At 42.0% G+C, this 55,213-nt stretch carries 55 protein-coding genes and 1 pseudogene; 27 read left to right on the forward strand and 29 right to left on the reverse strand.

Features of this window, described 5'->3' with window-relative positions:
- Positions 1 to 506: 506 nt before the first annotated feature.
- On the reverse strand, positions 507 to 1,868 hold the full coding sequence (locus HWQ44_RS27805; RefSeq protein WP_292725212.1) for a serine hydrolase: 1,362 nt from the start codon (positions 1,866 to 1,868) through the stop codon (positions 507 to 509).
- A gap of 89 nt (positions 1,869 to 1,957) precedes the next feature.
- Between HWQ44_RS27805 and HWQ44_RS27810 the strand changes: the two genes are divergently transcribed.
- The 3 genes from HWQ44_RS27810 to HWQ44_RS27820 all read left to right on the forward strand — a co-directional run bounded on the left by HWQ44_RS27810 (position 1,958) and on the right by HWQ44_RS27820 (position 3,999).
- Entirely contained in the window at positions 1,958 to 2,080 is a 123-nt protein-coding gene (locus HWQ44_RS27810) for a hypothetical protein (RefSeq protein WP_292725213.1), read from the forward strand.
- 303 nt (positions 2,081 to 2,383) lie between these two features.
- The gene (locus tag HWQ44_RS27815) at positions 2,384 to 2,842 is read left to right on the forward strand and encodes a hypothetical protein (RefSeq protein WP_292725214.1); all 459 of its coding nucleotides are present in this window, start codon (positions 2,384 to 2,386) and stop codon (positions 2,840 to 2,842) included.
- A gap of 524 nt (positions 2,843 to 3,366) precedes the next feature.
- Positions 3,367 to 3,999 carry a DUF1003 domain-containing protein gene (locus HWQ44_RS27820; RefSeq protein WP_292725215.1) on the forward strand — a complete coding sequence of 211 codons (633 nt, stop codon included), beginning with the start codon at positions 3,367 to 3,369 and terminating at the stop codon, positions 3,997 to 3,999.
- Positions 4,000 to 4,030: 31 nt separating this feature from the next.
- On the opposite strand, the gene crtH is transcribed toward HWQ44_RS27820, so the two are convergent.
- A complete protein-coding gene (gene crtH / locus HWQ44_RS27825; protein WP_292725216.1) occupies positions 4,031 to 5,521 on the reverse strand; it encodes a carotenoid isomerase in 1,491 nt (496 codons plus the stop codon).
- Between the two features lie 358 nt (positions 5,522 to 5,879).
- Here crtH and upp point away from each other — a divergent pair, with 358 nt between their 5' ends.
- From upp to HWQ44_RS27840, 3 genes are all read left to right on the forward strand, one after another.
- The gene (gene upp / locus HWQ44_RS27830) at positions 5,880 to 6,530 is read left to right on the forward strand and encodes a uracil phosphoribosyltransferase (protein WP_292725217.1); all 651 of its coding nucleotides are present in this window, start codon (positions 5,880 to 5,882) and stop codon (positions 6,528 to 6,530) included.
- A 75-nt stretch (positions 6,531 to 6,605) separates the two neighbouring features.
- Positions 6,606 to 6,959 carry a hypothetical protein gene (locus HWQ44_RS27835; RefSeq protein WP_292725263.1) on the forward strand — a complete coding sequence of 118 codons (354 nt, stop codon included), beginning with the start codon at positions 6,606 to 6,608 and terminating at the stop codon, positions 6,957 to 6,959.
- 129 nt (positions 6,960 to 7,088) lie between these two features.
- Positions 7,089 to 7,367 carry a YggT family protein gene (locus HWQ44_RS27840; protein WP_292725218.1) on the forward strand — a complete coding sequence of 93 codons (279 nt, stop codon included), beginning with the start codon at positions 7,089 to 7,091 and terminating at the stop codon, positions 7,365 to 7,367.
- An 87-nt stretch (positions 7,368 to 7,454) separates the two neighbouring features.
- Here the strand turns inward: HWQ44_RS27840 and HWQ44_RS27845 are convergent, their stop codons facing one another.
- Positions 7,455 to 7,886: a biotin carboxylase gene (locus HWQ44_RS27845; protein WP_292725219.1), complete on the reverse strand. Its 432-nt coding sequence runs from the start codon at positions 7,884 to 7,886 to the stop codon at positions 7,455 to 7,457.
- Between the two features lie 140 nt (positions 7,887 to 8,026).
- On the opposite strand from HWQ44_RS27845, the gene HWQ44_RS27850 reads away from it, so the two are divergent.
- Positions 8,027 to 8,662 (forward strand): hypothetical protein, encoded by a 636-nt coding sequence (locus HWQ44_RS27850; protein ID WP_292725220.1) that lies wholly within the window; start codon positions 8,027 to 8,029, stop codon positions 8,660 to 8,662.
- 78 nt (positions 8,663 to 8,740) lie between these two features.
- Here the strand turns inward: HWQ44_RS27850 and HWQ44_RS27855 are convergent, their stop codons facing one another.
- On the reverse strand, positions 8,741 to 9,940 hold the full coding sequence (locus HWQ44_RS27855; protein WP_292725221.1) for an alpha/beta hydrolase: 1,200 nt from the start codon (positions 9,938 to 9,940) through the stop codon (positions 8,741 to 8,743).
- Positions 9,941 to 10,169: 229 nt separating this feature from the next.
- Here HWQ44_RS27855 and HWQ44_RS27860 point away from each other — a divergent pair, with 229 nt between their 5' ends.
- The 5 genes from HWQ44_RS27860 to HWQ44_RS27880 all read left to right on the forward strand — a co-directional run bounded on the left by HWQ44_RS27860 (position 10,170) and on the right by HWQ44_RS27880 (position 19,126).
- On the forward strand, positions 10,170 to 10,286 hold the full coding sequence (locus HWQ44_RS27860; protein WP_292725264.1) for a hypothetical protein: 117 nt from the start codon (positions 10,170 to 10,172) through the stop codon (positions 10,284 to 10,286).
- Positions 10,287 to 12,295: 2,009 nt separating this feature from the next.
- Positions 12,296 to 12,895 (forward strand): helix-turn-helix domain-containing protein, encoded by a 600-nt coding sequence (locus HWQ44_RS27865; RefSeq protein WP_292725222.1) that lies wholly within the window; start codon positions 12,296 to 12,298, stop codon positions 12,893 to 12,895.
- A 98-nt stretch (positions 12,896 to 12,993) separates the two neighbouring features.
- A complete protein-coding gene (locus tag HWQ44_RS27870; protein WP_292725265.1) occupies positions 12,994 to 16,080 on the forward strand; it encodes an ABC transporter transmembrane domain-containing protein in 3,087 nt (1,028 codons plus the stop codon).
- Positions 16,081 to 16,245: 165 nt separating this feature from the next.
- Positions 16,246 to 17,793, forward strand: a complete 1,548-nt coding sequence (locus HWQ44_RS27875) for an HlyD family efflux transporter periplasmic adaptor subunit (protein ID WP_292725223.1) — start codon at positions 16,246 to 16,248, stop codon at positions 17,791 to 17,793.
- Positions 17,794 to 18,343: 550 nt separating this feature from the next.
- Entirely contained in the window at positions 18,344 to 19,126 is a 783-nt protein-coding gene (locus HWQ44_RS27880) for a peptidylprolyl isomerase (protein WP_292725224.1), read from the forward strand.
- Between the two features lie 229 nt (positions 19,127 to 19,355).
- Here HWQ44_RS27880 and HWQ44_RS27885 read toward each other — a convergent pair whose 3' ends face one another.
- Positions 19,356 to 22,952, reverse strand: coding sequence for an NB-ARC domain-containing protein (locus HWQ44_RS27885; RefSeq protein ID WP_292725225.1), 3,597 nt, complete (start codon positions 22,950 to 22,952; stop codon positions 19,356 to 19,358).
- 417 nt (positions 22,953 to 23,369) lie between these two features.
- Between HWQ44_RS27885 and HWQ44_RS27890 the strand changes: the two genes are divergently transcribed.
- Together HWQ44_RS27890 and HWQ44_RS27895 are read left to right on the forward strand one after the other, a co-directional pair.
- Entirely contained in the window at positions 23,370 to 24,116 is a 747-nt protein-coding gene (locus tag HWQ44_RS27890) for a glucose 1-dehydrogenase (protein ID WP_292725226.1), read from the forward strand.
- 104 nt (positions 24,117 to 24,220) lie between these two features.
- Positions 24,221 to 25,033: an alpha/beta hydrolase gene (locus HWQ44_RS27895; protein WP_292725227.1), complete on the forward strand. Its 813-nt coding sequence runs from the start codon at positions 24,221 to 24,223 to the stop codon at positions 25,031 to 25,033.
- 197 nt (positions 25,034 to 25,230) lie between these two features.
- Here the strand turns inward: HWQ44_RS27895 and HWQ44_RS27900 are convergent, their stop codons facing one another.
- The 8 genes from HWQ44_RS27900 to HWQ44_RS27935 form a co-directional block, all read right to left on the reverse strand.
- The gene (locus tag HWQ44_RS27900; RefSeq protein ID WP_292725228.1) at positions 25,231 to 25,539 is read right to left on the reverse strand and encodes a HetP family heterocyst commitment protein; all 309 of its coding nucleotides are present in this window, start codon (positions 25,537 to 25,539) and stop codon (positions 25,231 to 25,233) included.
- A gap of 65 nt (positions 25,540 to 25,604) precedes the next feature.
- Positions 25,605 to 26,696, reverse strand: coding sequence for a T3SS effector HopA1 family protein (locus HWQ44_RS27905; RefSeq protein WP_292725229.1), 1,092 nt, complete (start codon positions 26,694 to 26,696; stop codon positions 25,605 to 25,607).
- Positions 26,697 to 26,775: 79 nt separating this feature from the next.
- Entirely contained in the window at positions 26,776 to 27,966 is a 1,191-nt protein-coding gene (locus tag HWQ44_RS27910; RefSeq protein WP_292725230.1) for a phosphotransferase, read from the reverse strand.
- A gap of 409 nt (positions 27,967 to 28,375) precedes the next feature.
- Positions 28,376 to 28,588: a hypothetical protein gene (locus HWQ44_RS27915; protein ID WP_292725231.1), complete on the reverse strand. Its 213-nt coding sequence runs from the start codon at positions 28,586 to 28,588 to the stop codon at positions 28,376 to 28,378.
- A gap of 244 nt (positions 28,589 to 28,832) precedes the next feature.
- On the reverse strand, positions 28,833 to 29,102 hold the full coding sequence (locus HWQ44_RS27920; RefSeq protein ID WP_292725232.1) for a hypothetical protein: 270 nt from the start codon (positions 29,100 to 29,102) through the stop codon (positions 28,833 to 28,835).
- Between the two features lie 120 nt (positions 29,103 to 29,222).
- Positions 29,223 to 29,492 carry a hypothetical protein gene (locus tag HWQ44_RS27925; protein WP_292725233.1) on the reverse strand — a complete coding sequence of 90 codons (270 nt, stop codon included), beginning with the start codon at positions 29,490 to 29,492 and terminating at the stop codon, positions 29,223 to 29,225.
- 114 nt (positions 29,493 to 29,606) lie between these two features.
- Positions 29,607 to 29,867, reverse strand: coding sequence for a hypothetical protein (locus HWQ44_RS27930; protein WP_292725234.1), 261 nt, complete (start codon positions 29,865 to 29,867; stop codon positions 29,607 to 29,609).
- 113 nt (positions 29,868 to 29,980) lie between these two features.
- Positions 29,981 to 30,250: a hypothetical protein gene (locus HWQ44_RS27935; RefSeq protein ID WP_292725235.1), complete on the reverse strand. Its 270-nt coding sequence runs from the start codon at positions 30,248 to 30,250 to the stop codon at positions 29,981 to 29,983.
- Positions 30,251 to 30,684: 434 nt separating this feature from the next.
- Between HWQ44_RS27935 and HWQ44_RS27940 the strand changes: the two genes are divergently transcribed.
- On the forward strand, positions 30,685 to 30,972 hold the full coding sequence (locus HWQ44_RS27940; protein ID WP_292725236.1) for a hypothetical protein: 288 nt from the start codon (positions 30,685 to 30,687) through the stop codon (positions 30,970 to 30,972).
- A 194-nt stretch (positions 30,973 to 31,166) separates the two neighbouring features.
- On the opposite strand, the gene HWQ44_RS27945 is transcribed toward HWQ44_RS27940, so the two are convergent.
- The 3 genes from HWQ44_RS27945 to HWQ44_RS27955 form a co-directional block, all read right to left on the reverse strand.
- A complete protein-coding gene (locus HWQ44_RS27945; protein WP_292725237.1) occupies positions 31,167 to 31,403 on the reverse strand; it encodes a hypothetical protein in 237 nt (78 codons plus the stop codon).
- Positions 31,404 to 31,702: 299 nt separating this feature from the next.
- Positions 31,703 to 33,211, reverse strand: a complete 1,509-nt coding sequence (locus HWQ44_RS27950; protein WP_292725238.1) for a pitrilysin family protein — start codon at positions 33,209 to 33,211, stop codon at positions 31,703 to 31,705.
- A 26-nt stretch (positions 33,212 to 33,237) separates the two neighbouring features.
- Entirely contained in the window at positions 33,238 to 34,881 is a 1,644-nt protein-coding gene (locus HWQ44_RS27955) for a pitrilysin family protein (RefSeq protein ID WP_292725239.1), read from the reverse strand.
- Positions 34,882 to 35,032: 151 nt separating this feature from the next.
- On the opposite strand from HWQ44_RS27955, the gene HWQ44_RS27960 reads away from it, so the two are divergent.
- A complete protein-coding gene (locus HWQ44_RS27960; RefSeq protein ID WP_292725240.1) occupies positions 35,033 to 35,647 on the forward strand; it encodes a TetR/AcrR family transcriptional regulator in 615 nt (204 codons plus the stop codon).
- 125 nt (positions 35,648 to 35,772) lie between these two features.
- Here the strand turns inward: HWQ44_RS27960 and HWQ44_RS27965 are convergent, their stop codons facing one another.
- The 3 genes from HWQ44_RS27965 to HWQ44_RS27975 all read right to left on the reverse strand — a co-directional run bounded on the left by HWQ44_RS27965 (position 35,773) and on the right by HWQ44_RS27975 (position 37,432).
- Positions 35,773 to 36,219, reverse strand: a complete 447-nt coding sequence (locus tag HWQ44_RS27965) for a DUF4332 domain-containing protein (protein ID WP_292725241.1) — start codon at positions 36,217 to 36,219, stop codon at positions 35,773 to 35,775.
- Between the two features lie 68 nt (positions 36,220 to 36,287).
- Entirely contained in the window at positions 36,288 to 36,449 is a 162-nt protein-coding gene (locus HWQ44_RS27970) for a hypothetical protein (protein ID WP_292725242.1), read from the reverse strand.
- A gap of 182 nt (positions 36,450 to 36,631) precedes the next feature.
- Positions 36,632 to 37,432: a PhzF family phenazine biosynthesis protein gene (locus tag HWQ44_RS27975; protein WP_292725243.1), complete on the reverse strand. Its 801-nt coding sequence runs from the start codon at positions 37,430 to 37,432 to the stop codon at positions 36,632 to 36,634.
- A 334-nt stretch (positions 37,433 to 37,766) separates the two neighbouring features.
- Here HWQ44_RS27975 and HWQ44_RS27980 point away from each other — a divergent pair, with 334 nt between their 5' ends.
- Both HWQ44_RS27980 and HWQ44_RS27985 read left to right on the forward strand, forming a co-directional pair.
- Positions 37,767 to 38,000: a hypothetical protein gene (locus HWQ44_RS27980; RefSeq protein ID WP_292725244.1), complete on the forward strand. Its 234-nt coding sequence runs from the start codon at positions 37,767 to 37,769 to the stop codon at positions 37,998 to 38,000.
- A gap of 47 nt (positions 38,001 to 38,047) precedes the next feature.
- Positions 38,048 to 39,430 carry an aminopeptidase P family protein gene (locus HWQ44_RS27985; RefSeq protein WP_292725245.1) on the forward strand — a complete coding sequence of 461 codons (1,383 nt, stop codon included), beginning with the start codon at positions 38,048 to 38,050 and terminating at the stop codon, positions 39,428 to 39,430.
- 336 nt (positions 39,431 to 39,766) lie between these two features.
- On the opposite strand, the gene HWQ44_RS27990 is transcribed toward HWQ44_RS27985, so the two are convergent.
- Entirely contained in the window at positions 39,767 to 41,341 is a 1,575-nt protein-coding gene (locus HWQ44_RS27990; RefSeq protein ID WP_292725246.1) for a photosystem II high light acclimation radical SAM protein, read from the reverse strand.
- 611 nt (positions 41,342 to 41,952) lie between these two features.
- Between HWQ44_RS27990 and HWQ44_RS27995 the strand changes: the two genes are divergently transcribed.
- The 4 genes from HWQ44_RS27995 to HWQ44_RS28010 all read left to right on the forward strand — a co-directional run bounded on the left by HWQ44_RS27995 (position 41,953) and on the right by HWQ44_RS28010 (position 44,391).
- On the forward strand, positions 41,953 to 42,348 hold the full coding sequence (locus HWQ44_RS27995) for a DUF1830 domain-containing protein (protein WP_292725247.1): 396 nt from the start codon (positions 41,953 to 41,955) through the stop codon (positions 42,346 to 42,348).
- Positions 42,349 to 42,477: 129 nt separating this feature from the next.
- Positions 42,478 to 42,939 (forward strand): DUF4079 domain-containing protein, encoded by a 462-nt coding sequence (locus HWQ44_RS28000; RefSeq protein WP_292725248.1) that lies wholly within the window; start codon positions 42,478 to 42,480, stop codon positions 42,937 to 42,939.
- A 68-nt stretch (positions 42,940 to 43,007) separates the two neighbouring features.
- Positions 43,008 to 43,574: a hypothetical protein gene (locus tag HWQ44_RS28005; protein WP_292725249.1), complete on the forward strand. Its 567-nt coding sequence runs from the start codon at positions 43,008 to 43,010 to the stop codon at positions 43,572 to 43,574.
- A gap of 43 nt (positions 43,575 to 43,617) precedes the next feature.
- Positions 43,618 to 44,391 carry an ATP-binding cassette domain-containing protein gene (locus HWQ44_RS28010; RefSeq protein ID WP_292725250.1) on the forward strand — a complete coding sequence of 258 codons (774 nt, stop codon included), beginning with the start codon at positions 43,618 to 43,620 and terminating at the stop codon, positions 44,389 to 44,391.
- A 75-nt stretch (positions 44,392 to 44,466) separates the two neighbouring features.
- Here the strand turns inward: HWQ44_RS28010 and HWQ44_RS28015 are convergent, their stop codons facing one another.
- Positions 44,467 to 45,240 carry a response regulator transcription factor gene (locus HWQ44_RS28015; protein WP_292725251.1) on the reverse strand — a complete coding sequence of 258 codons (774 nt, stop codon included), beginning with the start codon at positions 45,238 to 45,240 and terminating at the stop codon, positions 44,467 to 44,469.
- Positions 45,241 to 45,834: 594 nt separating this feature from the next.
- Here HWQ44_RS28015 and HWQ44_RS28020 point away from each other — a divergent pair.
- Positions 45,835 to 46,083, forward strand: coding sequence for a DUF6761 family protein (locus HWQ44_RS28020; protein ID WP_104907495.1), 249 nt, complete (start codon positions 45,835 to 45,837; stop codon positions 46,081 to 46,083).
- A gap of 353 nt (positions 46,084 to 46,436) precedes the next feature.
- Here the strand turns inward: HWQ44_RS28020 and grxD are convergent, their stop codons facing one another.
- The 7 genes from grxD to HWQ44_RS28055 all read right to left on the reverse strand — a co-directional run bounded on the left by grxD (position 46,437) and on the right by HWQ44_RS28055 (position 51,140).
- The gene (gene grxD, locus HWQ44_RS28025) at positions 46,437 to 46,760 is read right to left on the reverse strand and encodes a Grx4 family monothiol glutaredoxin (protein WP_292725252.1); all 324 of its coding nucleotides are present in this window, start codon (positions 46,758 to 46,760) and stop codon (positions 46,437 to 46,439) included.
- 87 nt (positions 46,761 to 46,847) lie between these two features.
- Entirely contained in the window at positions 46,848 to 47,105 is a 258-nt protein-coding gene (locus HWQ44_RS28030; RefSeq protein WP_292725253.1) for a BolA family protein, read from the reverse strand.
- Positions 47,106 to 47,334: 229 nt separating this feature from the next.
- A complete protein-coding gene (locus tag HWQ44_RS28035) occupies positions 47,335 to 47,943 on the reverse strand; it encodes a hypothetical protein (RefSeq protein WP_292725254.1) in 609 nt (202 codons plus the stop codon).
- Positions 47,944 to 48,644: 701 nt separating this feature from the next.
- Entirely contained in the window at positions 48,645 to 49,403 is a 759-nt protein-coding gene (locus tag HWQ44_RS28040; RefSeq protein WP_292725255.1) for a 1-acyl-sn-glycerol-3-phosphate acyltransferase, read from the reverse strand.
- Positions 49,404 to 49,515: 112 nt separating this feature from the next.
- A complete protein-coding gene (gene tadA / locus HWQ44_RS28045) occupies positions 49,516 to 50,001 on the reverse strand; it encodes a tRNA adenosine(34) deaminase TadA (protein ID WP_292725256.1) in 486 nt (161 codons plus the stop codon).
- 203 nt (positions 50,002 to 50,204) lie between these two features.
- A complete protein-coding gene (gene grxC / locus HWQ44_RS28050; RefSeq protein WP_292725257.1) occupies positions 50,205 to 50,519 on the reverse strand; it encodes a glutaredoxin 3 in 315 nt (104 codons plus the stop codon).
- Positions 50,520 to 50,567: 48 nt separating this feature from the next.
- Complete coding sequence (locus tag HWQ44_RS28055) at positions 50,568 to 51,140, reverse strand: DUF981 family protein (RefSeq protein WP_292725258.1); 573 nt, start codon at positions 51,138 to 51,140, stop codon at positions 50,568 to 50,570.
- A 355-nt stretch (positions 51,141 to 51,495) separates the two neighbouring features.
- Here HWQ44_RS28055 and glpX point away from each other — a divergent pair, with 355 nt between their 5' ends.
- The 4 genes from glpX (at position 51,496) to HWQ44_RS28075 (ending at position 54,975) form a co-directional block, all read left to right on the forward strand.
- Positions 51,496 to 52,533: a class II fructose-bisphosphatase gene (gene glpX / locus HWQ44_RS28060; protein WP_292725259.1), complete on the forward strand. Its 1,038-nt coding sequence runs from the start codon at positions 51,496 to 51,498 to the stop codon at positions 52,531 to 52,533.
- A gap of 232 nt (positions 52,534 to 52,765) precedes the next feature.
- Positions 52,766 to 54,052, forward strand: coding sequence for a glutamyl-tRNA reductase (locus HWQ44_RS28065; protein WP_292725260.1), 1,287 nt, complete (start codon positions 52,766 to 52,768; stop codon positions 54,050 to 54,052).
- A gap of 101 nt (positions 54,053 to 54,153) precedes the next feature.
- Entirely contained in the window at positions 54,154 to 54,738 is a 585-nt protein-coding gene (locus HWQ44_RS28070; RefSeq protein ID WP_292725261.1) for a metalloregulator ArsR/SmtB family transcription factor, read from the forward strand.
- A gap of 78 nt (positions 54,739 to 54,816) precedes the next feature.
- Positions 54,817 to 54,975, forward strand: coding sequence for a hypothetical protein (locus HWQ44_RS28075; protein ID WP_292725262.1), 159 nt, complete (start codon positions 54,817 to 54,819; stop codon positions 54,973 to 54,975).
- Positions 54,976 to 55,073: 98 nt separating this feature from the next.
- Here the strand turns inward: HWQ44_RS28075 and HWQ44_RS33680 are convergent.
- A pseudogene (locus HWQ44_RS33680) lies at positions 55,074 to 55,130 on the reverse strand (hypothetical protein); the annotation flags it as partial.
- Positions 55,131 to 55,213: the final 83 nt, after the last annotated feature.

Consider the following 55,213-nt stretch of genomic DNA (forward strand, 5'->3'; position numbering starts at 1 on the left):
ATCGTTGACAAATGGGTTTTAACCTTAAGTTGACACTAATGGCATCTTGCCCGCCTTCGACTACGGGCGGGCGAGACGCCATTGGTGTCAAGTTAAGCTCAAACTTCCTATGTCAATAAGCATTTAGGCTTAAAAATTCGGTTTTCAAGGGACAAAAAACGAACTTTTTCATGGACTATTAATGCTTTGTTTATTAGCATCACTCCCAGCTTGCGTATAAAAGTCAGAAAAAAGTTCACCTTTATACTTCCTTCCTAACAAAACCTATCGTTGACAAATGGGTTTTAACCTTAAGTTGACACTAATGGCGAGACGCCCACCCCACAATAAATAGTTGTATATTTTTTTATTTGTCAGTCCCTAAAGGAAAATTAAGGTTTTTTAACCCACGGAGGTGGTCACTGAGCTTATCGTACCCCTCCGGGGAAGCAAGCTACGCGCAGCGTCTTGTAGAGAAGTGTGGGTTTTGTTTGTGTAAACGCGGTTTCTAACCGCCAATTACGCTGCTATCTCGTAACACTGTTAGGCGAATTAACCGCAGCAACCGGGTTCTCTTGATTCAGGTAATTGTAAACAAGTTGGGAAACTTGCCGAATAAAGTCTCTCCCTCTGGTGTCCTTATAAGGACGAGTGACGAAGATAGCCGCCAGGTAACGCTTACCATTGGGCATAGTTACAAATCCCGCATCGCCGATGAGAAAGCCGATATCTCCAGTTTTGTTGGCGATAACTGCACCTTTCCCCAAACCAGCGGGAAGCAGTGTGTGAATTGTGGTGTGACGCAAAATATCTAAGGCTTGCTCCCGACTTTGTGGCGAAACTAACTTGTTATTCACAACTAAAGCCAGCACCCGCGCCATATCTTGAGAACTTGTGGTGTTGGTTCCTCTCAAGTCAGCTAAAAGATGGCGAATTACAGTGTCTTTCAGTCCCCAATTACGGAAGCGCTGATTTAGTTTCGCCGCTCCACCTAAGCGATCGATAATCATGTTGGTGGCAGTATTATCACTAATGGTAATCATCTTAGTGATGGTTTCTAAAGCTGTGTACTTCTTCCCAACTCGCTCATATTGCATACTTCCAGAACCATTGGTAACTAAGTCACGCCGCATGGTTAGGTTTTCCTGAAGGGTGACTTTACCAGCATCTAAATCTTGGAAAAAGGCGATGAGTATTGGCAATTTAATCGTACTAGCAGCTGGGAAAACGCGATCGCCTCCAATATCCAAATAATCCCCAGTATCCAAATCCAGAAAAAACATTCCTGTTTTCAGAAAGCTGTAGCGACTCATCAAGGCTTTAATTTGAGGTTCCAGCGCTTTCATCGGTGAATGCATCGGAACTACACCCGCAAAGAGAGTGCTATTATCATTCACTCTTGGAGAAATACTCGGAGTTATTTCTAAATATTGCGGCTGGGTTGCAGTCAATCGTATTGGTTTGGGTAACTGCACAGACCAATGATTGGGGGATTCCTCTTGTAGTTGCACCTGTGCTAAATCAAAGGTGTAACCGGGTGCTAAAGTAACTACCATGCGGGTAGTCTCTGCATTAAACTGCTCAATGCGAATGTCTCTAATTACTGGCCCCACTCTTTGACTAGTCTGTGGATATCCTAATGTAACTCCAGACAAATCAATTACCAGACGAGTCGGGTTGTTAAGTAATTGTACCTTCGGTTGAACATTCTCATCTGTGGTGAAGTCCAGATGATTACGATTGCTATCAAAATGCCAATTTGCGATGGCTACGCCCGCCGCAGGCATCGCACCATTAGCTTTAACAGTGTAGCCAAACAGAATCAAGCTTAAGAAACTGGGTAAAAGCCAGCTAAATTTTACAATGTTTTCTTTGTGTGTGAGTAGCATCAGCGATCGCTTTGTGTGTGAGGAAGATTCTTGAAAAACAAAAACCGCTCACCATTAAAGCACAATTATGCAAAGTTTTGTAAATAGCGGTGAAAAGGCACAGTAATGAACGAACCTATTTTCAGCTTGGCGTAACCTACCGCATCCACGCATCTGTTTGCTTATCGCACCTGATGACTGTTTCTCCGGCGCGATCGCAATGCCACAATTAGTCTCACTGAAGGCTTTTATTGCGAAATCCACAGTAGATATTCGACAGGAATACCACATAAAAAATGAGTGTTATCTTGACATAACATTGACATGATAATGACATATCTAAAAAATATAGAATCAACTATAGTTTTAAAAAGCCACCGTAATTTCTGTTTAGTAACTGCACTGTTCACGAATTTAATTATTACTTAATCAAGTATTAACCAAGCAAGTGCTATTGCAGAATCTTCTGTTGCATAAGATATCTCAAATCAGTCCTGACCTAATTAGGTAACTCAAAAAAATAATGTGAGGTAAAAATGAAAGTTTTTAATATATATAAAATTAGTCTTGTTTCGTTATTGTTAGCTACACCCTTATATGTTTTACCTCTGAGAATACTTGCCCAAACTCCAAATCCCAAACAGCCAGCAGTTATTATTAATAGTGGCTCTACAAATACCTGCAAATATAGAATTAACGTATTGCCATCTGGAAAAGCAACTTACACTGTTTGCAACAAAAAAGGTGTAGGTGAAATAAAAGTGAACACAGCCACGAAGTTTTTTAATGATATTTCCGTAGCTAATTCATTATCAAAATTACCATATAAACCATGTGCGAAACCTGTTTCGTTCGGTACGTCAACTCAAGTCAGGTATCAAGGGCAAAAATCTCAAGATATTAGCTGTCCAAGTAATGATTCAAGAGTGACAAATCTGTATGATGACACTAAAAGTATTCAAGAGGAACTGAACTTTTCAACTTCCAAAAATTAACTGTCTACGTTTGACTTGCAATCTCAATTTAAATACCGTGTAAGAGGATATTTAAAAATTCCTACTAGAGGTATTAAAACTTTCTAAGTAATTCTAAGCTGCTCGATAAATTGGGGAACCTTTATTCTGGTTCCCTTTTTTTATGAGTTTAAGGGAGAATCAATAAGTGCGTAAAATTATAGATTATAGACAAATACTTTTCAAACATCCTCTAAATGTCTGATGTATTTAAATATAAGCTAGGAATATTTATGTTAAATTCAGTTGTTTTTTAATCATTTAGTCAATTATATATGCTTCTGAATTTACTATAACTGCTTCATTATAAGAGTTAAATATTTGGCAATTTATACTAGTCTCACTCCTTTAAAGAATACCGCCTCATCATCATGTAGCACTACTATAACAATCTGCCAAGATATGTCTATAGGTACTTTCATACATTTTTCTACCTACAAGTATAGATAAATAGTTAAAACTTGAGTTATTAAATTAGAGAAATCAGTGCTACAAAAAAACTGTCCATGCTCTCCCAAGATAAACCAAATCCAAAAGATTCACCGCAAGTATCATCTTCAGCACCTTGCCAAACCATTTTGCCCACTGCCCCATTGCCGGAAGCGATTAGTCAAAATATAGAGGCTATCATTGCACTGCACAGGCGTTATGAAAAAGACGTACCTCAACATCAACGGGTTGTAGAAACAGTAACAGCCTTTTTTGGTCGTCCGGTATTTCTGTATAGCATCCTATTAGGAATTATTTTGTGGGTAACACCTAATGTTTTACCACGACGTTTAGGATTATCAAGATTCGATCCCCCGCCATTTTCTTGGCTACAATTTTCACTGACGGCAGGTTCCCTGTTAGTAACAACTGGGGTGTTGATTAAACAAGAGCGTCAGGAAAAATTAGCAGAGCAACGGGCGCAACTTAGCCTTCAGCTTAATCTGCTCTCTGAGCAGAAAATCGCGAAACTTATCGCCTTAGTTGAGGAATTGCGCGAAGATATTCCTAATGTCAAAAATCGCTCTGATCCGCAAGCCCAAATTATGAAAGAAGCTGTTGATCCGCAAGCGATTATAGATGCATTAGAAGAAACTTTAGCATCAGAACTAGCTAATTTTCAGAACAAAAAAACACTAGATCAGCAGTAACTATTCCTTTAATTACTTTGATTAATCCACGTTAAAATCCTAAATCTACGGCAATACGGTGGGCACAAGCAAACCCAGAAAACGCAACTGCATTCAACCCTTGACCCGGAAAGGTACTATCCCCTACACAATAAAGTCCTGAAATAGCTGTGCGATTAAAGGGCATATTCAATAATCCCCACAACTTACGCCGAGGAATTGGCCCATAAGTGCCATCTTCACGACCCAAAAAGCGGCGATGGGTGCGCGGTGTCCCCACTTCTAAATAATCCAATCCGGTATCTAAACCGGGAAAAATCTTCTCTAAGCGGTCAATAATTCGCCAAGCTGCCTCTTCTTTCTTCGCTTCGTACTCACTCACAGAAAGTTCTTGCCAATCATCAATCCAGTGAGGCGTGAAGGCATGAATGATGTGATATCCATTTGGTGCTAAATCTGGGTCAAGCAATGTGGGAATCGAAACAAACACTGTGCCTTCTGCATCTGTCATCTTTTCCCAGTCTTCTAGCAAAATATGGTGACACTCTGTCCCCGCAGGTAAAACTGACTCTTTTACCCCGATGTGCAAACTCAAGAAGCTTGGAGATTTTTGGTAGTTTTGTTGCCACTTTTTCTCATTATCTGGCATTTCTTCAGCTGGTAATAATTGTGCAAATGTATCCCAGCGTGTAGCATTAGAAACTATGCGTTTACCCCGATATACTTTACCATTGGCCAGTTGCACACCTACCGCTTTTCCCTGTTCTGTAAGAATTTTGGTGACTCTAGCTTGGTACTGAATCTGACCTCCAGCCTTTTCTAGACCTTCCACTAGTTTTTGAGCAATTTGTCCGACTCCGCCTTTGGGATAGTTAACTCCGCCATAATGCCTGTCAGAAAAGACCATTCCAGCATTAATCATTGGTGTCATGGCTGATGGAACCACCGACCAGCAATAACATTCCATATCGATAAATTTCAATAATTGCGGGTCTTTGATGTAACGCCGCGCCACATCCCCGGCATTTTGGGGCAGATACTTAGCTAAACCGAGACACGCCAAAGGATGCTGAAAAAATACGCGCAGTAAATACCGAGGTTCTTCCAGCGACAGCAAATCCATACTGTTGAGGCACTTGAAGACTTTTTGACATTCGTCATAAAAGCGACGAATCCCTTGTTCTTCGTGGCGAAAATGAGCAATAAGATTTTGCAAAAATTTTTCATAAACCCGGTCAACCTTCAGGTCTAAACCTTGGGGTAGATGATAGTGAATCTGTACCGGATCTGCGATCGCTTCTTGGCTGACATTTACACTTGATAATGCACGGGTGAGTAAGTTGGTAGTACCGTTCTGTCCCAGTCCAAAAATCATTGATGCGCCAACATCGAATCGATAGCCTTGGCGTTCAAAATAACCAGCGCTACCACCAGGAATCAAATAACGTTCCAGTACCAGCACTTTCGCTCCCTTCGCCGCTAACTGGGTCGCTGTTACTAATCCGCCAATCCCAGACCCAATCACGATCGCATCAATTGTCATTTGTCATTTGTCCTTAGTCATTTGTCCTACCCTGCGGGAAGCCGCAGAAGCGTCTATGTTATTTGTCCCTTGTCTTTTGTCTAGAGTCAATCAATATTTACTAATGACCAATGACCAATGACCAATCAAAAAAAAGAGGGACGAGCCTGCTACTGCTGACTAATCCCGTCTGCCGATCCTTAAAAGAGAGGAGAACACTGTATAACAATATAGCTTTGATTGAGAATTCTTGTCAACTACTAATGAAAAAATTTATCAATAAAATTGATAGCTTTAATTTTTAGCTGTCAGCCGGATGCAGGAAAGAGTATTATGGTGTTTCAGTTCTTATACAATAAAAAGGCGCCTATTTCTGGCTATGACGCTACAATTGCGCGTTTATGTTCCACCCCATCCCCTGATCAAACACTGGCTGGCAGTTGCCCGTGATGCAGGCACACCTTCAGTATTATTTCGCAGTGCCATGACTGAGTTGGGAAGATGGCTGACTTATGAAGCTGCGCGAGACTGGTTGCCGACTCAAGAAACAGTGGTGCAGAGTCCTTTGGATACCTGTCCAGCCACGGTGATTGATCCACAAGTGCCTATGGCAGTAGTGCCGATTCTGCGGGCTGGGCTAGGATTACTAGAGGGAGCGCAGACTTTACTGCCTTTAGCATCGATTTACCACTTGGGCTTGGCACGAGACGAAGAGACACTGCAACCTCATTGTTATCTGAACAAGTTACCAGAAAAATTTGACCCCCAAACACGAGTCTTAATTACCGATCCAATGTTGGCAACAGGAGGGTCGATCATGGCGGCAATGGCAGAATTGACACAACGGGGTGCTGATCCATCCCTGACGCGAATTGTTTGTGTAGTGGCGGCTCCACCAGCTTTGCAAAAATTGAGTGAAGCTTATCCAGGTTTAATAGTTTACACCGCTACTATTGACGAAAAACTGAATAGCAAAGGGTATATTGTACCAGGATTGGGAGATGCAGGCGATCGCATTTTTGGGACTTAAGCTAGTATGCAGCTAGGGCAGGAAAATAGCATAACTACTGTAAAAGTTGCAAGGTTTGTTGAAGGCGGTAAAGATATGAGTCAGCGAGATGGTTTTGGCAGTGGTTTTGTAGCAGGGGCGTTTGTTGGTGGCGTATTTGGCGGTGTCATCGGGGCGCTGATTGCTTCTCGACGCGATCCTCAATTGCTAGCAGAAGAGGAGACAGAACTGACAGATAGCCAAGTCGAAGCTAAGAAAATAGCAGCAAAGCGGCGTCAGATGAAAGCCTCAGAAAGTGAAAGCGTCGGCATAGAAACGGCCCGGCGATCGCTAGAAGATAAAATTGCCCAGCTAAATGCCACAATTGATGAAGTGCGAAAGCAATTGGGAAATGTTAATGGCGGTTCACCCCAAGCAACCAATGACCGCTCCCTCACTAAAGACTCCTGAGGTTTGTTCAGGCGTGGTGAAAGTGTCAAGTGTGGTAAATGTGGAATCCGCAAATACTTTTGACTTTGGACTAAATTAAAATTAAAAGATAAGACCGCGTTTGACACCTAGTAGGAAACAAAGCTATCCATGAGTTTACTGATTACGACACTAGTTACCTTTGTCACCTTTTATAGCTATTTGCTAATTATCCGGGTTTTGTTGACCTGGTTCCCGACAATCAACTGGTATAACCAGCCATTTGCTGCTTTAGCCCAGATAACCGATCCTTATCTGAATCTATTCCGCTCAATTATTCCCCCATTGGGTGGTATGGATTTTTCTCCGATTTTAGCTTTCTTAGCACTCAACTTAGCTGGAGAGTTTCTGAGAACCCTAACTCGTCTGCCATTCGCACAGGGATTTTGATTACTACCCTAATCAAAACTTTTGTAGAGACGCCAAATGTGAAAGCGTCTCTACAATTTTTATTCCGTCTATTTATCGAACATGATATTACCTACGCACTTGACCGCTAAACCCGGCAGCCTTAAACTGCTTTAGCTTTAACGGAGTAGGCTGATTCGCAGCTACAGAAATTCTTAATTCAAAATCGCTAATGCCTGGTGGCACCTCGGTAATAGAACCTAAACGAGTGCGGTTCTGCATTACCGAGTCATTATTGGCATCATAGATGCGTCCAAAAATATCAGCGTCGTAGACTGTTTTATTAGTGCCATTTTCTGCTTTGCCAATGACAATAAAACAATTGGCAGCTGCGCTACCACTACTGAGAACAGCCCCTTGTGCTAATTCTGGTGGACAATCTTTATAAGAGACATCAAATAGTTTAATCTGTGTTAGGGCTACAGCTGGGGGAACAATCACCCACGATAGAAAGCTGATGAGACAGGAAATAAAAACCACCGTGAGTGAGCGCAACTGCATAAAAGACCCCGTGACTTAATTTAGCAAACAATATTTAACTTACAATCTCAGCTTACCTGAATTTAACTACAGGGTGATTGGAGACTTTAATTTAACATTTGTGATAATTAGGGAAATAACCCCTCAATTGCTATTAACTTATGACTCCAGATGAGATTGAAACAGCTATGCTTGCAGCCTTTAATAGTTGTGATGCCGCAAGCTGTCCTCTCACTGACACGCAGAAACAGATATTACTGCAAGTGGTCGAGCAAATTCAGGGAAATTCTACCTCCGGGATCTCAAATATTACTAATCCCTTAGACGAACTTACTCCAGAGGAGTTAGAAGCATTTTTACAGTTTGTTAAGGAGGAAGAACAACGCAACCGCACTTGGAAAGTGCAATTACTCAACGACTGGTTGCTAGAAAATGACTCTGGAACAGTACAATTTATTCGCCAACGCTATGGTTTACAGTGGCTGAATCGTGTTGAGTCATGTCATTTTGATAAGTATTCTTATTTTGAGGATGCACTAAAGTTAAGAATAGGCGATCGCATTGAAGTTTCCAATGCACTATGGGAATGGGTGCAAGAGGATGGGCCTTGTAAGCGGGAATGGTTTCCCTGTATGGTGATTAAGGTCGAGGAAATTAGCAATGTCTACGACGGGCTACGCCTACGCAATGATTCTTCTACTAATTGCGTCGTCCGCTTCTTCAACGGCGCCGAGTATGAAATTCAAGGAATCTACGAATGGAATCGCTATAACTGGCGCTGGCCTCACAAGGAGTGAAGATTGAGAAGGGCTGAGTTTTTAATACTCGTTAATAAGTCTTTATGCTCTGATATCTGCTGTACGTCGATGAAATTATTACTTCAACAACGCCCAAGCCAAAAACCTCTCAGTATAATACAACGCTAATTGATTGCTCACACCGTTGAAAACGGCATCAAAAGCGTGTTCTGCCCAAGGAATTTCTAGAAAAACCGCAGTATTCCCAGAGTTATGTAAACGCTCATACATCTGTCTGCCAAATCGCGCTTCTACCAAATTGTCACGACTACCGTAAATTAATAAAGTTGGCGGTAAAGGGTGCGTCAGGTAATTTATCGGTGAAGCAATTTGATACTGATTAGGTAATTCTTCTAAAGAACCACCGAGAAATGCTTTTAAAACAGCGCGGCTGTGAATGGGATCGGGATTTGGTGGTGTTTTGTATCCTTCAGTTAAATCAACAGGCCCGTAATAGTTCACCACAGCACGGATGGGTGGTGCATCTGTTTGATAAGCCGCTAGCATTGCTAGGTGCGCTCCCGCAGAACGTCCTAAAAGTACCATCCGTTCTGGATCAGCTTCATATTCAGCTGCATGTTTGCGAATGAAATTCAGGGCTGTACGTACATCATCTAACTGAGATGGAAAACGATATTGAGGTGCGTGTCGATAGTCGATCGCAAATACCGTATATCCATGATTAGAAATATATTGATTAAACTCAGAATTGGCATGAGGATTGCCATATTGCCAAGCTCCACCATAAATTACTACCACGGCTGGATATTTCCCTACTTTTGAGGGTTGGTAAACTTCCATTTTTAAAGGCACTCCCGTAGGAGAAGCAAAGATAATATCTTTTTGATAACGGATTTTACCTAATGGAATACCCCGGAAGAAATTAACTAAGTCAAAAGGATGGGTTTGCATCTTAGCCCTTACTTGAACTGGAATTTGCTCTAGATAATTTGCTCCCAATCCTTGTTTCATCGCTTTAGCCATCTGCATTTGAGTTATTGGGATATTCACTAACACCCATCCACAAAGTAGCAATCCAATTAAACTGAAAATACAAGCTAAATGCTGTAATCTCCGGCGACGAATGTAAAACAAAGACAGCAATAAAAAGAGAAAATTTAATAACAATAAGCAAGGACTGACTTCTGGCGCTCCCACTGCTAGCGTGAGTAAAAACATATTTGGAGCAGGAAGAATAATCCAAGAGCTAAGAAATAGACTTGTAAAACTGAGTAATAATACAAGCCATGATAAAAGTATTTTGGGTTTAGCAAACATAGATTAAAATACGGTAACAACGACTCCAAAGAAGTACAATTTATCCGCTAATTATAAGGTTGGCAATAGTTCTATATTTAGAATACTGATGTAGGATAGTCAACAAAAACCAAATAATTGTGATTGAAAACCTTAATATTAAGGGCATGATACAAAACCACTGTCTAGCCAAATCTATTCATTAGGTTGGCTGGGGATATTTTGCACCATGCTTAAATACAAAGCAGAAATGGAAGGAAAGATTTATCAAGAGGTTGATAGATTTTTCCCTAGTTCAAAAACCTGTCATGTGTGTCTTACTCAAGTTGGTAGTTTGCCGCTAGATATTAAGATTCTGGACTTGTGAAAAGTGCCACATAAAGCATGATCCGGACATTAACGGACTACTTATATCTTGCACCAGGCGACTAGAAGTCGCGGCTACACGAGACAAAACCTGCCTCCGCAGGTTGAAAAGCCTTGGTTTTGCGTTAGTTTGCGGAGGCGGACTTCTCTACGAGACGCACTCGCGTTCGTTTGTATAGCCGCGATTTCTAATCGCTAGGGCTAGCTGCAAGATGTGAGACTACGAATTTTGACCTCTGGAACGGGGGATAAAGCTTGTCACCCAGATGTAAGTCATAGTAGTAGAGGACGCAAGAAATCTACTACTACACTTTCTGTTGGACAGGAAGCCTACAATAACTCTCGTTGAGTCAGTGTAGGTAGTTCACCTTACTCCAGTTCACCTGACGGAGGGGCAATTTTTGCTGCTTCATCGCTAGATTGTCAAATGCTTAGATACGCCGCAGCTTGTCGTCGGACATCGCTTGCTTAGAGAACCCCCTGATAGAAGTGTATACGGGGCGATCGCTCCTACATAAAAAAGCGTAGTTTAAAGAAAAAACCTCTGGGAACTCCAGAGGTTTTGGTTCCTGATTTAGTTTCTCCTTGTTACTACACTTTGTCCTCAGTCATTTCCCGATAATGAAGGAAATTATTTGATTTGAGTAGTTACTCGAGTACTTGTGACTAAACGCTAATTACCAGTAAATTCAGAAGATCCCTTAATAAAGCTAAAGTATACTGAATCAAAGGTAGCAAAATATACTTATTTTAATGAATACCAATGAATGATCAACTCAAGCTATGGCAAGCCTACTTGATTTATGAGAATCTAGTTACTCACAAATCATTCAGGATTTCTGTAGAGCTAATTCGTTACAAATACATCTACATATATAGTAATCTGATTTGATTTTTTAAACATACGTAAGTTAGGTAATTGTTTTAAATCACATTTAACTATAGCTAGATTTTTATACTGTAAGTTTAATAAGTATTAGCAATCTTTTGCGCCAACCTAAATTATTTTCATCCTATAGATAGATATCGACATAAGAAATATGGCAGATAGTAATGTATGTAGTTTTCCTACTATGGACAGATGTAAACCTACTATAAATTGATAGAAATACTATCTTTTTAGCTAAAAATAAGTGAGATATTTTAGACATTATTATGATAAGAAAATTTAAATTAGCAATCATTGTTTCAGCAGAAAAGTCAATAACTAAGCTGTTACTTTTTCAAAAAGATAAATTGTCAAATCTTAATAAAGATATTGTCAAGATTTGATGAGATTTTCTTATTTATTGTAAAAACTATTGACTAGATGTAGGATTGTTCTTAAATAAAGAATAGTGGATTAAGGTAAAGATTAAGTAACTGTCACTTTTTGATTGAACTTTTCTTCCAGATAGGTTCAAATTTATTACTATCTGCTGATGATCAGCTAGCTAGTTTGTCGGATAGTCTAAGAACGAGATTTGCACTCATACCTGACCTTGACTATTTTTAGGTTCCATTCACGGAACAAGATTCAATCTCTTGTTGCTAATCAAAACTTAACCTACCTAAATATTAGGAGGTTGATCTACAAACCCATATTGTAGAAGTCAGTAAAATCATCAATATAAGGGCTACCCGAAGGCTCGAAAGTGTTTGCCTATTACCATCAACTAGGGGCAATGGTCTTAACCAATACCATTATTGCACCGGGCTTCAGGAAAGTCTGTCAAATTCTAGTGGCTAGCCAGTTAGTAGTTTACTGGTTTTAAGTATTTTTATTCCAAGTGAATACCATTAACGTCGAATTTTGATTTATTGAAATCTGAGCGAATGCAGTAAATCCCTAAATTATCAGAATACTAGGGGAATAATACCTAGCGTTATTTGCACACCACGTCAATATTGAATCAACCTTCTAGGACTAATTAATTTTGCAGTTGTATATCCTGATATCTCAGGTTTAAAAAACAATTGCGGAAAACACATCTGCCCACATTTTACAGTTGGCGGCAACTGATAATAATTATGTCAGAATACTCCACTCAAGACAAAGCTTTTGAATGCTATGACATGCACGAAAGCAAGTTTTTAACGCCTTTTCAACGGAAGGCACTGTTGAAAAATTTGCAAGCGAATTTACAGCCAGAATATCGGCGGCGGATTGAAATTATGTTACTGGCGGATATGGGTAAATCTCAAAGCCAAATCTGTGAAATCTTAAGTTGTTCTCAGGAAATGGCGCGGTATTGGATTGGTGTGGCAGAGGCAGGTCTGGCGCACAAATGGAATGAGCGCCCAATCGGTAGACCCAAGACTGTTAACGATCAATACATTGAACGTTTGAAAGAATTGGTAAGTAATAGTCCGCGTGAATACGGCTATGCATTTACTTACTGGACAGCCCAATGGTTAAGCAAACATTTAGCAAATGAATTTGGGATTGCAATAACCGATCGCCATGTTAACCGCTTGCTAAAAAAAATGGGACTTTCCACTAAACGCAAAAATCCTTGTCCCCAAGAAACTGACTCAAATAAGGATGCTGGAATTACGATCGGCGACTTGCAATCTAACTCTGAACCGAGTTTGCATTGGTCATTTAATCTAATTCAGACCAATAACTAAATTTATTAGTCATTTCTCATTTGTCATTTTTTCTTGTTCTTGGACTAATGACTAATGACTAATGACCAATGACCAAATACTGTTTTGGAGGTCAGAAAATGCCATCAGCGTTTTCCCAGCAATATTTAGCTGAACAACTCACCCAAACCTTGGGTGAGTCGCTGTCAGAGGGGGAACTTGACAGCTGTCTCAGAGGGCTGGAAATTGTTGAACCATCAGTAGCAAAGCAGTTTTGGCAAGCAAATACAGCCCAGCCAGGAATTTATATTGTCCTGAGTGGTAAAGTCAGACTGCTGGATAGCTCTAATAACTTAATAACTACTCTGTTTTCTGGAGCGTCATTTGGCGAGTTGACTTTATTTCCCAAAGAGGAATTCAGTCCTTATCTTGCTAGAGCCTCGGTAAACTTAAAGCTTTGCTATATCAAGCAAGAGACTTTACACGAGGTCATTTGCACATCGCTGGGCATCCGCGATCGCCTTTTAAGACGTGCAGAAGTTTGGGATTTGCTGCTGTTATGTTGCCATAACTCCTTAATTGGGCGTAATGGCTCTGTTGAGGAGATGTTTAAAGCGCTATCTCTATTTGAGCGGCACAATCTGGAGAGTGGTTCCTTGAGTGCTAACCTTACCAAGGATATCAAGCTTTGGTTATTGCATCGGGGAGAACTGCTGGATTCTAATGGGCGAAGATTGACATCTGGAAACATCTACGTAAATCCAAAACAGGGAAGTTGGGAGGTAGTGCAACCAGCGATCGCTTACAGTTTAAGCAATGCTAATTGGCAATCAGCACTAGAACATTGGCCGCAATTAGCAGAGTTAATAGACTTCCAAGACAGGCTGGGGACAGGGGACAGGGGACTGGGAAAGGTTCTTGACAAAACCCAAAACCCAAAACCCAAAACCCAGTACCCAGTAACCAATACCCAATCTCCAATCTCCAGCGTCGAGCCAAAAGAAAAGCAAAGGAGACAACAAGCGTACTTTCCTAGCCCAAAAGTGAAGGCGGGGCATTGGTTGGGACGCTTGACCAAACGGTATCCGTTCTTTGAACAACAAAGCGCTTCAGACTGTGGGGCATCTTGTCTGGTGATGATCAGTCGCTATTGGGGCAAGCGCTTTAATGTCAACCGGATACGGGATTTAACCAACATTAGCCGTAGTGGGGCATCACTGCGGGGTTTAACAGCAGCAGCAGAAAGTATTGGTTTTGCTACCCGTCCGGTGAAAGCTAGTTTTGATAAATTAGCACAACAACCTTTACCTGCGATCGCGCACTGGGAAGGTAAGCACTACGTTGTCGTCTATGAAGTCAATAAAAAACGTGTGATTATTGGCGACCCTGCTATCGGTCAACGCACTCTTACCCCTAGCGAATTTCAAGCTGGTTGGACTGGTTATGCACTGTTATTACAACCTACAGACCTACTCAGAGAAACCCAGGAAGCGGCTACACCATTTTGGCAGTTTTTTGATTTAGTCAAACCTCATTCGCGAGTACTGCTAGAAGTGTTTATCGCTTCGGTGTTGATTCAGTTGTTTGGATTAATTACACCCCTATTTACTCAGTTGCTGTTAGATAGAGTAATTGTGCAAGGTAGTACCCTGACTTTAAACGCCATTGGTTTAGGGTTGCTAATTTTTGGTTTTTTCCGCGTTACTCTCGGTGGACTGCGGCAATATCTATTAGATCACACAGCAAATCGTCTAGGACTAACACTGATAGTAGGTTTTATTAAACATACCTTTCGTTTACCACTAGCTTTTTTTGAGTCGCGGTACGTTGGCGATATTGTATCTCGCGTCCAAGAAAATCAAAAAATTCAGCGCTTTCTAACTGGAGAAGCACTATCAATTTGTTTGGATTTAATGACAGTGTTTGTCTATGTGGCATTGATGTTTTGGTATAGCTGGCAAATGGCATTGTTCAGTTTAGCGGTCGTGCCGCCTTTTGTGTTCTTAGCACTCATAGCTACACCTTTCTTGCGCCGCATCAGCCGGGAAGTTTTTAGTGCTTCAGCGAAAGAGAACAGTTATCTGATTCAATCCCTCACAGGTATTCGCTCAGTTCGTTCTATGGCAATTGAGCAGACAGTCCGGTGGCATTGGGAAGAACTGCTGAATAATGTTATTAAAAAGACCTTTAGCGGACAGGTAATTAGTAACCAACTTCAAGTTCTCAGTTCTAGTATCGAATCGCTCGTAACCACAGGATTACTTTGGTTTGGTGCATGGCAAGTCATTCAAAACCAATTAACTATTGGACAATTAGTAGCATTCAATATGTTGTTAGGTAATGTCATTCGGCCTTTCCAACGGCTGATTGTATTATGGAATCAACTGCAAGAGGTAATTATTTCTACTGAACGGATCAATGATGTTTTAGAAGCAGAGCCAGAAGAAGATTTAGAACATCAACCCCGCCAGTTCATAAGTATTTTACGTGGTCACATTTTATTTGAAAATGTGACTTTTCGCTATCACCCAGAAAGTGATATTAATGTGTTAGAAAATCTCAGTTTTGAAATAAAACCTGAGCAAACAATAGCGGTTGTGGGGCGTAGCGGTTCTGGCAAAACTACCCTTTCTAAATTGATTTTAGGACTATATCTGCCGACGGATGGCAAAGTGTTGATTGATGGTCAGGATGTGACCAATATTTCCCTGCGATCGCTCCGTTCTCAAATTGGCGTTGTAGACCAAGATACATTTTTGTTTGGCGGTACGATTCGCGAAAACATTAGCATTGCTCATCCCGAAGCCCCCCTAGAAGAAGTTATAGAAGCGGCGAGTTTAGCAGGAGCAGATGAGTTTATTAAGCAAATGCCAATGGGCTACGAAACCCAAATTGGTGAAGGTGGAGGTATGTTATCCGGTGGACAACGCCAACGCCTAGCGATCGCTCGTGCTTTGTTAGGAAATCCCTGCTTCTTAGTATTAGATGAAGCAACCAGTCACTTAGACGCCGAATCTGAGCGAATTATTCAGAACAACCTGAAAAAAATTCTTCAAGGACGCACAAGTTTAATCATTGCTCATCGTCTCTCTACTGTGCGTCATGCTGACTTGATTTTGGTTTTAGATCGGGGAATTTTAGTCGAAAGCGGTACTCACGATCAATTAATCGCCAAAAAAGGTCATTATTTCTATCTCAATCAGCAACAACTAGCGCAAACAGGTTGAATGGGAATTGGGCATGGGGCATGGGAATTGAGAGACAAGGACGATTAAAGACTTGTTCCTCTTTTTTAAAAACTCATTAATGGAGTTCAAAACCTCAATCCCAATGCCCCATGCCTCATGCCCAATGCCCAATGCCCAATGCCCAGTTCCCAATCCCCAATTCTTATGCCAAACCCATCTAATAATTCATCATCCGCCTTCGCCATAGAAAAGCAGACTGAATTTCATCTAGTTGAAGATGCAAGTGCAACTGTTCATCCTCAAACACAAAAAACATCTGAAGTAAACGATTGGTTTTACGGCACTGAGGAACTGCTAGATGCCTTACCAAAAATATGGACGCGCTCCCTGTTGTATTTACTGGTGGGCTTTGCTGCGATCATCTTACCTTGGGCAATGCTTTCTAAAGTTGATGAGACAGGAAGTGCTAGAGGGCGAATGGAACCTGAAGGAGCAACCCAAAAATTGGATAGTCCTGTTACTGGTAGCGTTATTGCTGTCAACGTCAAAGAAGGCACAACTGTAAAAGCAGGACAGGTTTTGGTTGAATTGGAGTCTGATGTGCTACGGACAGATTTGCAGCAGGCGCAGACAAAACTAGAAGGTTTATTAAATCGGCGATCGCAACTGAATCTTCTCAAAAACCAAATTCTCTTGACTATTAATACCCAAGAGCAACAAAATAAATCCCAAGAATTAGAAAAAATTTCCCAAGTTAGTCAGGCGCAGCAAAACTTTGATGCTAAACAGAGCACTTATAACTTACAACGACTGGAAAAACTGGCTCTAGTGGAACAGGCTAGCCAGAATATCAGTTCTACCCAGATTGCTCAGAAGTTAGCGAAGACTCGTTTAAGGCGAGATTTCACAGAAGTTGAGCGTTATCGCCAACTTTTGCAGGTGGGTGCGATTCCCCAAACCAAACTTGTGGAACTAGAAAAAACAGCGGAAGAAAGCCAGCGTTTGCAAGAACAAACAAAATCTGATATTACACAAGCCCAGTTGCGCTTAAAAGAAGAACTGAACCGCTATCAGTCGTTGATGAGTCAAGCCCTCTCAGATATTCAGCTTTTCAAACTTCGTCTGCAAGAGCAACAAAGTAGCTATCGCAGTGTGGTGCAAGCCGGTAGACTGGCGGTGCTAAAAAATCAGGAACAACTTAAAGACTTACAAACACAAATTACCAGCCTGCAATCAGAAATTGCTCAAACCGGAAGCCAGGTGACATCCTTACAGCTACAAATGCAGCAAAGAATAGTGCGATCGCCTATTGATGGCACTATTTTTGAGTTACCTATCCAAAAACCAGGATCTGTAGTAGAACCGGGACAGATGATTGCCCAAATTGCGCCCAACAATACTTCCTTGATTTTAAAGGCGCAGATGCCCAGCCAACAAAGCGGTTTTTTGAAGGTAGGAATGCCAGTTAAAATCAAATTTGATGCTTATCCCTTCCAAGATTATGGGGTAGTCAAAGGGCGTGTTAGCTGGATTTCACCTAACTCGAAAGTTCAGACGACTAATCAAGGTAATATCGAAACCTATGAGTTAGAAATCTTCCTAGATCAACCTTATATCCAAAATGCCAACAGACGTATCCCTCTAACACCAGGTCAAACAGCAACCGCAGAGGTGATTATCCGTCAACGCCGAGTCATGGACTTTATCTTAGATCCGTTTAAGAAGTTGCAAGAAGGTGGTTTGGAGCTTTAGTGATTAGTCAACTTACAACAATTTTTAGCTAATTACACCATTTTAGCCCTACTTAATTATTCGCTAACAACTCCCAAACTTCTTTGAGGATGTTTTAAAAGTACTTTTGTCGCTAGTAAAATATTCTAGATGCCCTGAAAATTCCCAAATTTTCGGGGGATTTTGATTCTGACTCACTCTTTAAAAAGTGGAGATTTTAAAGTACCTAAAATTGCATTAAAATACTTTCTTTAAAAATATCCTTTTGTATAAGTTAGTTGTCTGAGCCTTGTGGTTTAGTTTTTATAAAGCATTCCCATATTTTATTAATATAAATTTTGTATTTTAATTTTTAGACATTTATATTCTCTAAATATCTAGAAGTATTAAAAAATACGATCTATTTTTTTAATACTAATAAATTTTCATAAACACACTAGATAGAATATCTACGTTATTATTATATAAAGGCAATAATAATATATTAAAGTCCGACATAATACAATTATTATTGTCTCAATAAAACTGATAACACCTATTTATTTAGGTTAACAATTGGAGGAATTATATTATGTCAAATGTATTGACTGTTTCTCCTGATGATATTCTTGACCACATAAAGCTTTCTTGCCAAATACCTAGCGTATTGGAGGCGATCGCAACTCGAAAAATTGTTGAATATGAAGCAAAAAAGGCAGGTATTCAAATTGGTTTAGAAGAACTGCAACACGCAGCAGATAGCCTGCGTTTAGCCAACCGACTGATCAAAGCAGAAGATACCTGGACATGGTTAGAAAAATATCATCTTTCTCTAGACGACTTTGAAGCAATAGCCGAAACCAACCTACTATCTGCCAAATTGGCAAATCATTTATTTGCAGAAAAAGTCGAACCGTTTTTTTATGCCCACCAACTCGATTACGTTGGAGCAGTAACCTATGAAGTTGTATTGGATGATGAAGATTTAGCTCTAGAACTATTTTATGCGCTGCAAGAAGGCGAAATTAGTTTTCAAGAAATCGCTCGTCAATACATTCAAAATACCGAAATACGCCGGGCTGGAGGATATCAAGGAATACGTCTCCGCACCGATTTTAGACCAGAGATTGCAGCAGCCATCTTTGCCGCTAGTCCCCCACAAATTCTCAAGCCAATAACTACTCCAAAAGGAGTGCATATAATTGCAGTTGAGGAAATCATTAAACCTCAATTAGACGAACAGCGGCGACTGAAAATTATCGGAGACTTGTTTGCTAATTGGTTAAAGGCACAAATTGCCGCTATGGAAATAGTGACAAAGCTCACAAAGAATGTCATCCCTCAAGTATCTAAAGATGTGTTAATACAGGCTTAAGTCTGCTTCTAAAAAATGGTTAACAGTCAGTTGTCAGTTATTTTTATAGATATTACTGACATCTGACTACTTAGGTTTTTTTACCTCTTCGTTTGCCATTTTTTCTTACCTGCGTAGACTTACAGTATGGACAATGCACAGTAAAATGCCTCAATTCATCCTCTATTATGCAACGCCGAAGCGATTAAGTACTTATAGAATTCGCGCTCAACTATAAGTCCTTTTCGCCTTAATGCTCAATTGCCCCTAAGGCTTTCAGAGTAGCTTTTTGAGCTTCAGTCAATCCCATTGCTCCTTTGATATTCATGCCTTCATAAAGACGATCGGCCATCAACGTTTTGATACAGCGTCCTGTTGTTACATCCCACAGCTTAATCGTGCGATCGTGACTGCCACTTAATAAAATTTGACCATCAAAGCTAAATACCACTGAAGCAACCCAACGTGTATGCTCTTGCAAGACCTGAAGGCACTGCCCTGTTTGTAGATTCCATAGTCGAATAGTCTGATCGTTACTGCCACTTGCCAAAGTTTGACCATCTGGGCTGATGGCAAGAGTCCAAACACCACCTGTATGCCCCTGCAACACCCGCAGACATTCTCCGGTTTGCAGATCCCAAAGACGAATAGTGTGGTCAAAACTGCCACTTGCCAGCCGTTGACCGCTAGGATCGAATGCCACTCCATAAAGTCCGCCAGCGTGACCCTGTAATATCCGCAGACATTTCCCGGTTTGCAAATTCCAAAGACGAATTGTGTGGTCAAAACTACCACTTGCTAGCCGTTGACCGCTAGGATCGAAGGCGATGGGCCAAACACCGCTTTCATGACCGCGCAGCACCCACAAACAGTGATGAGTCTGCACATCCCATAATCGCACGGTGCGATCGTAACTACTGCTTGCCAGGGTTTGCCCCTTTGGATTGAATAGAACTGCCTTCACAGGTTCAGTATGACCTGATGACCATTGATTGAGATGTCCTGTTTGCACATCCCAGACTGAAATCGATAAGCGATCCTGTCCATTGGTCGCCAAACTTTGACCATCGGGGCTAAAGCTTACAGATGAAGCCCAATTGGTCACTTTGTAGAAGGTTTTGTAGGGACGTGGTGGTAAATTGTCATTAACCTGCAAATGCCACAGGTGGATGGCTTCATCCTGACTGCCACTGGCGAACATTTGACCGTTGGAGCTGAGGCTCAGGGAGCGAATACCACTATTGTATCCGCGCAACGTTTTCAGGCTTTGCCCGCTTTGTAGATTCCACACCCGCACCGTTTGGTCTTGAGTTGCACTTGCCAATAGTTGACCATCGCCACTGATGGCAATTGCAAAAACTTCGTTGGTATCACCGCTAAGAACGTTGATACATTGTTCATCTTGGACATTCCAAAAGCGCAGAGTACCATCGTCACTTCCACTCGCCAAAATATCACCATTCGGGCTAAACGCAATACTCCAAACCCAATTGGTATGTCCATGCAATACCTTGACATGAGGATTTGATTGACGATCGCCTTTGTGAAGTTGCCCACTCCACAGGCGAATAGAGCGATCGTGACTGCCACTAGCCAGCAATTGACCATCCGGGCTGTAGCGCACACAACGAACTCCATCCGTATGCCCCTCTAACACCCCTAGGCAGTTGCCATTCACGACATGCCAAAGCCGAATGGAGGTATCTTTGCTACCACTAGCTAAGGTTTGATTGTCAGGAGAGAAGTGAACCGAGTAAACATTTTTTGTGTGTCCCTGCAAAACATGAAGACATTGCCCCTGTAAATTCCACACTCGCACCGTTTGATCGTCGCCGCCACTGGCTAATCGTTGACCGTTAGGGCTAAAGCTCACTGACCAGACACACCCGATATGTCCCGTAAATATCCGCAGGCACTGACCGCTTTGGACATCCCACAACCTTACTGAAGCATCACTACTACAGCTAGCTAATGTTTTGCCATCGGGACTAAAGGCAATCGACCACACCCAACCCGTGTGTCCTTCAAAGGTAGCTAATAGTTGAGTTGTAGTAATATGCCAAAGATACACCAAGCCGTTTGAATCGCCGACTGCGACGATTTGACCGTCTGGGCTGATGTCGATGGAGACTGCAATCCCTAATGTCTCTGAAAAGATGGACTTGGTTAAATCGGCATTTTGAAAATTGACCCCTGCCAAATTGACCTGCCGCAAGTCGGCTTGCTGCACCACTAGCTCAGAAAAGTTAGAACCACACAAATCCACTTGCAGTTGTACTAGAAGATTGATCAGGTTGCCTGCGAGATATCCTGATTTTTGGCGCTGCATCAGTAGTTGTCTTGCTCTCGTCTCAATTGCTGACACACTCCCAAAACGAGACAGGAGTCGCTCAATTACAGGTTGCACAATTAGCCGCAATTGCGTTTCTCGCACATAATCTTTCGCCTGGACTCGAATCAAGGCATGAGTTCGCAGAAAATCAATCTGAGAAGTCTCAAATTCTTTACAAACCTGCTGAATGAATCGTTCAGTGACAAATTCCATTACAACTGGTTGCGAGAAAAATAACTTATCCGTTTTTTCCAGCAACGATCGCCTCAGCAGTGAGTTAATTAAATTGGGTAGACTCTGCTGACAGACAAGATCGACAACATTTTCCCGGATTTCTGCAATTGAGACTGGCTCACGATGAATCGCCTGCCAGAACATCGCTCTCTGTTCGTTATTGGGTAAGCGATCGAACTGACGACCGAGTAAATGGCGGATGTCTTCAAATATAGAAATCCCCCGATCGAGATAAGTTAAAACCTCTGCAATGCTGCCGTTAAATAAATCTAGGGTGGCGGCTGCCACTAGCTTCAGCGCTAGGGGGTTGCCACCATAATGGTTAATTAGGGTATTCCATTCTGCTTGTGAACCCGTAAACGCTCCCTTTTTTCGGAAGATGGCGCGTCCATCATCGGGTGTGAGTCCACTCAAGAGTAGCGATCGCACTACGCCATCTTCATCTGACATCAGGGCAATTTCGCGTGGCTTTTCTCGACTTGTCAGCAACAAACAACTTTTGTGGGGAGTTTCTCCAATTGTTCTGAGCAATTGTCCGTAATCTTCATAGCCGAGTCGCCACTGTCCCACCTGTTCGCTGTGCAGAAGAATTTCGGCATTATCCAGAATCAATAGACAACGATGCGATCGCAAATACTGCATCAATTTAGAGAACTTTTCATTCAGCGTGGTGGGAATAACTGGATCTTCCCCCTGAATCGGCATGAAAAATTTCAGTATGCTGGTTAAAAGTTCGTCCAACGGTGGCGCATTGCAAAGACTTCGCCAAACCACCATTTCAAATTCTGCCTGCATTTGCAGCGCAGCCTTGATGGCGATCGTACTTTTGCCAATGCCACCGATCCCCTGTAAGCCAACAACGCGGCACTGCTCAGAAATTATCCACTGCCATAGTTGCGCCAGTTCTGTTTCACGACCATAAAACACCGATACATCCCCAGCATTGTCCCAATCTTGTTGGGAATTTGCTCGTTGGATTGACAATGCTAATGGTGCAATGGGGGATGTAAAATCTGTCTTGGTTAATTCCAGCCCAAATCCCCGGAAAAGATATTCTAATGATTGGCGATCTACCCCTAGTTCACGCTTGAAAATCCGGGCGAGAGTATTGAGTGAAAGTCCAGTGCGATCGCTAATTTCTTCTTGTGTGAAGTGCTTGCCCCAGGTTTCTTTAGCTTCCGCCTGCCCCTTTGCCGCTTGAAATCGCTGCCACCCCAAAGGCGATACAATTACTCCTCTCACCCGCCCATAAGGGGAGCTACCGCGCCTAAATTTTGTCACATTGGAGTCCACAGGCAAGTAGGTAGTGCTAGAGGGTAGAGCAAGTCTTTTTCTGCGGGATGCTTCATCTTGACGTAGCCTGCACTTGGCGCTGACGAAAAGTTTAGTGAGTGCAAAGGAGGCGAGCTTTTTTTATCCCTACTGAAGAATATCACGCTTGGTGTCTGTTCGCTCGTGATGAAATGAGTAGAACTTCCATACTAAATTACAGCCGAATTCAGAAGGAAAACAGGCTTTCTCCTTAGCTAATAAACAAAGTTTATGTATTTCAAGCTTCTTGAAATCCCCTGTAAGTTGCATCTTAACTCAAATAACTTGAGTGTTCTTAATTGAATGAAAGTTGAACAATGAAGCATAACCAACATCACTAACCCAGACTTAAAGCTTCCAAACTCAACAAACATAGCACTCACAATCATGAAAAAACTTGAAGGAAAAATTGCAGTCGTTACGGGCGCATCCAAAGGAATCGGTGCTTCTATTGCCAAACATCTGGCAGATGAAGGTGCAGCTGTTGTTGTCAATTACTCCTCCAGCAAAGAAGCAGCCGATCGCGTTGTTGCTGAAATTGCCAGCGCAGGTGGAAAAGCCGTTGCAGTGCAGGCAAATGTTGCAAAAAAGGCAGATATCGAACATCTATTTGCAGAGGTAAAAAAGATATTTGGCACACTTGATATTTTGGTGAATAACGCTGGTATCTACGAGAACTTGCCGATTGAAAATATTACTGAAGAACACTTCCACAAGCAGTTCGATCTCAATGTCCTGGGACTAATCCTGACTTCTCAAGAAGCCATCAAGCACTTTGGCTCGACAGGTGGCAGTATCATCAACATTAGTTCAGTTGTAAGTACTCTTTCACCAGCGAACGGCACGGTTTATAACGCCACCAAAGCGGCTGTCGATGCCGTGACGAGGACTCTGGCAAAAGAACTAGGAAAGCGCAATATCCGTGTAAATTCGCTAAACCCTGGTTTAATCGAAACGGAAGGAACACATGAAATGACGGGATTTCTCGAATTCCGCAAAGTTATCGAATCACAGACTTCGCTTGGTCGTATTGGACAGCCGCAAGATATTGCACCTGCTGCCGTCTTTCTTGCCTCCTCCGATTCAGGATGGATGACTGGCGAAACGCTATATATCACGGGTGGTCTTCGCTGATTTCTATCAGATTGCTTTTGAGGTCACTTGATTAGCAAGGACTTCATTTCAATCCAATCATGCATGAAGACAACACCGCCGATCCCATAGCAAGGAGTTTACAGATGTTACCCAAAAATTCCACCAGGAGTTTGATCGTCTTTGTTCATGGACTTTGGCTTCATGCAGAGTCTTGGAACAATTGGATCGAGTTCTTTTATGAGAACGGCTACGATGCGATCGCAGTTAGCTGGCCAGGAGATTCTAAGACCACTGAGGCAACTCGCAAAAACGCTACTGCCGTCGCGGGCTATGGCGTAACCGAAATTGCTGACTACATTGCTGGACAGATCGAGGCGTTAGATCGCAAACCCATTCTCATCGGCCATTCCTTCGGCGGATTGCTCGTACAGAATCTACTCGGACGGGATCTCGCCACTGCTGCGATCGCTATCGACCCTGCTGCACCTCGCGGTGTGCCCGATCTGCCACTCTCAGCGTTGAAGTCCGCATTCCCAGTTCTGAGCAATCCCTGCAATTTTTGGCACGCCGTATCACTGACTGAACAGCAATTTCGCTTCGGCTTCACCAACGCCGTCTCGGAGCAGGAAGCTAGGGAATTGTATGCAAAGTACGCGATGCCAGCCCCTGGTCGTCCGCTGTTCCAGGCTGCCAGTGCAACCCTCAACCCAAATTCAGCGACCAGGGTAAATGTAACAAACGCCACCCGTGGGCCATTGCTGCTGATCGCCGGCGCAAAGGACAACACAGCCCCGACAGTGATGGTCAGAAGTACGCTCAAGTTGTATCGGAAAAAGTCGAAGGCTGTAACTGAATTTCAGGAGTTCGCCAATCGTGGACACTCGCTCACCATCGACAGTGGCTGGCGGGAACTCGCCGAATACAGTCTGGACTGGTTACAGTCTAAGCACCTCTGAGCGGACGGCGGGATTTATTTGCCAACATTATTGAACCACAGACTCTTCTCGGTCGTATCGGACAACCGCAGGATATCGCCTGCCTATATTCCGCTCTTTGGAGAATGGAGAAATAATTAAAAATCTGGCTGAGGAATAGCTCATGGGGAAACCCTCATGAGCAAATAGCGTGCGGATTCTAACAGTGTAGGAGTATGTCACTTTGGACTACGTTTAGTACTACCCCCTTGAATCCAGGTTGACTCTAGTTTAAAAAGTCCTAAATTCCCATAATCAGTTTGATGACGGTTTGTTTTGCGAAATAGGCAGTTGTTTTTGATTAATCGAATGTAGGTGCGGCAGGGTATATATTCGAGAGGATTGTAACCACCAAAACGTAAAATTAAGACACAAGCCCAGGAATATTTGCCGACGGAAACAGCTTTGACTATCTGTTTCAATTCTTCATGAGTAAAGTTTAATTTGCGATTTAATTGTTCATTAGACTGGGAAAGTTCTTGAGTCATATAATTACCTCGTGAGCGAAAATATAATCTTAAAATCAGGAATCAAGAGGATCATGTCCAGGAGTTCAGAGATTCAAGGAAGTGTAAATATCATCCGAATTGGCATTGAGGTAAGGACGTTGTAATTCAATTTCCCACAACGAGAAATGTCTGACAATTGCTGCCATCCTATCTGCTGGCGTATGATTCCCTAGATGCCAAGCCTCAAGCAAACCATTAGCAACAATTTGGCAGCGGTTTGTACCAAAACTTTCTTGGTCACCAAATTTGCGGTCTGGTTCTTCAGCGATCGCCATCCCTGGTGCTACCATCTTAGTAAATAAAGGTACTTGCTCCTGAAAATGCAATTGGTTTTCTCTATATACCCTCTCTAAGACTGGATGAACAAGTTCATAGTGTTTTTTGTCAAAATAAAGCACTGCTGAGTCGTAACGCCCATAATCGGAAGGGTTGTACAATGCTTTAAATGAGAAAGCAATGGATATAGCATTGAGTTGGGTAGTCAAACTATTCATGACTGCAACTGAACCTTCTGGGGTCAAATTGAAGTAGACACGTACCAGAGTTTGATAATTTCGAGGCATAGCTGCATTCGCAATTGCCATATAAAATCCGTTTTGTACCAAATTTTTAGGCATTTTGACTGCTACCGAGTCACCGATATTAGCAGCTTGTTGTAAGATATTGGGTTCAATGTGCAGCCTCAAACCGTTCTTATGCACCACCAAAGTACCATCTATGTCTTCTTTTAGAACCAGCCAATCATGATTCCAGTAACCTAGACCTCTGTTATTTTCATGTAAGCGATCGTAAAAAGCTATATCTACGCCGAATAACGTATTGTTTTCGAGATTTTGGTTCAAAGCCAAATTTGTTGCTGCTGCATTGGATGACAAAAGACTTTTCGACGAGCCGTTGTAGTAGAGAGCGTAAAGTAAACTACGTAGTTGATAACTCAAAAACTTATTTTGGAAATCTAGAGATAATTGCTGAAAGTGAGGGACTACCGATTCTGGTACTTCCACTGCCTCAAAGTCTGGATGTCTAATACAATAGTGGGACTGGATTTCAACCTGATGAACAATATCTTGTAGTGATGTCTGCAATGACTCTGGAATATCTGACAGTTGATTTGCCAGCGAATCTAATAGTTGCATAAGATTTTCCTGTCAATGATGTAGAGAGATTAGGGACAGACAAACAAAAAATGTTTGCGTCCCCTCTTTGACTTTGAATTTATTTTGAAGCGGCAGATAAGTTAATGGGAGAGAGGACTGATGCCTCTACACCAAAAATTGTTGGTATGGATGCTTCTGGACGGCACAATAAACTCTTAGCAACTTGGAGTATGCAAATACCTTTATTACCAAAGGTTTTTTCGTGCTGAAGTTTGGCTTTAATAGCTTTAATCAAAGCCAAACCGCAAAACTGCATAACCCTCTGTAAGAAATCAGGACGATGTTCTAAAATTTCGGGGAAAGCAGTGAGATAAGCAGTCACCAACTCTCTAATAGAAGGTTGGAGCAGATGTAGCGGAGTTGTTGCTAGGCGTAAAGACTCTTGAATCGCCATCATTTTACTAGTAATCATGCTATGTAGCCAAAGTTGTAAGTAGCTGGCTATCAGTGTTCCTAAATCACTAGCTGGATCTCCCCAAGCGCCACGTTCCCAATCAATCAATCGAATAATACTCTCATCTGAAGAGGATTGACCAAAAGTAGCTTCTTCCCAACTCAGAGAGAGAAGAATATTGTTCAGTTTCAGATCGTTATGGGTTAAACAAGATGGGGTGAAGGCATTACTCAACTCTGCGATCGCCTGTCCTAAACTATCATAACGTTGATAAAGAGATAAAAACTTTAGCCCATCAGTAGGTAACTTACCAAAAACTGCCGGGGTAACTCTATCCATTCCAAGATTCAAGTTAGGAGTTCCTTGGCTGAATATATTTACCTTTTGGAAAAACTCCTGATAGTCTTGACGGTTAATAGTTCGGCGATGAACTGATGCCAAGGTAGTTCCAACAACCTTGGCAATCTCGATGGGAAATAAATTCAAATTCTTTTCTACATAAAAATCCATCAAATCCCGATAGTTCGTTAGATAATTGAAAACAATGATGGAATTATTTGCATCAAAATGTACTACCTCTGAAAAAGATGAGCGAATATCGGTTAGTTCTGGGAAAGTTTGTAAAAAATTGTGAACTCGCCATTCTTTTAAAAACTCCCCATCTGTCTTGCCTTCTCTTTTGTGAGGCTCTTGCTTAATTAGGAGTTTCCGCTCATCTGGCAAGCTGATTAATAAATTAAAGTTTTTAGCAGGTATTAGATCGATTTTGATCAATAACTTTTCATTTTGAGTACATAATCCCTGAAGAGTTAGGTAATCAAAAGCATTTTGAGAACTCAACGAAAATGATACCATAGCTTTAGATCAGTGTCAATTTTAACAACTAAAACTTCTTGCATATTTAGAAGACATTTCTTAATAGATTAAGAACCTATGATATCTGTCTAAATATGTCTGGACTAATCAAACAAGACCTATTTTTGTCTTCGACTGTACGAATCACTAATCAAGAAAATGTTCAAACAAGTCTAGGAATGTTTAGTTTTTAAGCTAAAAAACATCTAATTTGCATAAGAGAATTAAGCATAATTCTTGTAGAGTGGGCATCTTGCCTGCCCTAATTATGCAAGTTATATGTGAAACAGTTTCTAATGGATGTATAATCCTCTTATTTGATTTTTGCGAAGCTAGGTACACATCTATTTCCTTCTTTCCTGTTCCATCCCTACACAAGTAATTTCAGTAACAAAATCTGATTGCTAAATTATTGAGTATTGAATGATTTTGCTAACTCTGCAACTTCATGGATAGTAAATGCCAACAATACAAAATTTAGATTTTTCGCACCATAATTCAAAAGCTGAGAAAGATCATCATCTGCACCAGCATATATAGATACACAATCCACGTTGTTCACCTTTATAAGGAAACTTTCTGAATCATCTATATACAGATCAGAAATGGTAATTTTTGACATGGATTTATATTCCCAAGAAACATTGATTGATCAATTAGTAAAGGTGAGCCGACTTAAGCATTAATTACTTAATAATCTAGCTCCGTGGTCAGGTAAAAAACTAATAAAATTGATCAACTGCTCTAATTGAGCTTGATGAAGCAATACACAGCTTAATCTGAGGAGCTAGCGATTAAGCTGTGTATTGCTTAATCGCTAATTCCAAAAGTCCTACAGAGCAATGTTGCTCAGTAGTTAATTACAATTACAAGTAAGTATCACTGTCGCTGTATGACTTGACGATGTGTGCAGTCAAGCTAGCTCCAAAGGCTAATAGTCCAAACTCTTGTCCCTTAATGCCGTAAGCTAAAAGTGGGTCTAGACCTTCGGCAACGCTGGAAACATCACCACCACCACCACCACCACCATAAATAGTGATGGAATCTACATTGTTCAAGTCATTGAGGAAACTTTCAGAATCTTGGAACAGTTCAGAACCAGTTGTATTTAGTTGGGAAAGAGCGATACTCGCCATAATTTTCTCCTAAAATAATTGTCACAGTTCAGCAGAATTTGGTTGCGATTAAACTGTGTATTGCTTAATCGCTAATTCAAAAAGTCCTACAGAGCAATGTCGCTCAGTAGTTAATTACAATTACAAGAAAGCATCAGTGTCGCTATATGACTTGACTATGTGTGCAGTCAAGCTAGCTCCAAAGGCTAATAGTCCAAACTCTTGTCCCTTAATGCCGTAAGCTAAAAGTGGGTCTAGACCTTCGGCAACGCTGGAAACATCACCACCACCACCACCACCACCATAAATAGTGATGGAATCTACATTGTTCAAGTCATTGAGGAAACTTTCAGAATCTTGGAACAGTTCAGAACCAGTTGTATTTAGTTGGGAAAGAGCGATACTCGCCATAATTTTCTCCTAAAATAATTGTCACACTTAGAACAGATTTGCTAGCGATTAAGCTGTGTATTGCTTAATCGCTAATTCAAAAAGTTTTACAGAGCAATGTCGCTCAGTAGTCAATTACAAGAAAGCATCAGCGTCGCTATATGACTTGACGATGTGTGCAGTCAAGCTAGCTCCAAAGGCTAATAGTCCAAACTCTTGTCCCTTAATGCCGTAAGCTAAAAGTGGATCTAGATTGTTGCCAACATCAGAAACATCACTATCACCACCATAAATAGTGATGGAATCTACATTGTTCAAGTCGTTGAGGAAACTTTCAGAATCTTGGAACAGTTCAGAACCAGTGGTATTTAGTTGGGAAAGAGCAATACTCGCCATAATTTTCTCCTAAAATGATTGTCACACTTGAGCAGATTTGCTAGCGATTAAGCTGTGTATTGCTTAATCGCTAATTCAAAAAGTTCTACAGAGCAATGTCGCTCAGTAGTCAATTACAAGAAAGCATCACTGTCGCTGTATGACTTGACGATGTGTGCAGTCAAGCTAGCTCCAAAGGCTAATAGTCCAAACTCTTGTCCCTTAATGCCGTAAGCTAAAAGTGGGTCTAGACCTTCGGCAACGCTGGAAACATCACCACCACCACCACCACCACCATAAATAGTGATGGAATCTACATTGTTCAAGTCATTGAGGAAACTTTCAGAATCTTGGAACAGTTCAGAACCAGTTGTATTTAGTTGGGAAAGAGCAATACTCGCCATAATTTTCTCCTAAAATAATCGTCGCAGTTCAGCAGATTTGGCAGTGATTAAGCTGTGTATTCCTTAACTGCTGATTTCATTTTTATTTGTAAATTTTATAAAAATCAAGCTTATAAACCTGATTGGTAAGACATAAATAAATAGGTTGCGTCTTTCTTTATGGTTTTATTTAATTAGTGATAATCATAAAATTTTTCAGGTTTATAGACTACGGGATAAACTGGGACTATTACAGCACGACGTAAATCCAGCCACCATCTCAATTAACTAGACAAGGCGCTTAAGCCACTTGGCAAACTAGTAAACTAGTATTAATATAATTGCTTTAGATAAGCTAGGGAGGCGTGGAGGCGAATAATTATGATTACTAATTCTTCCATCTAGCCCCGAATAATCACAGATTTTATAAATAACTTTCTTTAATCGAATTATGTTTGGATTTCAATCCGCTTGGGTTAGCGCCAAAAACCTTAAACTGTGTAGGTTTGGGAGCCACTGTGCCCTTGCGGTTTCCCGACTTGTACCATTCCGGGGAAGCAAGCTACGCGCAGCGTCTCCCCTTCTCTCAAAGGGAGAAGCAAGTGGCGTTTGAGGAACGAAACCCAACATTTCCGGGGATTTGTTGGGTTGCGCTTTGCTTAACCCAAGCTACAATTTTCCAAACAGCCAAGCGTATTGGTTTAGATTTATGTATTCAATTAATGGCAAAAATATTTAAATAAAAATCGTGCGCTCTTAGATTAATTAAGAGCGCACGATTCTAACGACTATGAAATTATTCTTGCTCAAAATTGTTCAGGACTTACGCGAAAATTGCTAAAAAGCTTAATTTATCGAACCGCCATCGCGCAGCGTCTTGCAGAGAAGGCACCAAGAGCGCTGATAATTTGTAGACTGTGTGTAAGTCTTATTGTTCTCAAACACTAAGTTGCTGTCGTAGATCTACTATTTGTTCCTCTACATTATTTAGCCAATTATTAACACTCTCACTTAGTTCTTCTTTTGAAAGAATGCCAGAAGTATCTCCTTCGAGTTTTGTTTTTGTTTTTCTTCTTCCACCCTCTACAGTTCTCATTTCCCAAGTAGTTAGTTCAGTGAGTCGATTTTCGTCACTATTAGGATGTTGTAGGTCTGATATTGTTATTACTGCCATTTCCTTGTCTCCACAAACATAATGAGATTAGTTAATCCATCCTGGAATAGCATGAAGCTATAAATCAATAATTCCTCTCTTCTATTGTGTAATTCTATTTAAAAAAATCAAGCGCTTTAGAATAAAATTCTAGACAAAAATACTTGAAATATGTCTATAAAAGAGGTGTTTGGTATTAGTGAGAGTTAATGAATGCCTTGTCATACCTTTTTTCTTTAAAGTTGATGCCTATAAGTCAATCCAGATGAAAAGAGACACGATATATCGCATCTCTTCAGGTTTGGTGGTAGTTCGCAGGATTAATTTTTGGCTTGTGGCTGCGAACCAGGAATTGTCACATCTATTGGTGTCACCTGTGCAGCTAGCTGCGTCAATGGCGGTTGAATGGCTGCTTGATTCCCCACCACTAGAGTCACGATCTTTTCTGGTTTGAGGTATTCTCGTGCTACCCGTTGCACATCAGCAGCCGTGGTGGCGGCGACAGCTTTTTGATAGCGAAAGAGAAAATCAGCAGGATAGCCGTAATATTCGTATCGCATCAACCGTGATAAGGTTTGGCTGGGGTCTTGAAAGTTGAACACAAAGGAGTTGAGTGTAGACTCTTTGGCAAAAGCGAGTTCTTTTGCTGTCACTCTTTGAGTTTGGGTGCGCTTGATTTCAGCTTGTAAGGCTTTGACAAACTGCACGGTAGCATCCGATCGCGTTTGTCCACCAGCAATAAATATGCCAGGATAGTCGAAACGGGGACTCCACTGGCCATAGACAGAGTAAGCTAAACCTTGGCGCGATCGCAATTCATTAAATAAGCGTCCACCAAATCCATTTAACACCCCATTCAATACATCCAGCGCTGCATAATCGGGATTGTCGAACCGTCCACCCAAATGCCCAATCAGCACACTACTCTGCGTCAGTTGTGGCTGATTGACAAAAAAGACTCCACCTGTATTAGCTGGCGAAACCTTTGGTAATGTGGGTTTAGCAATACCTGGGTTGCGGTTCCAGTCGCCAAACTTAGCTTGAACGAGCGATCGCATTTTCTTGGCATCAAAATCCCCCACAATCCCTAAAATCATATTATTGGGGTGGTAATATTGCTGATAAAACTTGAGCAAATCCTCACGGGAAATTTGATCTACAGTTGCATACTCTATGGTGCGAGCATAAGGACTATCTTTGCCATAGATCAACTTCCGAAATTCTCGACTAGCAATCCCATCTGGATCGTCATTGCGACGCGCAATGCCACCCTTAGCTTGTGTCTTAGCTAAGTCTAGCTTTTCTTGAGCAAATGCTGGCGATCGCAGCACCTCTGCAAACAGCCCAAACACTGTTTCTAAATCTTCACTGAGGGCGTCAAAGCTGGCACTACCAGCAGCTTCACTAATACTAGCTTCCACCGAAGCCGCGCGTTGTTCTAGTATCTCGTTGAGTTCATCAGCCGAATGCTTCTTAGTTCCCCCAGTTCGCATCACCGCGCCTGTAAAACCAGCTAAACCAACTTTCTCTAATGGTTCCAAGCGATTGCCTGTCCGCACAAACGCCGTACCATTCACCAACGGTAACTCATGATCTTCCATCAAATAGACAACCAGGCCGTTTTGAAGCACAAACCGCTCATACTTGGGTAACTTGATCTCAGGTAGCGGTGGCAATTGCAACTCTGTGTAATGTTTTGCCTCAGCTGTCGCCGCCAGAGAAAAATTACAAGTTAAAAGTAAACACGTAAAAACAGCAACCAAAGCATAAATCAGACCCTTCCCATTTTGGATTTTGAATTGTTTACCCTTCACCTTATACCTCTGCATATCTCTCTTCCTTTGCGGTTCGTTTTTCATCCTTCTTTCGACAACAGCTTCCCAATCGTGCGATTTTTCGGCGTAAAAGTCTCCTTTGCCACCCGCTCAATATCAGCCGCTGTCACCGCCGAAATGTCATCCAACTGCTTAAACAAATTCCGCCAAGAGCCAGTTTTCACCTCATATTCCAACAATTGTTGAGCCATTCCCATATTGGAATCGAGGGTACGTAACAAACTCGCCCGTGCTTGGGTTTTCACCCGTTGCAAATCAGCCATAGCTACAGGCTCAGTTTTTAATTTGTCAATTTCTTGGCGCAAAGCCACCGCCAACTCATCAACTGTATGACCAGGAGCCGTGAGAGCATAGAAAAAGATCAGGTTTGGGTACTTATCTCCAGGAAATCCACTGTAACCTTGAGCATTTAGCGCCAAACGCTGCTTTTCTACCAAAGACTTATACAACCGCGACGTGCGCCCATCACTTAATAAACTGCCAATGATTTCATAGACGGCATTATCTGGATGAGTCACAGCCGGACGATGATAACCTTCTAAATACCAAGGTTGAGAAGCTAGCTGTAAAGTAACTTCCCGTGTTTGTTGTTGTGGCGGTTCCACCGGGATTTGTTCAACAGCTTTGGTTTTGGCTTGAAAGCGGCCAAAATAAGTTTGCGCCAGTTTTTTCACCTCAGCCGGCTTGACATCTCCGACAATAGCGATCGCTAAATTACTTGGTACGTAGTGAGTATCAAAAAAATTCTGGACATCTTCTGGTGTCAGATTGCGGATATCTTCGTCATAACCAATCACCGGACGCCTGTAGGGATGGACTTTATAAGCTGTATCGATAAATTTTTCCACCATCAATCCAATGGGTGAATTTTCCACCCGCATCCGTCGCTCCTCTAAAATTACATCTTTCTCTTTATAAAACTCACGACGAATTACCGGATCGAGAAATCGCTCCGACTCCAACGACATCCAAAGTTCTAGCTTATTGGCAGGAAAGCTGTAGAAATAACGGGTGGCTTCAGTAGAAGTATTGGCATTTAAACCCACACCTCCCGCTTGTTCGACAATTTGCCCCAATTCGTTTTGCTTGACTAGTTTGGCTGCTTGCAATTCCACTTGCTCAAACTCAGTTTGTAATCGAGCAACCTCAGCTTTTTTGCCATCGGCTTTCGCTGTTTTAATTTGGGCATTCAACTGCTCTAAGGTGTCTAGTAGCGGTTTTTCTTTTTTGTAGTCTTGTGTACCAATGCGCGTCGTACCTTTAAACGCCAAATGTTCTAGAAAGTGAGCTACGCCAGTTTTGCCATTTGTCTCATCTACACCACCGACATTTGCATAAGTAAGAAAAGAAACCACGGGCGCTTGATGCCGTTCCAAGACAAGGAATTTTAGACCATTGTCGAGGCGAAACTCCGTTAACTGCTTGATGACTCGATCCAAATAAGGTTGGATCGAACTTTGAACTGGCGGGGTTTGAGATTCGACTTTTTGAGGAGGAGGTGCCGTCTGAGTTTGAGCTAGAGCTACTTCTGGTAGTAATCCCCACAAGAGAACGCTCAAAGTCAACAAAGTGACAAACAACCGCCGCAATATGACAGATACTTGATCTGACCAATCCAAAATCCCCAATTTAAAATCCCAAATTGACCGACTGCTCTGGTTCATAAGCGAAAATTAAGATAAAGTTACATTACCTAAATAACAGGATACTTAGCAAAAGGGCGTTAATCTTGTATTAAGCTTTCAGTGGGTCTTTGTATTTGACATTAGACAATAATGCTACAAGTCCTGTTACGGATATCTAACCATAACTGTTATGCGAGTTTTTAATTCTTCCCCGCCCTCCGAGGCTCAGACGCGCACCCGGATTTTAGAGGCAGCACAACGGTTGTTTGCCTCTAAGGGATTTGATGGTACTACCACCCGCGACTTAGCACAAGCAGCAGGTGTAGCTGAAGGCACTCTATTTCGTCATTTTCCCAATAAAAAAGCAATTTTAGTGGAAGTAGCCACGAGTGGCTGGGTAGAGATTCTCACCGATTTGCTGACAGAATTAAGTGAAATGGGCAGCTATAAAGCCGTAGCTCAGGTGATGCGTCGCCGGATGTGGAATTTCCAAAAAAATGCCGATTTGATGCGCGTTTGTTTTATGGAGGTGCAGTTTCACCCCGATTTGCGCGATCGCATTCAATTAGAAGTCATCACCAAAATGACCGATGTCGGCGAAGCATTCTTTCAAACAGCGATGGATAAAGGTATTTATCGCCAAGGGGATGCCAAACTAGTTGCCAAAGTTTTCTTAGGAATGTTTGCGATCGCAGGTTTTTCCAACAACACCATCATAGAACCTGACGCTTCCCCCCAAGAAATGCAACAAATGGCCGAAGGACTCGCTGATATCTTCCTTAATGGTGTTTTAGCCAAAGAGTAGAGAGTGGGGATTGGGGATTAGGGATTGGGTATTGGGCATTGGGCATTGGGCATTGGTTATTGGTTATTAATTCTGCTCCCCCTGCTCCCCCTGCTTCCCCTGCTCCCCCTACTCCCCCTACTCCCTCACTCCCCACTCCCCACCATTTTCGCTTGCTGACTCCACTGTTGTACTAGCTCAATCGCTGGACATAAATCTCGTCGCTGCATTGTTGCTACCTGCAAGCGCATAATTTGTTGGTGCAATCTATGAGTGGGAGTCTGAGCCAACTGTGGTACAGAAGCAATACCCGCATGGAGCAATAAACCACAATATTGTATGCCTACACTGGGAATACGGGCCAAGTCAGCCAAAGCCATCCATTTGTTTACATATTGAAGATGAATCTGTAGTTTGTTTGCCAACACTAGTCTTTCTTCTAGAGTCTTGCCTTGTTTGATTAGCGCTACTGTGCTAGTAATCCCAAAATTTTGTAGTTGAGATTGTTCCTCGTGTCCCAGTCCTGGTAATTGCTCTATTGGCCAGTCACGAGATTGGATAGAACTTCTACTATCTTTGTGTTTAGCAGACATTTTTAAAATTAAAATATAGGCTTGTTTGAATATTCATTGTGACAGTTGCGAATGGCACAAGTACGCTCTTACTGTTTAGTATTTGTATTGCTGTGCCATTTTAACCCAACCTCTGGCAATGCGATTGTATCGACTAACAATGCCATTGCATCGACTAACAATGCAATTGCATCGACTAACAATGCCATTGCACCGACTAACAATGCAATTGCATCGACTAACAATGCCATTGCATTGGTGGCGTTGCTGAATGAGAATATATTTGTAATATTGAACCGAACGATTAGAATCGCATCTAAACAAACTAAGTCTCAGGAAGTGAACTAACCTAAAAGCAAGGGTTTCAAAGCCTGTGTAGGCAAACTTTGTTCTTGTAGCCGCGATTTTAATCGTTTGATGCAAAATATCGATTTTATGCGGTGATTAACTCACCTCGCATAACAGTAAAGGCTTGTCCAGCGAGAAAGACGCGATCGCCTCCTGTATAGCGTACTTTTACCACGCCACCGCGACTAGAAGCCTGATAAGCCAATAACTCATCTTTGTGCAAGCGATCGCGCCAGAAGGGAGCGAGACAGCAATGGGTGGCCCCAGTCACCGGGTCTTCATCAATCCCTAAACCTGGTGCAAATAAGCGAGAGACGAAATCATATTGAGAATCAGAGTGCGTCAGGCTGGTGACAATGATCTCAGAAATCGGTAATGTTTTCAGGATTTGAAAATTTGGCTGTATTTGCCGTACCAAATCTTCAGATTCCAATTCCACTAAATAGCCAAAGGAATTCAAGAAAACAGATTTGTATGGTACACCCAAAGCAGCCTTGAGTTCTCGCGGGGCGACTGTTGCTTGTGAGTGATTCACAGGAAAATCTAACTCAATCCACTCACCTTGCAATTTAGCAATCAGCACTCCACTTTTGGTGTAGAAACGCGCAACTTCCTTTGGTGACAGATACCCCTCTGACCAAAGTACATGGGCGCTAGCTAAAGTTGCATGACCACAAAGCGGCACTTCCACCGTGGGCGTAAACCAACGCAGATTAAAGCCATCATCCTGTCTTACAAGAAAAGCCGTCTCAGATAAATTCATCTCCTGTGCCACATTCTGCATCCAGCGCTCGTCTTGGGGAGTAGGCAAAACACACACAGCAGCAGGATTCCCTGCAAATGGCGTATTGGTAAAAGCATCAACCTGAGTAATGATTTGTCCCATTAGAGTCACCTTGAAAATTGGACAGCAATATATTTATCAGGAGTGCGTTAAACATTTATGCCAACCGTTACCATTCTTTTTAAGCGGCATACGTTGTTAGGTTAGCACAACAGTTATCTGTTGAGGCGAGCAGGGGGAGAAGAGAAGCAGGGGAAGAGATAATTGCTTAATAATAACCCTCTTTCCTCCCCTGTCTCCCCTACCTCAAGAGCTTATCCAAACCGTATTGACCCTACCCTGTGTTAATCCAAATGAGAACCGCCATATACAGTACCTTAGAAATTAGGAATACAATCTCCAAAAACTAGGGTCAATGTTAAAGCAAAACAAATACATGAGGATAAAAATCTTCAGGAGCATCTTTGCTGCTGTCAACTTAGCGTTAATTTCTGGAGGATTAGTGAGTTGTGTTGTTGAAGTACCGCAGCCATCTGCTCCAACTGAGCAACAAAAACCAGTTTTACAACCTACCCAACAGCCTAACCAGCCAAAGCAGAACGACAAAGAACACGACAAAGATGACGATCGCAAGGATGATAAAAACGATGATAAAGACGATAACGACTAATTAAAGGCAAAACTATCACCTTTATCCTTTTCTTTGAGTTTACATTTATGCTTATCCAACAAACTTCTACTTCCCTCAGCGATACTTTACGCCTCCGACGGCAACAATTAGCCAACTTGATTGATTTTCCAGCAATTCTGTGGTCAGGTAGCAACAGTTCGCGCAACTTTCCGGCAAATTCCTTTCCGTTTCGCGCTAGCAGTCATTTCCTCTATTTTGCCGGACTGCCCTTATCAAAGGCGGCAATTCGTTTAGAAGCGGGTAAGCTAGAACTATTCATCGACGACCCTTCACCCAGCAGCGCCCTTTGGCATGGAGAAATGCCAACGCGCGAGGAAATAGCCCAGAAGATTGGGGCGGATGTGGCTCGACCAATGGCAGAATTAGAATCTTGGGTAGAAGATGCTGCCACACTTGCTGTACAAGATGCAGCGACTTGGACGCAGCAATCGCAGCTATTAAATAGATGGGTTTTACCACAAAGTCCTCCCCAAGGAATTGACTTGGAGTTAGCTAAGGCGATCGTTTCTCTCCGCCTCACCCACGATGATGCTGCATTAACCGAGTTGCGAAAAGCTGCTGCTGTCACTGTTGAGGCTCACAAAGCTGGGATGGCAGCAACACTTCAAGCCAAACTAGAAGCAGAAGTTCGTGCAGCGATGGAAGGGGTAATTATTGCCCACAATATGACCACCTCTTACAACAGTATTGTCACTGTTCACGGTGAAGTTTTGCATAACGAAGAGTATCACCACCCTCTACAACCAGGTGACTTACTGCTTGCTGATGTTGGCGCTGAAACTGAGACGGGTTGGGCAGGTGATGTCACTCGCACATGGCCAGTTTCCGGTAAGTTTTCATCTACTCAGAGAGATATTTATAATGTTGTGCTAGCAGCCCATGATGCTTGCATTGCCAAAATCCACCCTGGTGTAGAGTATGGGGATATTCATCTGCTAGCTGCTACGGTGATAGCTGAAGGTTTAGTAGAGTTAGGCATTTTCCAAGGAAATCCCCAAGATTTAGTAGAAATGGATGCCCACGCGCTATTTTTCCCTCATGGTATCGGTCATCTACTGGGTTTAGATGTCCATGATATGGAAGATTTGGGTGATTTAGCAGGGTATGAAGCGGGACGCCAAAGGAGCGATCGCTTTGGCTTAGGCTACCTCCGTTTAAATCGTCCCTTGCGTCCAGGAATGTTAGTCACAATTGAGCCTGGTTTTTATCAAGTACCAGCAATTTTAAACGATGCCAATGTCCGTTCAAAATATCAGAATGTGGTAAATTGGCAGCGTTTATCTGAATTTACCGATGTGCGCGGAATCCGCATCGAAGATGATGTTTTAGTTACCACATCAGGCAGTGAAGTTTTAACAGCAGCATTGCCCAATGATGCCGATACTATAGAAAACTTACTCAATGGCTGAGTGGATACTGATACGGCTCCATTGCCTCCAAGGGTTGCGCTAAACTGTGCGTAATATCAAGTCCGGGTAAAATTACTTATGATTACCGCATCCGTGCAAAAATCAGGAAAACCTCTTTCTCCCTGCCCCCTGCCCCCTGCACCCCTGCGGTCTAAATGATAAGTCTTTACCCGAACATGATATAACTCATTACATTTGGCTATCTCCATCTGTTTAAGCCAATCGCCGATCGCGCTGATTATCATCAATCGCAAGTTTCTCCTATACCACTACCCGAATCAGCGATGCCTTCGACGATAAACCAAGATTGAGAATATCACTGGATTCTTGTGTTTTTTAGGATATACCTGCTAACTGTTTTTCTTTCGTCTCTAATGGTGCTGTAAGTGCTGCTTCTAAGTCAGCACAACCCAGCTTCTCTTCTAAGATATTCATAACTTCGCGCCCGAAGTCGTTGGGGTTTTGTTGCCAAGCTTGCAAGCAGACTTCGCCGAAGAATGAGCCAAGAGGTTCGGGATTCCAGAGGAGTTTTTTAGCTGTCCACGGCATCAAACTCATTGGATCATACCCTGGCTTGAGGATGCCTTCTTTGAAAGCATATTCTTCTAAATGGGTATGGGGTTGTAGTCCAATAAAGAAGATGGCAGGTTCGACTTTATCAGCCCCAAAAATCCGTTCTAGTTCGCGGTGGTAAGCGATGGTTTGGCGGATGGTTTCGGGACGTTCGTCAATCACGTTAAAGGAGTAGTTGACGGAAACTAAGTCGTTGAAACCAGCGGCTTTTAAATCACGGCAGTTTTGCAAGACGTTTCGCAGGTTATATCCCATCCGCATTTTCCGCACCAGTTCTTGAGAACCACTGGTAATGCCAATTTCAAAGTAGTTCATCCCAGTTTTCGCCATCAAATCACACAATTCGGGTGTCAAATTGTCGGCTCTGATATATGCTGCCCAGTGGATATCTGTCATACCAGAATCGACGATTTTTTGCAAGAGTTCTACAGCATCGGCGATAAATTTTTTCGCGGGGATGAATTGGGCATCGGTAAACCAGAAATTGCGAATGCCGCGATCGTATAATTGGCGGATCTCAGCAACGACTTCATCTGCTGGGTTGATGCGTACTTGTTTGCCTTCAACGACAGTGTAGACGCAATAACAACAGTTGTGAGGACAACCACGCTTAGTTTGTACACCTATGTAAAAGTCTTGCTCTTGCAGGTAATAGTTAAATTCCGGCCAGATGCTTTCGATATAGTCGTAGTTACAAGCTGTTTTTTCTATTGCAGTGGGTTGTTCGTGAATTAGCCGTTGCCGTGGTTGAGTTTCTCCGGCAACATAACAGCGTTCATCTCGAAAATCTCTGCCACTTAAAAGTTTTTCCAGCAGGGTTTCACCTTCACCTACAGAAATAATTGTCCCTTGGGGTAAACTTTTACCTAATTGTTCGTAAAATACGCTGACTGCACCCCCACCTACAACTACACGAGCATCAGAATTATATTTTTGGGCCCGCTTTAAACCGCGTTTGATTAAACCCTGGTTACGCCACAACTCCATATAGTAAGCGATAAAGATTCGCAAACCGCCCAATCCCCCGCGTAGTTTCAATAGAGGATTCTTAGCGTAGTAAAATTCAAAAGCATTTTGCAGCGGGTTGCCACCACGTCCACCAACTGGGGCATAAATTTGAATATCCCGCCAAGAAAATACTAGTAGTGTCGGTTTAAATTCATCAATACAGCGATCCAGAGCAGAACTATAATCTAAAGGTGGCACTGTTCCCAAATCAAAGATGCGCTGTTCAATACTAGGAAACTGCTTGTGTACATGATCGCTCAGATAGACAACCCCAATAGGAAAGATGGGGTTACAAGGAAGGCGAACGTAAAGAATTCGATTTTCCATCATATTCATATGTGTTTTGATTTCCATCTTGCCAATCTTTGGAGAAAGCGAGAGAAACATCCAGTTTTAAAGTGTGTGTTTGTTTTGTTTGGTTTTATTTATTACAATCTTGCTTGACATTTCAGCCAATGATTGGTAGCGATTAACCTGCTGTTAGCAACTGCGGTCAACGCTAAAATTGCTGTGCATGAAACATACATGGAATCTATAGAGAGGATTTATGAAATTTTTTCATATAGCTTTACCATAACATCGAGTTTATTCATTAAGCGACGATCCTGGCCGATTAATCTTGGGATAGATGAAACAGTAAAACTCACTTCCTAGCTATGCAAAAAGCAAGGGGATCAGGGTCATGTCAATTCCTTAATTATCTACCCTCAGAGAATTAAAGCTTTTATAACAGGAAAAAATCTCAAAAACTTTTATTTATAGTGTATAATTCCGAAAAAGGTGTAAATAATTACAAAATTTTTATAACTGAAAATATATCTTTAGACAGAAATAATCAACAAAGACTCAGTTGGTATTCGCAGTTACAACAACTGGGGATCAGTGAGTGCTAGGCTTGGCTAGTGTAATGTAAAATTGTGGCGTAAAGCTCCTCAGCAGTTATGGCTCAAATATTAGATCCTCTACCACCTGAACAATCAGGAAAAATTCTCTGCTGCTACATTAATGCCACGAGCAAAATACAGGTAGCTCGCATCTCCAATATTCCCAACTGGTACTTTGAAAGGGTTGTTTTCCCTGGGCAACGTTTAGTCTTTGAAGCTCCACGAAAAGGTCAAATGGAGATTCATACAGGGATGATGGCAAGTGCAATTTTATCCGATAAAATTCCGTGCGATCGCCTGATGCTCGAAGAACCCAGTACTTATGAGTTTGATACAGACTCATCAGACGGAGAAGACCCTATTAATACCAAATTAATGGTGCAGCAAATTAATACAAAAATCGGAGATACTACAAAACCCTTGCAAATTCTTGGTTTAGCCTCGGTTGATTAAAAAAAAACAATTTTAATAAATTTAAGGGTTGCTAATTCAGTAGCCCTTTTTGTTTATTATTTATTGGGGATTGGGGATTGGGCATTGGTTGTTCTCCTTGTCTCACTCATCTCATCTACAATCAATCTTATGAATCTGCCTTCATTTCTTTGGTTGTGGAAAATAGCCGCCTGGTCGATGGGGTTGTCCCTGCTGGCATATCTGATGTTAGGAGTCACCGGTGTTTGGATGTTTCGGGCGAGAACTTCGCAGCAATTCCCTATTATTACCCCATTTTTGGGTGGCAATAAAGAGGTGCGATCGCTCCACTATACAATGGGCATCAGCATGGTAAGTTTAGTGCTACTACTGCTAGCGATCGGTATTGTTGGCACTTTCGGGCACTTTGGTTCTTTAGGTCACTCGTCACACCTAATCGCTGGATTGATAGTGGTAGCACTAGTTCTACTGTCTGCTTTCAGTGCGACCCAAATTAGTGCTAGACGACCTTGGGCTAGACCTTTACACATCGCGGTAAATCTTATTCTGTTTGTCGGATTTGCCTGGGTATCCCTGACTGGTTGGATTGTAGTGCAAAAGTATTTACCGTGAACTACCATCCGCCAACTAGCAGAGACATAGACCTACCCTACAATAAAGAAAAGCATTGTAATTGAGCCGTGACAGCAAACTCAGCCAATATCTCAGCTTCTATTTTCCGTCTGTCTCCTTTGATTCGGATAACGTTGCTGAGTCTATATATAGCACTCACAGTCCCATTACCCTTTTTATCGCAGGTAACAGCTGCACCCGTACCCCCAGGATTATTGTGGATAGGGATTAGCATCGGTTTAGTTGCCTTGTATGCTGTATTAACAGAACAAGTGATGGTAGATGACGAGGGAATTCAGGTTACTTACCCCGCCTGGGTGCCGAGCTTTTTTCGTAAAGGCTGGTCTTTACCTTGGTCACAAGTCAAAGAGTTAAAACCCCGCACCACCGGTCAAGGAGGGCTAGTTTATTATTTCCTCAGCCAGGATGGGAAAGCTTATTTACTACCCATGCGTGTAGCCGGATTTGCCCGTTTCGTGCAAATTGTCCAAGCAAAGACGGGCATTGACACCACAGATGTTCGCCCTTTAGCGCAGCCGTGGATGTACCTGATTTTACTAGGATTGACTGTGCTGCTACTATTAGTCGATGGCTGGGCGATCGCTACAGCATTAACTACTGCACAATTAACTTAAAATTGGGCATTGGGCATTGATCTCTCCCATCTCTCCACTCCCCTTGAATACAGCAAAAGCCACACTCAGGCTAGAGCAAGTTAATCTGTTTACAAAGCTGAAAACCCAACTTCCCGGCAATCAGCAGGGATACCCCATATTGCAGGATATTTCCTTGGAGGTATTCCAGGGCGAACGCATTGCCATTGTCGGCCCAGTAGGCGCTGGTAAAACTTCGTTATTATGCCTCATCAACCGCCTAATTGAACCCACGAGTGGTAAACTCTATCTAGAAAATCAGGAATATCACCAAATTCCTGTCATCCAGCTACGGCAGATGCTTGTACTTGTATTGCAAGAGTCAAAGCTGTTGGGGATGACAGTTGGGCAAGCCTTGGCTTATCCTTTAGTTTTGCGTGGTTTGCCCAAACAGACAATTCAGCAACGAGTCAATCACTGGACAGACCAACTGCACATTCCCAATGAATGGTTAGAGCGAACAGAGGTGCAACTTTCTTCAGGACAACGACAACTAGTAGCGATCGCTCGTGCTTTAGTCATCCAGCCTAAAATATTATTATTAGACGAGCCAACCTCTGCCCTAGATGCTGCTACAGCTTCTCATCTAATGCAAGTCTTAACCCAGTTGAGTCAAACTCATCAAACCACGATTTTGATGGTAAATCACCAACTGGAACTAGCCCAGATGTTTTGCACTCGCTTATTACACCTGCAACAAGGTCATTTTTTCGCAAATCAAAGAGCCTCTGAGATAGATTGGGTTGAATTACGAAAAAGCCTGATTCAAGCAGCAACTCAAGACGATTTTGGATTTTAAATTTTGGATGAGCCAGGAATTAGGAATCGTTTTCTTACTACTCCTCACCCCAGTGCCCAATGCCCAATGCCCTATTCACACTTGACTACTACTAAGTGTTGAACGTTGATTATTAAATCTCTCTCTAGCTAACTTTGTTGTTTGTGACTGTGAAATATTAGTATTCAAAATTTCCATGTTAAAACGGTATCCTACATTGCGGATAGTCTGAATTAAATTGGGTTGGCGGGGATCAAGTTCAACCTTTTTTCGCAGCGATAAAACGTGAGTATCAATGGTACGAGGGTTATCGATAGCATCAGGCCAAGCACGACGCAGCAATTCTGACCGACTCAGAGGCACTCCCCCAGCTTGTGCTAAAACGTACAGCAAACTGAATTCCTGGGGTGTCAAGTCAATGAACTCCCCTTGAAAGCGGACACGGCGCTGAACTAAATCGATTTGCAAAGTGCCATAATCCAAATAAGCTGGTGCAGTAGGTGTGCGCTTCCGACGAATCAGTGCCTCTACCCGTGCCAAAAACTCTTGCATCCCAAAAGGTTTGCTCAGGTAATCATCTGCACCCGCCTTTAAACCTGCAACGATATCAGCTTCACTATTACGGGCAGATAGCATTAAAACTAGAGGCTGCTGCTGACGATGCAACCAACGACAAAATTCAATGCCATCACCATCAGGCAAGTCTGCATCCAAAACGACCAGTGTTGGTTGATGGCTTAAAAATACTTCCCTTGCTTGATAAATGCTGGCAGCTTGATGCACACGGTATTCCAGTTGTTGCAAGTGCCAACCCAACAACGACCTCAGATGGGGATTCCCCTCAATGATTTCTATACAAACCGAACCCACGGCGGCAAGACCCCTTAGCGTCTGATGACTTTCAAAGTAACAAGCCCATCTCTAAGGTTTTGTAGCCTTTGTTACTTCAATTGCTATTAGCTTTACATTTCCTCATAAAAAGAGTGGCAATATCTTTAATTTATGCCTTGCTAAAAGGCGATTAGAAATATTATTAAATTTTTATTAAATTTATCGAAAGTGTTGTTAGACTTATTAAAAGTTCTTTTAGTTTAACAATTTGCTTTTAGATGGGTGTAATCTGGCGAATTATCTATAACCCAACCAGCTAACCATTACTACAACAGCTTTTAACCTGATGGTGATGATGGTAAAAGTGGGTTTTTTTCGCAAAAATTAGTGCCCCTATCCAGGAATATAACACCAATACAATTGGGCTGTTGATCATGAAAATTAGAAAAATAACTTAGCAACTAACTAGAATCGATGTTTTCTGGAATAGGATTAAAGAAGCTTGTAGCTGCTATGAGGGTACTACCCAAAGTAGATGTGTTGACTTTGAGTTAATGCCAAAGTGAAATTACACTTCACATTTGAGCGTGAATCATTTACAATTCTCATTCCAAAGAGATTAATACAGCAGTTATGCTCCAAGACACACAAACCATCCGCTATTACCAAAGACTCACCGACGCCTTCGTCGAGTTATGGAATCGCGGTTATCGCACAGATGATATGCGGATGTATTTGGATGGATATCTAGCCGCACTGCGACATAGCAACGTTATTGAACCTTTTCTGATTCATCGTCTAGAAGAGGAAGCTAGCCGCTACTTGTATGATGGATCAAACTTTGCAGTGCCGCAACCACAGCCACAACCCGATTACTACTAAGTACCATTTACCTGGCCATTGATAGTAACGGTTAATTACCGCAGATAATTATAGCATATTATCTGTATTGGTCAACTAGTTGCTGTGGTGTGAGATTTTGGAAATATTATTGTATTGATAAACGCATCCCCTCAGCCCTATATTGGTCTTGCCAATGCGACTGAGGGGATTGTTGGCTAGTTATAAAATCAAGTCCAACATAGATTATTTTTGTCATAAACCGATTAAAAAACCCTTGAAAGGGGAGATGAGATAAATAGTGTCTCTCCTTTCAAGGACATTAAAAATGGCACATTGCCTTGATTGCGAAGTGCAAATTCAGCAACATACCCTTTAGTTTGGGTAAACAGAGATTAAGAAGCTAGTGCGACTTCTACCTTTTCCTGCAATTCACCTTTTTGGTACAGTTCAATCAAAATATCAGAACCGCCAAGGAATTCACCATTGATATACACTTGGGGAATTGTCGGCCAGCTAGAGTATTCTTTAATACCTTGACGAATTTCAGGGTCTGATAGAACGTCAACCGTCTCAAAGGGAACTCCCAAAGTATTGAGAATCTGCACAACGTTGTTGGAGAAACCACATTGGGGCATTAACTTGTTTCCCTTCATGAAAACTAAAATCTTGTTCTGTTGTAGCAAGCTATCAATTTTGTCTTTGAGTTCTGGTGTCATGGTATTTATGTTTCCTATGTTGGATTCAACAGTGAGGAGTGAGAAGTGAGGAGTCAAAATTCATAACTCCTAACTTCTAACTCTTATTTACGAAGCTGCTGTTGCTTGCCAAGCTTCGGGAGTGTATGTTTTCACCGCCAAAGCATGAATCGCTTCAGTTGACATAGCTTGACCCAACGCACCATAAACTAACTGGTGCTGTTGCACTAGTCCTTTACCTGCAAAGTGCGATGAAACTACTGTCACCTGATAGTGGTCACCGCCACCAGTCAAGTCTTGCACCTGAACCTGGGCGTCTGGCAGTCCCGCCTTGATCATTGCCTCAATCTGCTGCGGACTAATCATCGCAATTCCTGAAAAAACTTACTTTTCTATTATTAACAGATATAGAGCAAATGCCTGTGCCAACTTCAGGTTTTGGCAAGGCTGTAGATAAACGCGCCTCAGAAGTGTGTTTTTGAGAACGCTCAGGTTTTGGCTACGGCGGATAGCTCTATCTTAGCACTGGGGCATTTCCAAGCGACTGGATTAGGGAGATGGAGAAATAGGGAAAAAGAGGTAACAAAAATTTAATTTATTTTTTTGGGGATGAGGAAGATGAACTACCACCTTCTCTGGGATAGGGAGAATCAACAAAACCCAATTCAAACAACTGTTTATAGGCTTTTTTGCCTAAATCCCGCGTTGGGTTTTGACTCTTAATTATTTGAACCAACAACGGTACAGCTAATTCTGGCTGATTTTGTGCCCGATGTACCAATGCTAGCTGAAAGGTGGCTTCATCTCGCTTTTGGGCTGTTAATAAAGCTTTTTGACGCTGAGAATCAGAAACTCTATTGTCAATTCCCGAAAAGCTAGAATTTAACTCTTGATAAAAATTAGATAGCTGATTATAAACTTGACGCGCTTCTTGCAGTTTCTTAGCAGCTAAGGGGTAGTTTTGAGCAGAAACGGCTTGTTCTGCATCTTTTACTAAGCGATCGCCACCTGCAATGCTCAAAAGGCTGTTACTTTCGGTTATGGGGCGGAGGTTATTGGGATCGTTGGGGTCAATGGGTTGTGGTTGGCTGGTAGTGCCTGGTGACTGTGATACCTGAGCATTCACAGGTGATAGCAAGCTGAGGACTGCTATAACTGATAAAACAGTACGGTGCATCAAGGTAACAGCGGCAGCAGTGTTCATGGGATCAATTAGTGCGACAACTATATAAAAAAGTTATGGAAACTTCGGGTATCTTAACTCTGTTTTGGTCTTAGACAAAGCAAAGTTACATCCTAAGTATCTCTGATTTAGACTAAAAATCAGTTTAATAGAGTTCCCATTACCCCTGTATATCAGTTAACTTATATCGTTGTGATGAGCGATACCTACAGGGGAGTTCGTCACCATCTGTCTAACTACCGACTTTCCTCCCCAATAATTATCTCAGGTTCACTAAGATATTTGGCAGGAGAATTTTCCCAAAGCACCGCTTGAAGTATTTGCGTAGGCATCGCACCAAACAATTTAAAAATGGAGATGTCCCCAGTCCACGCTTCCCAAAATTTTGTTTTTACAGCGATGTTTACGGAGTATCCAAAGACTCCCATTTAACAGTCTGACCAAATAATAGGAATTTTTCTCATCAAGTAATTTAGTAATTTCCAGCAATTATTAGCTAGTTGCTCAAAAAAATGCCAATTTGGCTGAATATCCCGTAGATAGAGGGTAATCTATATATGTATACATCTTCAAAGGTTGCAAAAGATCGCTAATCTTTTGTGACTTATTCAGGATAAATATAGCAGTTAGCAATTAGGTCAAACCTTGACAAGGTGCAGTTTCTTAATCATGCACGATTAATCTTTAATGGTAAGTCTTGGGACTCTTGACGTTTGACTACATCAAGAATTAGTAATTTCTGCAAATGCGTGATTAGTAACTTTTGTTTCTTGACGCGTTAATTGTTGCAGTGCTTTTGATAAATCAGTTGTGATGCTTTTGGCATCTTGTTTTATACAGCCACTCATGTAATCAGCTACTCTGATTGCGGAGCCAATGTCAATACTCACATCTGTACCCCAATTGGGATAAGGTTGGCTGTAATTAATACCTATGGGTATAATTTTCACTCCCAGCCCGAAATGACTAGATTCAGCACTCAAAGCAAGACGAGCAATTCCTGACTTCAACTGGTGAACTTGCCCATCACGAAAAATATTACCTTCTGGAAAGATGACCAGGGTTTTTTTCTGCTGAAGTAGCTCAACTCCATGTCGCAGCGTGCGGATTGACGGATGCTTGGAATTTACAGGAAATCCCCCCAAACGTTGAACAAACCAGCCTTGTAGACCTTGGCATTCGTCAATAGTCACCATAAACCGCAAGTCTTGTTCTCTTCGACAATCAGCGGTAGCGTAGGGTACGAGCAAGGCATCCCAACGCGCCCGATGGGTAGGTGCGAAGATCACAGGCCCAGTTGTAGGGATATTTTTTTGTCCGGTTATTCTAATTTGCCCAAAGAATAATGGTAATAGGCAGTGACGACCTAATAAATATGCCAGAGGACTTAACCAAGGGGAAACCCTTGAGGTAGTGGGAGCCACCTCAGAATTTGCTGGTGTGCGCTGGCAGGTATCGGATGAAGAGTAAAATTCCATCATGACGAATGCAGCTGATTGACGGGTAAAATTTAACGAAAAGCCTGATTAGTTACACCGTAGATTCTCTTGCGTGACTTGTGTCATACCAGATGGACAGTTTTACCTCTGTCCGTTAGTTTACCCTACGCCGCTTATTGGCAAACCAAGCCTGTAATTGCTGACGACAAGCTGACTCTAGAATGCCTCCAATGACCTGGAGACGGTGATTAGAAGCAGCACTATCGGGGATGTTAATAACTGTACGAATTGCGCCAGTTTTTGTATCGTCTACTCCATATACAAGTAGTCCTAGTCGTGATTGGACGATCGCACCTGCACACATGGGGCAAGGTTCGAGAGTTACGTAGAGAGTGCATTCATTAAGATGCCAATTTTGTAAAGTTGTTGCAGCTGTCTTGAGAGCAAGAATTTCTGCATGAGCGGTAGGGTCTTTGTCGCGCTCTTTTCTGTTTTCTCCTTGTGCTAGCAATTTGCCTGTTGAATCAATGATAACAGCACCTACAGGGACTTCACCTGCATCACCTGCTGTTTTTGCTAATTCTAGGGCACAACTCATCCATTGTTGATGTATAAGATATTCTGTATACTTAGTTAACATATTCTTATCAATTCGATACTCCTTGCCCTACAGCTTACTGGCACAATGTCTAAGCTAGTAATGAAAAGTTTGTAGTAAGCACTTTAGTGCTTAGAAAATTAAGGACTAAAGTCCTTACTACGAACTTGTTTACCGAGCAATTTAAAATCAAAAATTGCCCAACATAGCATCACTAAGGAAATTGTTGGGGGCTAATTTGATTTCTAAATAGCGGCTTGGCCTAAAAGGGGGTCGAGTTGACTTTGTGTATCTAGCTGATAGAGGTCATCGCAGCCGCCAATGTGCTGGCTATTGATAAAAATTTGCGGTACGCTACGGCGACCGTTAGCGCGTTCCGCCATTTTCGCTCTGGCTGCTTCGTCGCCGTCGATTTTATATTCAGTAAAATTTACACCTTTCCACCACAGCAGTATTTTGGCACGAATGCAGTAAGGACAAGTTTGCCATGTATAAAGTTCGACGTTGGCTTTGACTCGCTCTGGATGGCGATTTAAAAGGGGATTAAGAAAGTCCAGCATATTGCTCTTAAGCAGGGTTTTAACTATGTCTCTAGCCTAAAACATTGCTTACCGCGTCGGCGCTGGAACCCACTTTTGGAAACTCTCTAAATGATTCCAGTAAGCTAAATATCCAGTCAATGCCCAAATTAGAGCGGCTACTATCAGCACTGCTACGCCAATTAGCCGCCAAGTTCGGTTGGTTTTCCAATAGAGAGTTGGCGCTGCAAAAATACCACCTAAGCCAGTTAAAATAAAGCCGATTCCCGATAAAAGCGGTTGCTTTGTCAAGTTCAAGTTAATGATGCGGATACCCACTACGATCGCAACTACACCAGCAAAGAAGCCGTAAACTGCTATTGTCAATAAATCCCAACCTTGAGCAAGGGCGATCGCAGCTGCCACAAACAAGATTCCAAATAAGACACTTGTTTCACCGAAGGCAATGTTAAAGCTACCGATAACTGGCCAGGTGAAGCTCATGTGTAAACCAGTTGTGAGTGCGATCGCACCTGTAATCCCAAATCCCGGAATCCACGGTCTTTGATTAGAACTATCTATACCACGATACACATAGTCAGCTAGTAGAAATAACCCAGCTACCATATTAATTAACATGAGGGTGATGTAGTCGATAAACACGATTAACCTCTTAATTTGACGATTTATTTACTCTGGGCCTCGTTTTTTAGTTTTTAGTGAATCTACCAGCTTTTTTCTTTATCATTTTATACCTAAAGATGGATACCGAAGAAAAGCAATGTTCTAGATATACACTGCTATCCATTTGTGCCAGTTTTTAACTTAGTTACTTTAGAACACGTTTTATACTGGAGTAATTATGAGGAAAAAATTAGGATGTGTTAACTGGCACTTTTCTAACGAGTTAGCAGTAAAACTTAACTTTCTTCCACGTGTATCCGCCCTTTGGTAGACTTGAAAACTGAAATAGGCAGATGAAACGACGCAAATTCAAGCAGCTGAGAGGGCAAACTCTGTGGAAAATACACTTGGGTTAGAGATTATTGAAGTAGTAGAGCAAGCCGCGATCGCATCTGCAAAGTGGATGGGCAAAGGCGAAAAAAACATCGCTGACCAGGTAGCTGTAGAAGCTATGCGGGAGCGGATGAATAAAATCCACATGCGCGGTCGCATTGTAATTGGCGAAGGCGAACGCGACGACGCGCCGATGCTATACATCGGGGAAGAAGTTGGTATTTGTACTCAACCAAATGCCGAAAGTTTCTGTAACCCTGATGAATTAATTGAAATTGATATAGCAGTTGACCCCTGTGAAGGTACGAACTTGGTAGCTTATGGACAACCTGGTTCGATGGCTGTCTTAGCAATTTCTGAAAAGGGCGGATTATTTGCTGCTCCTGACTTTTACATGAAGAAATTAGCAGCACCTCCCGCAGCTAAGGGCAAGGTAGACATCAACAAGTCAGCCACGGAAAACCTGAAGATTCTCTCTGAGGTTTTAGACCGGGGTATTGATGAGCTTGTTGTGGTAGTAATGAAGCGTGAACGTCATAACGATTTAATTAAAGAAATTCGTGAGGCTGGAGCGAGAGTCGCCCTAATTTCAGATGGTGATGTGGGTGCAGCTATTAGCTGTGGTTTTGCTGGAACTAATATCCACGCGTTGATGGGTATCGGTGCGGCTCCTGAAGGTGTAATCTCGGCAGCAGCAATGCGTGCTTTGGGTGGACATTTCCAAGGTCAACTGATCTACGATCCAGCAGTAGTAAAAACAGGTCTGATTGGAGAAAGCAGAGAAGCCAATATCGATCGCTTAAAGTCTATGAATATCAATGACCCCGATAAGGTCTATGATGCTCATGAACTAGCATCTGGTAAAACTATTCTGTTTGCTGCTAGCGGCATTACCAGTGGTAATCTCATGCAGGGTGTACGTTTCTTCAAAGACGGGGCAAGAACTCAAAGCTTGGTAATTTCCAACCAGTCGAAAACTGCTCGATTTGTTGATACAATTCACTTGTTTGGTGAACCAAAAGTTCTCCAACTGAACTAATTTTTAGGGAATGGGGAATGGTAAAAGTAGAGGTAAGGCATTTGGAAAAAAATGTTTCTATAAAACGGAAAAATAATCACCAAAATGCTTTACCTTTACAGTAGTTAGTAGTTAGTAGTTAGTGATTAATGGTTGGTTGGAAAACTATCAACCAATAAACAAAAATTCCCCATTCCCTATTCTCACTTAATGCCAGATTGCCAACTACCAATTAGTAACTACGATTTAGCAAATGAATATAGCAGTGGTGGGGTTAAGCCATAAAACAGCCCCAGTAGAAGTCCGGGAAAAACTGAGCATTCCAGAACCACAAATTGAAAGTGCGATCGCTCAACTAGCTAGCTATCCCCATATTGACGAAGTTGCAATTCTTAGCACTTGTAACCGCCTGGAAATTTACATTGTTACCAGTGAATCAGACCAAGGTATCCGAGAAATAACGCAGTTTCTTGCGGAATACAGTAAGTTACCCGTACTTTCTCTGCGACAACACTTGTTTATGCTGCTACATGATGATGCCGTGATGCATGTCATGCGGGTAGCAGGTGGTTTAGATAGTCTGGTACTCGGAGAAGGTCAAATTCTGGCTCAGGTGAAGACTACTCACAAACTGGGGCAGCAATATAGTGGTATAAAAACCATTTTGAATCGATTATTTAAACAAGCGCTGACAGCTGGGAAGCGGGTTCGGACTGAAACTAGTATTGGCACTGGTGCTGTCTCTATCAGTTCGGCGGCTGTGGAGTTAGCGCAGATTAAAGTAGCAAATTTAGCAGCTTGCCGAGTGGTAATTCTGGGTGCTGGTAAAATGTCGCGCCTGCTGGTGCAACACCTAATTTCTAAAGGTGCAGTGGAAATTAGTATTGTAAATCGCTCTCGCGATCGCGCCCTAGAATTAACAAAGCAATTCCCTCAGCAACCGATCAATATTCATCCGCTATCGGAAATGATGAGCGTAATTGCCGATAGTGATTTGGTGTTTACAAGTACTTCGGCAACAGAGCCAATACTTGACCGAGCTAAATTGGAAATGGTTTTAGAAGTTCAGCGCTCTTTAATGTTATTTGATATTTCTGTGCCGCGTAATGTTCATGCGGATGTAAATGAATTGGAAAACGTGCAGGCGTTTAATGTGGATGATTTGAAGGCAGTAGTAGCGCAAAACTACGAAAGCCGTCGCAAGATTGCACAGGAAGCCGAGCGACTTTTAGAAGAAGAAGTAGAAGCCTTTGATATTTGGTGGCGCTCTCTTGAAACTGTTACTACTATTAGCTGTCTGCGAAATAAAGTCGAAACTATCCGCGAACAAGAGTTAGAAAAAGCTTTATCGAGATTGGGTTCGGAATTCGCCGAAAAACATCAAGAAGTGATTGAAGCATTAACACGGGGAATTGTCAATAAAATTTTACATGACCCGATGGTGCAATTGCGATCGCAGCAAGATGTTGATGCCAGACGGCGTTGTATGCAAACTCTACAAATGCTGTTCAACTTAGACGCAGGGGAACAGTTTAGTTAAACTGAACAACAAAATCCCCGATTTCTTTGAGAAGTTGGGGATTTGGGCTTTTCAATTAGATATACTTCTAATTAGACATCTATCTAATTAGAAAGTCAGTTATGCAACCAGAGCAATTTAACACCTTACTGCGCTTTTTCAAGGCATTAGCGGATGATAGCCGATTGAAGATTGTAGGTATCCTGGCGAATCAGGAGTGCAGCGTCGAAGAATTGGCAGTGCTACTGCAACTCAAGGAACCGACGGTATCTCATCATTTAGCGAAACTTAAGGAGCTAAATTTGGTGACAATGCGCCCTGAAGGTAATAGCCGTCTATATCAATTGGATAGCGAGGCTTTGCAAAGCATTAGTAAGGAAATTTTCACACCAGAGAAAATAGCATCTTTGATTGAGGATGTGGACACTGAAGCTTGGGAAAGCAAAGTGTTGAAAAACTATTTCGAGGGCGATACTCAACGCCTCAAAGAAATTCCTGCTAGTCGCAAAAAGCGTCTAGTTATTCTTAAGTGGTTAGCAAATCAGTTTGATGTAGGAGTCAACTACCCTGAACACCTGGTAAATGACATTCTCAAACGCTATCATCTTGACTGCGCTACATTGCGACGAGAGTTGATTGCTTGCAAGTTAATGCAGCGAGAGGATGGGGTTTATTGGCGTATAACAATAGATATAAAAGACGAATAAACCGCATAATCATAAGTTGTATTTTTATGCGGTTAGAAACAAAAAAATTATATTACACACCTGAAGAGTATTTAGAAATTGAAGAAAAAGCAGAATGTAAAAACTGCGGAAAATCAATGGTCATTTACTGAACTTGAACATGAATCTGCAACTTTATCATTGCAAACGGTTGATTTTAAAATTGAATTGCGCGACCTTTACGAGCAAGTCAATTTTGTAGAAAATAACGAAGATTGAAGAAGAATTCAGGAGTCAAAATTCAGGAGTCAGAACCAATGAGTAGGGAATTCAGGGCAATTCCTAATACATTGCATAAATAGAAAGTCAATCACACTCTATTGTCCCAAATAAGCTTCTAAAACTTTGGGATTAATTTGAATTTCTGCGGGTGTAGTCCTTCACTAAATTTGTGTTTCTTCTTCGGTAAAGATAGGAGGCCACAATTCAGTAACGGGCAATTCCCAACCGGGAAAAA

The organism is Nostoc sp. JL34, assembly GCF_017114945.1.
GTDB lineage: Bacteria > Cyanobacteriota > Cyanobacteriia > Cyanobacteriales > Nostocaceae > Nostoc.

Coding starts and splice junctions, on each gene's coding strand:
- HWQ44_RS27805 (WP_292725212.1), bottom strand. CDS start 1,868: ATGCTACTCACACACAAAGAAAACATTGTAAAATTTAGCTGGCTTTTA.
- HWQ44_RS27815 (WP_292725214.1), top strand. CDS start 2,384: ATGAAAGTTTTTAATATATATAAAATTAGTCTTGTTTCGTTATTGTTA.
- HWQ44_RS27820 (WP_292725215.1), top strand. CDS start 3,367: ATGCTCTCCCAAGATAAACCAAATCCAAAAGATTCACCGCAAGTATCA.
- crtH (WP_292725216.1), bottom strand. CDS start 5,521: ATGACAATTGATGCGATCGTGATTGGGTCTGGGATTGGCGGATTAGTA.
- upp (WP_292725217.1), top strand. CDS start 5,880: ATGACGCTACAATTGCGCGTTTATGTTCCACCCCATCCCCTGATCAAA.
- HWQ44_RS27835 (WP_292725263.1), top strand. CDS start 6,606: ATGAGTCAGCGAGATGGTTTTGGCAGTGGTTTTGTAGCAGGGGCGTTT.
- HWQ44_RS27840 (WP_292725218.1), top strand. CDS start 7,089: ATGAGTTTACTGATTACGACACTAGTTACCTTTGTCACCTTTTATAGC.
- HWQ44_RS27845 (WP_292725219.1), bottom strand. CDS start 7,886: ATGCAGTTGCGCTCACTCACGGTGGTTTTTATTTCCTGTCTCATCAGC.
- HWQ44_RS27850 (WP_292725220.1), top strand. CDS start 8,027: ATGACTCCAGATGAGATTGAAACAGCTATGCTTGCAGCCTTTAATAGT.
- HWQ44_RS27855 (WP_292725221.1), bottom strand. CDS start 9,940: ATGTTTGCTAAACCCAAAATACTTTTATCATGGCTTGTATTATTACTC.
- HWQ44_RS27860 (WP_292725264.1), top strand. CDS start 10,170: ATGGAAGGAAAGATTTATCAAGAGGTTGATAGATTTTTCCCTAGTTCA.
- HWQ44_RS27865 (WP_292725222.1), top strand. CDS start 12,296: ATGTCAGAATACTCCACTCAAGACAAAGCTTTTGAATGCTATGACATG.
- HWQ44_RS27870 (WP_292725265.1), top strand. CDS start 12,994: ATGCCATCAGCGTTTTCCCAGCAATATTTAGCTGAACAACTCACCCAA.
- HWQ44_RS27875 (WP_292725223.1), top strand. CDS start 16,246: ATGCCAAACCCATCTAATAATTCATCATCCGCCTTCGCCATAGAAAAG.
- HWQ44_RS27880 (WP_292725224.1), top strand. CDS start 18,344: ATGTCAAATGTATTGACTGTTTCTCCTGATGATATTCTTGACCACATA.
- HWQ44_RS27890 (WP_292725226.1), top strand. CDS start 23,370: ATGAAAAAACTTGAAGGAAAAATTGCAGTCGTTACGGGCGCATCCAAA.
- HWQ44_RS27895 (WP_292725227.1), top strand. CDS start 24,221: ATGTTACCCAAAAATTCCACCAGGAGTTTGATCGTCTTTGTTCATGGA.
- HWQ44_RS27900 (WP_292725228.1), bottom strand. CDS start 25,539: ATGACTCAAGAACTTTCCCAGTCTAATGAACAATTAAATCGCAAATTA.
- HWQ44_RS27905 (WP_292725229.1), bottom strand. CDS start 26,696: ATGCAACTATTAGATTCGCTGGCAAATCAACTGTCAGATATTCCAGAG.
- HWQ44_RS27910 (WP_292725230.1), bottom strand. CDS start 27,966: ATGGTATCATTTTCGTTGAGTTCTCAAAATGCTTTTGATTACCTAACT.
- HWQ44_RS27915 (WP_292725231.1), bottom strand. CDS start 28,588: ATGTCAAAAATTACCATTTCTGATCTGTATATAGATGATTCAGAAAGT.
- HWQ44_RS27920 (WP_292725232.1), bottom strand. CDS start 29,102: ATGGCGAGTATCGCTCTTTCCCAACTAAATACAACTGGTTCTGAACTG.
- HWQ44_RS27925 (WP_292725233.1), bottom strand. CDS start 29,492: ATGGCGAGTATCGCTCTTTCCCAACTAAATACAACTGGTTCTGAACTG.
- HWQ44_RS27930 (WP_292725234.1), bottom strand. CDS start 29,867: ATGGCGAGTATTGCTCTTTCCCAACTAAATACCACTGGTTCTGAACTG.
- HWQ44_RS27935 (WP_292725235.1), bottom strand. CDS start 30,250: ATGGCGAGTATTGCTCTTTCCCAACTAAATACAACTGGTTCTGAACTG.
- HWQ44_RS27945 (WP_292725237.1), bottom strand. CDS start 31,403: ATGGCAGTAATAACAATATCAGACCTACAACATCCTAATAGTGACGAA.
- HWQ44_RS27950 (WP_292725238.1), bottom strand. CDS start 33,211: ATGCAGAGGTATAAGGTGAAGGGTAAACAATTCAAAATCCAAAATGGG.
- HWQ44_RS27955 (WP_292725239.1), bottom strand. CDS start 34,881: ATGAACCAGAGCAGTCGGTCAATTTGGGATTTTAAATTGGGGATTTTG.
- HWQ44_RS27960 (WP_292725240.1), top strand. CDS start 35,033: ATGCGAGTTTTTAATTCTTCCCCGCCCTCCGAGGCTCAGACGCGCACC.
- HWQ44_RS27965 (WP_292725241.1), bottom strand. CDS start 36,219: ATGTCTGCTAAACACAAAGATAGTAGAAGTTCTATCCAATCTCGTGAC.
- HWQ44_RS27970 (WP_292725242.1), bottom strand. CDS start 36,449: ATGGCATTGTTAGTCGATGCAATTGCATTGTTAGTCGGTGCAATGGCA.
- HWQ44_RS27975 (WP_292725243.1), bottom strand. CDS start 37,432: ATGGGACAAATCATTACTCAGGTTGATGCTTTTACCAATACGCCATTT.
- HWQ44_RS27980 (WP_292725244.1), top strand. CDS start 37,767: ATGAGGATAAAAATCTTCAGGAGCATCTTTGCTGCTGTCAACTTAGCG.
- HWQ44_RS27985 (WP_292725245.1), top strand. CDS start 38,048: ATGCTTATCCAACAAACTTCTACTTCCCTCAGCGATACTTTACGCCTC.
- HWQ44_RS27990 (WP_292725246.1), bottom strand. CDS start 41,341: ATGATGGAAAATCGAATTCTTTACGTTCGCCTTCCTTGTAACCCCATC.
- HWQ44_RS27995 (WP_292725247.1), top strand. CDS start 41,953: ATGGCTCAAATATTAGATCCTCTACCACCTGAACAATCAGGAAAAATT.
- HWQ44_RS28000 (WP_292725248.1), top strand. CDS start 42,478: ATGAATCTGCCTTCATTTCTTTGGTTGTGGAAAATAGCCGCCTGGTCG.
- HWQ44_RS28020 (WP_104907495.1), top strand. CDS start 45,835: ATGCTCCAAGACACACAAACCATCCGCTATTACCAAAGACTCACCGAC.
- grxD (WP_292725252.1), bottom strand. CDS start 46,760: ATGACACCAGAACTCAAAGACAAAATTGATAGCTTGCTACAACAGAAC.
- HWQ44_RS28030 (WP_292725253.1), bottom strand. CDS start 47,105: ATGATTAGTCCGCAGCAGATTGAGGCAATGATCAAGGCGGGACTGCCA.
- HWQ44_RS28035 (WP_292725254.1), bottom strand. CDS start 47,943: ATGAACACTGCTGCCGCTGTTACCTTGATGCACCGTACTGTTTTATCA.
- HWQ44_RS28040 (WP_292725255.1), bottom strand. CDS start 49,403: ATGATGGAATTTTACTCTTCATCCGATACCTGCCAGCGCACACCAGCA.
- tadA (WP_292725256.1), bottom strand. CDS start 50,001: ATGTTAACTAAGTATACAGAATATCTTATACATCAACAATGGATGAGT.
- grxC (WP_292725257.1), bottom strand. CDS start 50,519: ATGCTGGACTTTCTTAATCCCCTTTTAAATCGCCATCCAGAGCGAGTC.
- HWQ44_RS28065 (WP_292725260.1), top strand. CDS start 52,766: ATGAATATAGCAGTGGTGGGGTTAAGCCATAAAACAGCCCCAGTAGAA.
- HWQ44_RS28070 (WP_292725261.1), top strand. CDS start 54,154: ATGCAACCAGAGCAATTTAACACCTTACTGCGCTTTTTCAAGGCATTA.